Source organism: Streptococcus sp. HSISS2 (assembly GCF_000448665.1).
Lineage (GTDB): Bacteria > Bacillota > Bacilli > Lactobacillales > Streptococcaceae > Streptococcus > Streptococcus raffinosi.
Genome location: NZ_CM002133.1, coordinates 297,081 through 354,751 on the forward strand (window position 1 = coordinate 297,081; position 57,671 = coordinate 354,751).

At 40.8% G+C, this 57,671-nt stretch carries 42 protein-coding genes and 12 pseudogenes (1 of these 54 only partly in view); 38 read left to right on the forward strand and 16 right to left on the reverse strand.

Annotated features, from left to right (window positions below):
- Positions 1-106: 106 nt before the first annotated feature.
- The 8 genes and pseudogenes from HSISS2_RS01510 (at position 107) to HSISS2_RS01545 (ending at position 8,695) form a co-directional block, all read left to right on the forward strand.
- A pseudogene (locus tag HSISS2_RS01510) lies at positions 107-1,478 on the forward strand (M20/M25/M40 family metallo-hydrolase).
- Positions 1,471-2,538 carry a methionine ABC transporter ATP-binding protein gene (locus tag HSISS2_RS01515; RefSeq protein WP_021145027.1) on the forward strand — a complete coding sequence of 356 codons (1,068 nt, stop codon included), beginning with the start codon at positions 1,471-1,473 and terminating at the stop codon, positions 2,536-2,538. Before HSISS2_RS01510 ends, HSISS2_RS01515 begins: the two are co-directional and overlap by 8 nt.
- Entirely contained in the window at positions 2,538-3,230 is a 693-nt protein-coding gene (locus HSISS2_RS01520) for a methionine ABC transporter permease (protein ID WP_002889200.1), read from the forward strand. Before HSISS2_RS01515 ends, HSISS2_RS01520 begins: the two co-directional genes overlap by 1 nt.
- Before the next feature lie 123 nt (positions 3,231-3,353).
- Positions 3,354-4,562 carry a serine/threonine transporter SstT gene (sstT, locus tag HSISS2_RS01525; protein WP_021145028.1) on the forward strand — a complete coding sequence of 403 codons (1,209 nt, stop codon included), beginning with the start codon at positions 3,354-3,356 and terminating at the stop codon, positions 4,560-4,562.
- A 153-nt stretch (positions 4,563-4,715) separates the two neighbouring features.
- The gene (locus HSISS2_RS01530) at positions 4,716-5,564 is read left to right on the forward strand and encodes an S-adenosyl-l-methionine hydroxide adenosyltransferase family protein (RefSeq protein WP_008535880.1); all 849 of its coding nucleotides are present in this window, start codon (positions 4,716-4,718) and stop codon (positions 5,562-5,564) included.
- Positions 5,565-5,573: 9 nt separating this feature from the next.
- Positions 5,574-6,119, forward strand: coding sequence for an ECF-type riboflavin transporter substrate-binding protein (locus tag HSISS2_RS01535; RefSeq protein WP_002889196.1), 546 nt, complete (start codon positions 5,574-5,576; stop codon positions 6,117-6,119).
- Positions 6,120-6,187: 68 nt separating this feature from the next.
- Entirely contained in the window at positions 6,188-7,873 is a 1,686-nt protein-coding gene (locus HSISS2_RS01540; protein ID WP_021145029.1) for an ABC transporter ATP-binding protein, read from the forward strand.
- A pseudogene (locus HSISS2_RS01545) lies at positions 7,866-8,695 on the forward strand (energy-coupling factor transporter transmembrane component T). The gene HSISS2_RS01540 and the pseudogene HSISS2_RS01545 overlap by 8 nt, the downstream one beginning before the upstream one ends.
- Before the next feature lie 88 nt (positions 8,696-8,783).
- Here HSISS2_RS01545 and HSISS2_RS01550 read toward each other — a convergent pair.
- From HSISS2_RS01550 to rsmG, 3 genes and pseudogenes are all read right to left on the reverse strand, one after another.
- Positions 8,784-9,455, reverse strand: a complete 672-nt coding sequence (locus tag HSISS2_RS01550; RefSeq protein WP_021145032.1) for a TrkA family potassium uptake protein — start codon at positions 9,453-9,455, stop codon at positions 8,784-8,786.
- 39 nt (positions 9,456-9,494) lie between these two features.
- Positions 9,495-10,857: pseudogene (locus tag HSISS2_RS01555) on the reverse strand (potassium transporter TrkG).
- Between the two features lie 69 nt (positions 10,858-10,926).
- Positions 10,927-11,640 (reverse strand): 16S rRNA (guanine(527)-N(7))-methyltransferase RsmG, encoded by a 714-nt coding sequence (gene rsmG, locus HSISS2_RS01560; RefSeq protein WP_008535891.1) that lies wholly within the window; start codon positions 11,638-11,640, stop codon positions 10,927-10,929.
- Positions 11,641-11,963: 323 nt separating this feature from the next.
- Here rsmG and HSISS2_RS01565 point away from each other — a divergent pair, with 323 nt between their 5' ends.
- The 8 genes and pseudogenes from HSISS2_RS01565 (at position 11,964) to HSISS2_RS01600 (ending at position 19,668) form a co-directional block, all read left to right on the forward strand.
- On the forward strand, positions 11,964-12,500 hold the full coding sequence (locus HSISS2_RS01565) for a DUF177 domain-containing protein (protein WP_008535894.1): 537 nt from the start codon (positions 11,964-11,966) through the stop codon (positions 12,498-12,500).
- A gap of 154 nt (positions 12,501-12,654) precedes the next feature.
- On the forward strand, positions 12,655-13,344 hold the full coding sequence (locus HSISS2_RS01570; RefSeq protein WP_002883757.1) for a response regulator transcription factor: 690 nt from the start codon (positions 12,655-12,657) through the stop codon (positions 13,342-13,344).
- Positions 13,341-14,870: a HAMP domain-containing histidine kinase gene (locus HSISS2_RS01575; RefSeq protein ID WP_002889189.1), complete on the forward strand. Its 1,530-nt coding sequence runs from the start codon at positions 13,341-13,343 to the stop codon at positions 14,868-14,870. The genes HSISS2_RS01570 and HSISS2_RS01575 overlap by 4 nt, the downstream gene beginning before the upstream one ends.
- A 121-nt stretch (positions 14,871-14,991) precedes the next feature.
- A complete protein-coding gene (nrdR, locus tag HSISS2_RS01580; RefSeq protein ID WP_002889188.1) occupies positions 14,992-15,471 on the forward strand; it encodes a transcriptional regulator NrdR in 480 nt (159 codons plus the stop codon).
- A pseudogene (locus HSISS2_RS01585) lies at positions 15,468-16,641 on the forward strand (DnaD domain protein). The gene nrdR and the pseudogene HSISS2_RS01585 overlap by 4 nt, the downstream one beginning before the upstream one ends.
- Positions 16,642-16,644: 3 nt before the next feature.
- Positions 16,645-17,547 carry a primosomal protein DnaI gene (gene dnaI, locus HSISS2_RS01590; RefSeq protein ID WP_021145038.1) on the forward strand — a complete coding sequence of 301 codons (903 nt, stop codon included), beginning with the start codon at positions 16,645-16,647 and terminating at the stop codon, positions 17,545-17,547.
- A gap of 106 nt (positions 17,548-17,653) precedes the next feature.
- The gene (der, locus tag HSISS2_RS01595) at positions 17,654-18,964 is read left to right on the forward strand and encodes a ribosome biogenesis GTPase Der (protein WP_021145039.1); all 1,311 of its coding nucleotides are present in this window, start codon (positions 17,654-17,656) and stop codon (positions 18,962-18,964) included.
- Positions 18,965-19,026: 62 nt separating this feature from the next.
- Positions 19,027-19,668, forward strand: coding sequence for a hypothetical protein (locus HSISS2_RS01600; protein WP_021145040.1), 642 nt, complete (start codon positions 19,027-19,029; stop codon positions 19,666-19,668).
- Between the two features lie 227 nt (positions 19,669-19,895).
- Here the strand turns inward: HSISS2_RS01600 and serS are convergent.
- From serS to HSISS2_RS01645, 9 genes and pseudogenes are all read right to left on the reverse strand, one after another.
- Positions 19,896-21,172 (reverse strand): annotated as a pseudogene (serS, locus tag HSISS2_RS01605) (serine--tRNA ligase).
- A gap of 209 nt (positions 21,173-21,381) precedes the next feature.
- Positions 21,382-21,756 (reverse strand): DUF956 family protein, encoded by a 375-nt coding sequence (locus tag HSISS2_RS01610; RefSeq protein WP_021145043.1) that lies wholly within the window; start codon positions 21,754-21,756, stop codon positions 21,382-21,384.
- A 78-nt stretch (positions 21,757-21,834) separates the two neighbouring features.
- Positions 21,835-22,745 (reverse strand): annotated as a pseudogene (locus HSISS2_RS01615) (PTS system mannose/fructose/sorbose family transporter subunit IID).
- A 14-nt stretch (positions 22,746-22,759) separates the two neighbouring features.
- Positions 22,760-23,575: a PTS mannose/fructose/sorbose transporter subunit IIC gene (locus tag HSISS2_RS01620; protein ID WP_021145045.1), complete on the reverse strand. Its 816-nt coding sequence runs from the start codon at positions 23,573-23,575 to the stop codon at positions 22,760-22,762.
- Positions 23,576-23,642: 67 nt separating this feature from the next.
- Complete coding sequence (locus HSISS2_RS01625; RefSeq protein ID WP_002883770.1) at positions 23,643-24,635, reverse strand: PTS sugar transporter subunit IIB; 993 nt, start codon at positions 24,633-24,635, stop codon at positions 23,643-23,645.
- A gap of 264 nt (positions 24,636-24,899) precedes the next feature.
- A complete protein-coding gene (locus HSISS2_RS01630) occupies positions 24,900-25,286 on the reverse strand; it encodes a DUF956 family protein (RefSeq protein WP_021145046.1) in 387 nt (128 codons plus the stop codon).
- Between the two features lie 12 nt (positions 25,287-25,298).
- Complete coding sequence (locus tag HSISS2_RS01635) at positions 25,299-26,213, reverse strand: PTS system mannose/fructose/sorbose family transporter subunit IID (RefSeq protein ID WP_021145047.1); 915 nt, start codon at positions 26,211-26,213, stop codon at positions 25,299-25,301.
- Positions 26,214-26,228: 15 nt separating this feature from the next.
- Positions 26,229-27,029, reverse strand: coding sequence for a PTS mannose/fructose/sorbose transporter subunit IIC (locus tag HSISS2_RS01640; RefSeq protein WP_021145048.1), 801 nt, complete (start codon positions 27,027-27,029; stop codon positions 26,229-26,231).
- A gap of 17 nt (positions 27,030-27,046) precedes the next feature.
- Positions 27,047-28,054 carry a PTS sugar transporter subunit IIB gene (locus HSISS2_RS01645; RefSeq protein ID WP_021145049.1) on the reverse strand — a complete coding sequence of 336 codons (1,008 nt, stop codon included), beginning with the start codon at positions 28,052-28,054 and terminating at the stop codon, positions 27,047-27,049.
- 377 nt (positions 28,055-28,431) lie between these two features.
- Here HSISS2_RS01645 and HSISS2_RS01650 point away from each other — a divergent pair, with 377 nt between their 5' ends.
- Positions 28,432-29,163, forward strand: a complete 732-nt coding sequence (locus HSISS2_RS01650; protein WP_021145050.1) for a cyclase family protein — start codon at positions 28,432-28,434, stop codon at positions 29,161-29,163.
- A 44-nt stretch (positions 29,164-29,207) separates the two neighbouring features.
- On the opposite strand, the gene HSISS2_RS01655 is transcribed toward HSISS2_RS01650, so the two are convergent.
- Positions 29,208-30,008 carry an HAD family hydrolase gene (locus HSISS2_RS01655; protein WP_021145051.1) on the reverse strand — a complete coding sequence of 267 codons (801 nt, stop codon included), beginning with the start codon at positions 30,006-30,008 and terminating at the stop codon, positions 29,208-29,210.
- Positions 30,009-30,227: 219 nt separating this feature from the next.
- On the opposite strand from HSISS2_RS01655, the gene HSISS2_RS01660 reads away from it, so the two are divergent.
- The 12 genes and pseudogenes from HSISS2_RS01660 (at position 30,228) to HSISS2_RS01720 (ending at position 42,102) form a co-directional block, all read left to right on the forward strand.
- On the forward strand, positions 30,228-31,649 hold the full coding sequence (locus HSISS2_RS01660) for an NCS2 family permease (protein WP_021145052.1): 1,422 nt from the start codon (positions 30,228-30,230) through the stop codon (positions 31,647-31,649).
- Positions 31,650-31,931: 282 nt separating this feature from the next.
- The gene (gene tsaE, locus HSISS2_RS01665; protein ID WP_021145053.1) at positions 31,932-32,375 is read left to right on the forward strand and encodes a tRNA (adenosine(37)-N6)-threonylcarbamoyltransferase complex ATPase subunit type 1 TsaE; all 444 of its coding nucleotides are present in this window, start codon (positions 31,932-31,934) and stop codon (positions 32,373-32,375) included.
- A complete protein-coding gene (locus HSISS2_RS01670; RefSeq protein ID WP_021145054.1) occupies positions 32,368-32,889 on the forward strand; it encodes a GNAT family N-acetyltransferase in 522 nt (173 codons plus the stop codon). The genes tsaE and HSISS2_RS01670 overlap by 8 nt, the downstream gene beginning before the upstream one ends.
- Positions 32,890-32,896: 7 nt before the next feature.
- Positions 32,897-34,149, forward strand: a pseudogene (locus tag HSISS2_RS01675) (LCP family protein).
- Between the two features lie 150 nt (positions 34,150-34,299).
- Positions 34,300-34,773: a ribosome maturation factor RimP gene (gene rimP, locus HSISS2_RS01680; RefSeq protein WP_002883745.1), complete on the forward strand. Its 474-nt coding sequence runs from the start codon at positions 34,300-34,302 to the stop codon at positions 34,771-34,773.
- A 65-nt stretch (positions 34,774-34,838) separates the two neighbouring features.
- Positions 34,839-36,038 carry a transcription termination factor NusA gene (gene nusA, locus HSISS2_RS01685; protein ID WP_042766894.1) on the forward strand — a complete coding sequence of 400 codons (1,200 nt, stop codon included), beginning with the start codon at positions 34,839-34,841 and terminating at the stop codon, positions 36,036-36,038.
- 20 nt (positions 36,039-36,058) lie between these two features.
- Positions 36,059-36,355: a YlxR family protein gene (locus tag HSISS2_RS01690; protein WP_008535929.1), complete on the forward strand. Its 297-nt coding sequence runs from the start codon at positions 36,059-36,061 to the stop codon at positions 36,353-36,355.
- Positions 36,348-36,650, forward strand: coding sequence for a YlxQ-related RNA-binding protein (locus HSISS2_RS01695; protein ID WP_002889162.1), 303 nt, complete (start codon positions 36,348-36,350; stop codon positions 36,648-36,650). The genes HSISS2_RS01690 and HSISS2_RS01695 overlap by 8 nt, the downstream gene beginning before the upstream one ends.
- Before the next feature lie 18 nt (positions 36,651-36,668).
- A pseudogene (gene infB / locus HSISS2_RS10605) lies at positions 36,669-39,501 on the forward strand (translation initiation factor IF-2).
- 97 nt (positions 39,502-39,598) lie between these two features.
- On the forward strand, positions 39,599-39,952 hold the full coding sequence (gene rbfA, locus HSISS2_RS01710) for a 30S ribosome-binding factor RbfA (RefSeq protein WP_021145060.1): 354 nt from the start codon (positions 39,599-39,601) through the stop codon (positions 39,950-39,952).
- Between the two features lie 64 nt (positions 39,953-40,016).
- The gene (locus HSISS2_RS01715; protein WP_021145061.1) at positions 40,017-40,580 is read left to right on the forward strand and encodes a TIGR00730 family Rossman fold protein; all 564 of its coding nucleotides are present in this window, start codon (positions 40,017-40,019) and stop codon (positions 40,578-40,580) included.
- 290 nt (positions 40,581-40,870) lie between these two features.
- A pseudogene (locus tag HSISS2_RS01720) lies at positions 40,871-42,102 on the forward strand (peptidoglycan bridge formation glycyltransferase FemA/FemB family protein).
- A 61-nt stretch (positions 42,103-42,163) separates the two neighbouring features.
- On the opposite strand, the pseudogene HSISS2_RS01725 reads toward HSISS2_RS01720, so the two are convergent.
- A pseudogene (locus HSISS2_RS01725) lies at positions 42,164-43,608 on the reverse strand (UDP-N-acetylmuramoyl-L-alanyl-D-glutamate--L-lysine ligase).
- Between the two features lie 94 nt (positions 43,609-43,702).
- On the opposite strand from HSISS2_RS01725, the gene HSISS2_RS01730 reads away from it, so the two are divergent.
- The 4 genes and pseudogenes from HSISS2_RS01730 (at position 43,703) to HSISS2_RS01745 (ending at position 50,684) form a co-directional block, all read left to right on the forward strand.
- On the forward strand, positions 43,703-45,334 hold the full coding sequence (locus HSISS2_RS01730) for a polysaccharide biosynthesis protein (RefSeq protein WP_042766896.1): 1,632 nt from the start codon (positions 43,703-43,705) through the stop codon (positions 45,332-45,334).
- 115 nt (positions 45,335-45,449) lie between these two features.
- Positions 45,450-48,224 carry a cation-transporting P-type ATPase gene (locus HSISS2_RS01735; protein ID WP_021145066.1) on the forward strand — a complete coding sequence of 925 codons (2,775 nt, stop codon included), beginning with the start codon at positions 45,450-45,452 and terminating at the stop codon, positions 48,222-48,224.
- Positions 48,225-48,416: 192 nt separating this feature from the next.
- Positions 48,417-49,511: a cystathionine gamma-synthase gene (locus HSISS2_RS01740; protein WP_021145067.1), complete on the forward strand. Its 1,095-nt coding sequence runs from the start codon at positions 48,417-48,419 to the stop codon at positions 49,509-49,511.
- 10 nt (positions 49,512-49,521) lie between these two features.
- Positions 49,522-50,684 (forward strand): annotated as a pseudogene (locus HSISS2_RS01745) (MalY/PatB family protein).
- Between the two features lie 35 nt (positions 50,685-50,719).
- On the opposite strand, the gene HSISS2_RS11595 reads toward HSISS2_RS01745, so the two are convergent.
- Positions 50,720-50,986: a hypothetical protein gene (locus tag HSISS2_RS11595; protein WP_021145069.1), complete on the reverse strand. Its 267-nt coding sequence runs from the start codon at positions 50,984-50,986 to the stop codon at positions 50,720-50,722.
- Positions 50,987-51,036: 50 nt separating this feature from the next.
- A complete protein-coding gene (locus tag HSISS2_RS01750; RefSeq protein ID WP_240472038.1) occupies positions 51,037-52,323 on the reverse strand; it encodes a glycoside hydrolase family 32 protein in 1,287 nt (428 codons plus the stop codon).
- Between the two features lie 275 nt (positions 52,324-52,598).
- Between HSISS2_RS01750 and HSISS2_RS10610 the strand changes: the two are divergent.
- The 5 genes and pseudogenes from HSISS2_RS10610 to HSISS2_RS01780 all read left to right on the forward strand — a co-directional run.
- Positions 52,599-55,512, forward strand: a pseudogene (locus tag HSISS2_RS10610) (glycoside hydrolase family 68 protein).
- Between the two features lie 97 nt (positions 55,513-55,609).
- Positions 55,610-56,239: a uracil phosphoribosyltransferase gene (upp, locus tag HSISS2_RS01765; RefSeq protein ID WP_008535939.1), complete on the forward strand. Its 630-nt coding sequence runs from the start codon at positions 55,610-55,612 to the stop codon at positions 56,237-56,239.
- 195 nt (positions 56,240-56,434) lie between these two features.
- Entirely contained in the window at positions 56,435-57,025 is a 591-nt protein-coding gene (gene clpP, locus HSISS2_RS01770; protein WP_002889143.1) for an ATP-dependent Clp protease proteolytic subunit ClpP, read from the forward strand.
- Positions 57,026-57,110: 85 nt separating this feature from the next.
- Positions 57,111-57,560 (forward strand): YlbF family regulator, encoded by a 450-nt coding sequence (locus HSISS2_RS01775; RefSeq protein ID WP_021145073.1) that lies wholly within the window; start codon positions 57,111-57,113, stop codon positions 57,558-57,560.
- Positions 57,553-57,671 carry the 5' portion of a DUF2129 domain-containing protein gene (locus HSISS2_RS01780; protein ID WP_008535941.1) on the forward strand. 163 nt of this gene lie beyond the right edge of the window, so 119 of the gene's 282 nt are visible here — the first part of the coding sequence; it begins with the start codon at positions 57,553-57,555; the stop codon falls past the right edge of the window. Before HSISS2_RS01775 ends, HSISS2_RS01780 begins: the two co-directional genes overlap by 8 nt.

A 57,671-nucleotide genomic window follows, 5' to 3' on the forward strand; every position in this document is an offset into this window, starting at 1 on the left:
GGTGCACCAACACAAGATCAATTGAAAGCTAATTCAAAGAATAAGCTAAGGGCGGAAGGGCGTGTGAGAACACGCCGTTTTGTCTTGTATGAAGGAGACGAATTTGATGGCATTTTCTAGTGAAGAAGAGCAGTTACAAAAGTTCCGTAATGACGAAACTGCTCAACACTATTTTGAAGTTTTGCGGACTTTGATTTCTAAAAATCTATTTTTGCTCAAAATATTGGTCTCTATGATGTGGCTGCCTACCTTGGTGAAATCTTTTCAAGGATAGGTGCAGAGGTGACGATTGACGAGACCTATACGGCACCTTTTGTCTTGGCAAAATTTAAGAGTCCAAATCCAGATGCTAAGACCATTATCTTTTATCAGCATTATGATACTGTTCCTGCGGATAACGATCAGCCTTGGACGGATGAACCTTTTCGTTTGACTGTTCGAAAGGGTTACATGTATGGTCGTGGTGTTGATGATGATAAAGGGCATATCACAGCTCGTCTGACAGCCCTTCGTAAATATATTCGAGAGGTCGGTGACCTTCCTGTTAATATCACGTTTATGATGGAAGGCGCTGAGGAATCTGCCTCAACTGATCTTGAAAAGTATTTGGAAAAATACCGTGATGACCTTCTTCCGGCAGATCTTCTGGTTTGGGAACAAGGTAACCGCAATAGTAAAGGACAACTAGAAATCACAGGTGGCAACAAGGGGATTATTACCTTTGATTTGTCTGTCGAGAGTGCCGATGTTGATATTCATTCTAAATTTGGTGCTGTGATTGAATCTGCGTCATGGTATTTACTCAATGCTATCTCTAGTATGCGTGATGATCAGGGACGGATTCTCATTGATGGTATCTACGATAAAGTGATTCAACCTAACGAACGCGAGATGGATCTCATTGAGACCTATGCTATTGAAAATGCAGACAGCCTTCGAAAAATTTACGGGCTAAAACTTCCAATTTTGGAAAGTGACCGTCGTGATTTCTTAAAGACTTATTACTTTGAACCAGCCCTTTCTATCGAAGGGATTTCGACAGGTTACCAGGGGCAGGGGGTTAAGACTATCTTACCAGCGCAAGCCAAAGCTAAAATGGAGATGCGTTTGGTTCCTGGTTTGACACCTGAGTATGTTTTGGAGCGTATCAAGGCCCATCTTAAAAAGAAGGATTCGACCGTATTAAGGTAACCTTAACTCTTGGTGAAGAAAGTTATCGTAGCGATATGTCTGATCCGGCTATTGTCAATGTTATTGAGTTGGCAAAAGGCTTTTATGAGGAAGGTGTCGCTGTACTTCCAACGGCTGCCGGTACTGGACCTATGCATATGATTTACGAGGCTTTGGGTGTTCCTATGGCAGCTTTTGGGATAGGAAATGCTAATAGCCGTGACCACGGTGGGGATGAAAATGTTAGCCTAGCAGACTACTATACCCACATTGAACTAATTAAGGAGTTAATTGCAAGTTATGAGTAATGTCATTATTGATTTGAAAAATATTGATATCACCTTTACACAGAAACGCCGCACTATCCAAGCGGTTAAAGATGTATCTATCCAGATTGAAAAAGGTGATATTTACGGAATTGTTGGTTATTCAGGGGCTGGGAAGTCTACCCTGGTGCGTGCTATTAATCTTTTGCAAGTGCCTACAGCTGGTCAAATCACTATCGGTAAGGATGTGACTTTTGCAGATGGTAAGGTCCAATTAACGACAAAAGAGTTGCGTCAAAAACGTCAAACAATTGGGATGATTTTCCAACACTTTAACTTAATGGCTCAGAAAACGGCTTATGAAAATGTTGCCTTTGCCCTCCGCCACTCTAAGTTAAGCAGTGAAGAAAAGGACAAAAAAGTTCGTGGCCTCTTGGAGTTGGTTGACTTGGCTGACCGTGCAGAAAACTATCCTGCACAGTTGTCAGGTGGACAAAAACAACGTGTAGCGATTGCACGTGCCTTGGCCAACGATCCTGAAATCTTGATTTCAGATGAGTCTACATCAGCCCTTGACCCTAAAACGACTAAGCAAATTCTGTCACTTCGGCAAGATTTGAATAAGAAACTTGGTTTGACAGTGGTTATGATTACCCACGAAATGCAAATTGTTAAAGATATTTGTAACCGTGTGGCTGTCATGCAAAATGGTCAACTTTTGGAAGAAGGCAGTGTCCTTGATATTTTCTCAAATCCACAAGAAGATTTGACACAAGAATTTATTGAAACTGCAGCGGGAATTGAAGATGCTTTGACTAAGATTAATGCGCAACCTTTGGTTAAAAACTTGCCAAGTTCAGCTCTTCTTGTTCAACTTAAATACGCTGGTTCTTCCACAGATGAGCCACTCTTGACTGAAATCTTCAAAGATTACGGTGTTTCAAGTAATATCCTTTATGGGAATGTTGAAATTCTCGGTGATACACCTGTTGGTGAATTGGTCGTTGTTTTGGATGGCGATTCTGACAAGGTTATTGCAGCGCAAAAAGCGATTGAAAATGCAGGTGTTAACTTGCAGGTACTTAAGAAAGGAGCCCAATAATGGCAGATTGGATTCAACAAAACTTTCCAGATATTTATCGTATCGGTATGCAAGGGGTTAACTCTTGGCCAGATGCCATTTACGCAACTCTCTATATGACCGTGATTTCCTTCATCATTGGGGGACTTCTTGGTCTGGTCATGGGACTCTTCTTGGTATTGACAGGACCTCGTGGGGTTATTGAAAATAAATTTGTTTTCCAAATCCTAGATAAGGTGACCTCTATCTTTCGTGCCATTCCTTTCATCATCCTCCTAGCGATTTTGAAAGGCTTTACTTACTTCATCGTAGGGACTAACCTTGGGATGACAGCGGCCTTGGTTCCATTGTCAGCTGCAACCTTCCCATTCTTTGCCCGTCAAGTACAGGTGGTACTTGCAGACTTAGACCGTGGGGTAATTGAAGCAGCGCAAGCTAGTGGTGCGACTCTTTGGGATACGATTAAGGTTTACCTTGGTGAAGGTCTACCTGAGTTGGTTCGTGTATCAACCGTGACCCTGATTTCACTCGTGGGTGAAACTGCTATGGCCGGTGCCATCGGTGCAGGTGGTCTTGGTTACATTGCCATCTACTATGGATACAACCGTTCAAATACTTCCGTCACTATCTTGGCAACCTTGTTGATCCTGATTTTGATTTTCCTTATCCAATTTGTCGGTGACTTCTTAACTCGTAAATTGAGTCATAAATAAGAGTGGAAAGCCTGCTTTCAACAGGCTTTTTTCATGTCTTGACGATTTGAGAAATATATCATAATATGGAAGTCAATGAATGTTTTGTGGTTTCGTTAACCACATAAAAGGAGTTAATGAGTTATGCAACGTTTTATTTCAACGTGGAATAGAACCAGCTTGATAAAGCGTATTGCCATTGGTGTGGTAATCGGTGCTTTGCTTGGTTTGCTTATTCCTAAGATAACAGTTATTGGTCTCTTGGGAGATATGTTTGTTGGTGGTTTGAAGGCTATTGCACCCCTCTTGGTTTTTGCCTTGGTGGCCAATGCCCTTTCCCAAACACGTGAGGGCCAACAAAGCAACATGAAGACGGTAATTGTTCTCTACCTATTTGGGACCTTTGCTGCAGCTTTGACAGCTGTGATTTCCCACTATATTTTTCCAATTTCATTGAAATTGGGAGCAGCCGCAGCTACCAAAGCAAGTGCACCTCAGGGGGTTGGTGAGGTGTTTAAGGATTTATTGCTTAAGATGGTGGATAATCCTATTAATGCCTTGGCTCAAGCCAACTATATTGGGGTTTTGGTCTGGGCTGTTGTCTTTGGTTTTGCTATGCGAACAGCCAGTCAACACACTAAAGAATTGCTTAATACCTTAGCTGAGGTGACCTCTCAAATCGTGCGTTGGATCATTAACCTAGCACCATTTGGTATTCTTGGTCTTGTCTTTAATACGATTTCTGAAAATGGTATTGGTGTCTTGGCAGATTATGGAGTTCTTATCCTTGTTCTGGTTGGTACTATGGCCTTTGTTGCCTTGGTGGTCAATCCAGCCATTGCCTTTGTGATGATGGGCAAGAATCCTTTCCCATTGGTTTTCCGTTGTCTGAAAGATTCTGGGATTACTGCCTTCTTTACCCGCTCATCAGCTGCCAATATCCCCGTCAACCTTCAATTGTGTGAAAACCTTGGTTTGAATCCTGATACTTATTCAGTTTCTATCCCTCTGGGCTCAACAATTAACATGGCAGGGGCAGCCGTGACAATTAATGTTTTGACACTGGCTGCAGTGACTACTTTGGGAATTGAGGTTGACTTTGCGACAGCCCTTATTCTTAGTGTAGTTTCAGCTATTTCTGCCTGCGGTGCCTCAGGTATTGCAGGAGGTTCCCTTCTCTTGGTACCTGTAGCATGTAGCCTCTTTGGTATCTCAAATGATTTGGCCATGCAGGTTGTCGGTGTCGGCTTTATTGTCGGTGTCATCCAAGACTCATGTGAAACGGCCCTCAACTCGTCAACAGATGTTCTCTTTACAGCAGTAGCAGAAAAAAGCCGTTGGAATAAGGCTTAGATAATAAGAAAGGTCAGCCTCTGGGGCTGACCTTTCTGAGGTTATGTAGTCAACATAGGCAAAGACTATAGCTAGCTCAAGGATTTGTCATCTTTAAAATACCCATAAAATGTGGTAAAATAAACGTCTCTAATAGAAAAGGGTGAGATATTTATGACTAATAATCTATTAGTACTTCAATCGGATTTTGGTTTGGTTGATGGTGCTGTTTCGGCCATGATTGGTGTGGCTTTACAAGAAGAGCCAAGCCTAGGAGTGCACAACTTAACCCATGACATCACTCCCTATAACACATTTGAAGCTTCCTACCGTCTCTTTCAAACCGTTGAATACTGGCCAAAAGGGACAACTTTTGTATCCGTAGTTGACCCTGGTGTCGGATCGTCACGAAAAAGTGTGGTTGCTCTGACTAAGACTGGGCAATATATCGTTACTCCCGACAATGGCACACTTTCTTATATTAAAAAGAATGTTGGTATCGTGGCTGTTCGAGAAATTTCAGAGGTTGAGAACCGCCGTAGTAATACCGAGCTATCTTATACCTTCCACGGACGTGATGTTTATGCTTATACAGGTGCCAGATTAGCCTCTGGTCATATCAGTTTTGAAGATGTTGGACCCGAGTTACCTGTGGAGAAAATTCTAGAACTTCCAGTGGTTGAAACCATCATAGAAGATCATTTGGTTCGTGGTGCGATTGACATTCTAGACGTCCGTTTCGGATCGCTTTGGACCTCAATCACACGTGATGACTTTTACGCTTTGGAACCAAACTTTGGTGATCGTTTCGAAGTGACCATCTTTAACAATGATATGTTGGTCTACCAAAACCAAGTTACCTATGGAAAATCTTTTGCGGATGTTCGTATTGGTCAACCAATTATTTATATCAACTCCCTCTATCGTGTGGGACTAGCCATTAACCAAGGGTCTTTTGCCAAGGCCTATAATGTCGGTGTAGGATCTAACTGGCACATTGAAATTAAACGTTTAGGAGATTAAAGTAAAATTATGAAAAATAATTCAATTCGTACAGTAGTTGCGACAGGTATTGGTGCAGCACTCTTTATCATCATCGGTATGTTTGTTAACATTCCTATTTTTGGGAATACTAGCATCCAACTGCAATATGCAGTTCAGGCTCTGTTTTCAGTAATATTTGGCCCCATCACAGGTTTCTTCATGGGCCTCATTGGTCATGCGCTTAAGGATGGTATCCAATACGGAAGTATTTCATGGGCTTGGGTTCTTGCTAGTGGTGTTATAGGTCTTGTCATTGGTCTATTTCGTAAAAAATACGATGCAACAAAAGGGGTTCTGACATTTGGAAATATGATTTGGTTTAACCTCATCCAACTCTTATCTCTTATTATTGCGTATGGTGTTGTGACACCAATCGGTGATAAAATCCAATTTGCGCAAGAATGGTCTTACCTCTATGCTCAAGGTTTTGTTGCTGGATTGGCAAACTTTATTACAATTGCAGTTGGAGGAACGGCTCTACTTGCAATTTACGCCCACTCACGTACACAATCAGGTAGTCTTACTAAAGACTAGAAATAATTTATAGCAGAGTGTGGCTTGTCAAGATTTTTTTGATAAGCCCTCTCTTTTTTAGTAGAAACATGGATAAATACATTAGTTTTAATCAGTTTACATTTCAATATGATGCGCAAGCGGAAGCTACAATCAAGAATATCAGTTTTGATATTGCTAAGGGTGAGAAAGTACTTATCTTAGGCCCGTCTGGTAGTGGAAAATCAACCCTGGCCCAGTGTCTTAATGGTATCATTCCTAACATTAACAAAGGTCAAGCGCAGGGGCAGGTGACTATAGGCGGCCAAGACATTTTCAATCAATCAATCTATGATAGGTCTCAATTGGTATCTACGGTGTTACAGGATCCAGATGGTCAGTTTATTGGATTGACGGTAGCTGAAGATTTGGCCTTTTCCTTGGAAAATGATTGTGTCAATCAAGGTGAGATGAAAGATAAGGTGGCTCTCTGGGCCGAACGTTTGAATTTGAGTTCTCTCTTGGGTCATCGTCCTCAAGATTTATCAGGTGGACAAAAACAACGGGTCAGTCTAGCTGGGGTCTTGATTGATGAGAGTCCGATCCTCTTATTTGATGAGCCGTTGGCAAATTTGGATCCTAAATCGGGCCAAGAAACGATTGCCCTTATTGATAAAATTCACAAGGAAGTAGGGGCCACGACGATTATTATTGAGCACCGTCTGGAGGATGTTCTTTATCGTCCTGTTGACCGTGTTTTATTGGTCAATGATGGGAAACTCCTCTTTAACGGTAGCCCAGATGAGCTTTTATCAACTACTCTCTTGTTGGATAATGGTATTCGTGAACCCCTCTATGTGACGGTTTTACGTCAGTTGGGATTTAACACCAAAAGTGCAGAGCAGCTCAGCCAACTAGAAACTTTGGACCTGTCTGGTTTAAGCTTGCCAGACAGAACGAGAAAGGTTCCATCTGAAAGTCAAACAACTCCTATTTTAGAGGTTGGGAAACTTAAAGTTGGCTACGGAGATAACCTACCTATAATTGAGAACATGTCCTTTAGTCTGAAAAAGGGTGAGCGTCTAGCAATTGTTGGTAAAAACGGAGCTGGTAAGTCAACGCTTGCCAAGGCTTTATGTGGCTTTGTCCCTAGTCACGGCAGGCTAATTTATAAAGGTCAGGATATTAGCCAGGATAGCATCGCTGAGCGTTCAGAACGTATCGGGTTTGTTTTACAAAATCCTAACCAGATGATTAGTCAAGCTATGATTTTTGATGAAGTAGCTTTAGGTTTACGTTTGAGAGGTGTTGACGAGTCAGAAGTTGAAGAGCGTGTTTATGAGGTTTTGAAGACCTGTGGCCTCTATAGTTTTCGTAAATGGCCCATTTCTGCCCTATCATTTGGTCAGAAAAAGCGTGTGACTATAGCTTCTATCTTGGTTTTGAAACCTGAAATCATTATCTTAGATGAGCCAACGGCTGGTCAAGATTACCAAACGTATACGGATATCATGACTTTCCTTGACAGTCTTCAGCAGCAAGGCCATACGATTGTAATGATTACCCACGACATGCAACTTATGTTGGAATACAGTGATCGTTGTTTGGTTGTCGTTGATGGTGCGATTATTGCAGATGATAATCCTGTCGCCATCCTCAATCAGCACGACCTGTTGAAGGCAGCTAATCTGAAACAGACATCACTCTATACCTTGGGTCAGAAATTGTCCTGTGATCCAGTAGACGTGACAGAGTATTATATTGATAAAATTAACAAAGGAGGCCCTTATGTCTAATCGTTTAATTGGTTATCAATCAGGTCAAGGTTTCCTTTATGGATTATCTGGTGCAAGTAAAATGATTTTCTTCATTTTAGTATCAGTTGCTTGTATGGCAACTTACGATCCTAGATTTATATTAGTAATAGGTTTTCTATCTATTTATCTTTTCAAGCGAGCTAATATTCGATGGAAAGATGTTTCATTTGTTGTTGAAATCATTGGAGCCGTTGCCCTCTTTAACTTAGTCATGGTTTATCTTTTCGATCCTAGCTATGGTGAGGAGATTTATGGTACTAAGACCGTATTGGTTGAAGGATGGGGCCGCTTTTATTTAACCAGTCAGGAGATTTTCTATCTTGCTAATCTCTTGCTTAAGTATTTTTCAACGGTTCCTCTTGCCATTCTCTTTCTGATGACTACCCATCCGAGTCAGTTTGCAGCTAGTCTTAATCAGATTGGATTGCCTTATAAATTTGCCTACTCCGTTAGTTTGACATTGCGTTATATTCCAGATGTTCAAGAAGAATTCTTTACGATTCGCAAGGCCCAGGAAGCGCGTGGCTTAGATTTGTCGAAGAAGGCAGGTCTGGTTAAGCGCATTCGTGGGAATCTACAAATTGTTCTTCCATTAATTTTTCTTCGTTAGAGCGTATTGATACCATATCGACAGCTATGGAATTACGCCGCTTTGGTCGCTATAAAAAACGTACCTGGTATGTTCATAAATCTTTGACTAAGCAAGATTATCTTGTAATCTTATTAGCGTTTCTGCTGTTAGGGATTAGTCTAGGATTGATTTTCCTGAATCAGGGTCGATTTTACAATCCTTGGTTATGATATTAGGGTTAAAGATTGTATGGATTTTTGCAACAATAAAAAACGTTCTAGTCCTGTTCATTGTGAACAAGATTAGAACGTTTTTCTGTTATTTCAAATACCCCAAATAGTCAAATTTTTCTAGTGTTCGATTGTCAGCAACGACTAGGATAGTTCCTTCATTAGGCAGCTGTTTCGTAGGGTCAAAATGAGTGTTTAGTTTTCCATTTTCATCGTTTCTAAAACCAATGACATTGACGTTGTAAGTTTTTCGGAGATTCAAGGTGTGCAAAGATTTTCCTGCCCATTCATGAGGAATCCTAAGCTCGATTAAAGCCACGTCATCCTCTAGATGAAAGACATTTGAAATGTTATAGCGGAGTATGTTGGAAGCCAGTTCTTTTGCCGTACTGCGTTCGGGTGTAATGACGAGGTTGGCTCCCATACCATAGAGAACCTCTTCGTAATTGATGCTTTTAGCTTTAGCAATGATACGTTTAATCCCTAGCTTCTTACAGTGCAAAAGAGCCAATGCTGAAGACTCCAGATGCTCCCCTGTAGCAATAATAACGGTATCACAGCTCTCAATACTAGTTGAGCGAAGAAAATCAATGTCAGTAATATCCCCCACAGCAGCCTTAGTTACCCGATCTGCTAGAGAATCAATGGTTTTAGGATTGTTATCTAAGGCAATGACATCTTGGCCAAAAGTGGAAAGTTCGGTTGCGATGGTTTGTCCAAAAATCCCCAAACCGAGGACGCCAATAATTTGTGTTTTCATGTAGAATCCTTTCAGAATTTTGTTAATGAATTGGTTGCTTTAGCCAACAGAGATGTCAGTTGGTGAGTAGGAAACCTGTTTTTCTTTTTTGGTCATCAAACTCAAGAGAACAGTGATGGGACCGACACGACCAATGAACATGAGAGCCATGATAACGAAGCGCCCTATGGTATTAAGACTAGGAGTCAAATCCATAGACACACCGACTGTGGCAATAGCTGACACACTCTCAAATAGCAAGGCCAGTGGTGAGAGATTTGGATTGGTTTCAAGCAGAATAACATAGCCGACAAAGAGCATTGTTAGGAAAAAGAGTATAACTGTGAATGCTTGCAAAACAGTCTTATTAGATATAATACGATTTCGAAAAACAACGCTCGAGTTACCAGATAGCTCTGACTTAAAAAGTAGGAACATGATGGAGGCAGTTGTCACCTTGATACCACCCGCAGTTCCTCCAGGTCCACCACCGATAATCATCTGAATCATAAAAAGAAGATTTGTGGAGAAATCGGCCTTGGTATAGGAAATCGTTGCGAAGCCAGCAGTACGCATGGTTACAGTTTGAAAGAAACTGACCATAAGTTGCTGCCAAACGTTGAGAGTACCGATTGTCTTAGAGTTATCCATTTCCAGTAGCCAAGCTAACAAGGTTCCCACCAAGAGGATACAAGTTGTACTAATAAGCACAAGACGGCTTTGATTACTAAGGGGTCTACAAGCTAATTTCCAATTCCTTGGACGATCTTTAATATAACGTCGCAATAGTTGAATCAAATCAATCCAGACTGCAAAACCCAAACTTCCAGACATGATGAGACCTGCGACAGCAAGGTTTATTGTTGGATTGGTCGCATAGTCTTGTAGACTGTTAGCTCCTAAGTTATCAAAACCAGCGTTACAAAAAGCTGAGACCGCTAGAAATAGACTGAAAAATGCCGTGACCAAGTCCAAAGCGAGGGATAAAATCAGTCATAATCACTAGTGCCGCTAAAGCTTCAATGGAAAAAGTTATTTTATATACCTTGAAAAGATAGGATTTTAAATCTTTTTGATTGTCCCTGCTGAGTGCAGATTGAAGGAGATCTTGATCGCTCAAGCCCAATTTATTTTTAAGGCTATAGGTACTGATAGCAATCAAAGAGACTAGCCCAAGACCCCCGGTCTGCATGAGAAGCATGGAGACAATTTGACCAAAACCATTGTAAGCTTTACTAACAGGAACCACAGAAAGTCCAGTCACACAGACCATTGATACCGTGTTGAAAAGATGGTCTAGATAGTTTGTTTCTGGACTATTAGCATAGTGACTAATGGGAAGACTAAGTAAGATACTTCCCACCAGAATGACAAAGACAAAACTAAGCACAAGTCTTTGAGTGACAGAAAAACGATTAATCAATGAAAACCTCCAAATTTACCATAAGGGGAAACAATAATCCAAGGAATCAAAAACATCCTTGGATGAACGTTATAGTGGCTTCTTATTAGGCATTCCAGCACGACGAGGGTACTTGTTTGGAGTTTCTTTTTTCTTCTCGACAATGGTAATATGACGCCCATCACCATTTGGTAAATGGTAGTTATCGTTGAGAATAGGTTTGGCAAAAAGGAGGTTCAAAGCATTCTTAGCTTCAGCCAATTCTTCATCGGCAGCTGCAGCCTTAAGTGCAATGAGTTGTCCACCAACCTTCAAGAAAGGAATGGTCAATTCTGAGAGAATCTGCAGACGTGCAACAGCACGGGCAGTCACCACATCAAATTGAGCACGGAAGGACTTATCTTGACCAAAATCCTCGGCACGTCCATGATAGAAGTGAACACCGCTAAGTTGCAGCTCATCTGCCAAGAGATTGAGAAAATTGATGCGTTTATTGAGAGAATCAATGATGGTCACTTCAAGCTTAGGACAAAGAATCTTCATAGGGAGACTTGGAAAACCAGCTCCAGCCCCAATATCTAAGAGTCGAATATCTTGATTTTTGATATGTCCTTGCAGAACGGGAGCCAACGAATCATAGAAATGCTTAAGGTAAACATCGTTTTTATCAGTGATTGCCGTAAGATTGATTTTTTCGTTCCATTCTACCAATAGCTCAAAATAGCGTTGAAATTGGTCTTTTTGCTGCTGACTCAGATTGAATCCCTCTTCTTGTAGAGCTTTGTAAAAATCTTCAGGTGTCATTTTTATATTCCTTTTAAATAGTTTCAATGCTCTTATTTTACCATAATTAAGGCCTTTCATCTAACACCAAAAATGAGCGAACATTAGGAGCGAACGTATTTTTCATTATCTTTTAAAGAAGTTCTAAGTTTAAGAAATATGTAATATTTAAGGTGTTATTTTTCTTAAAAATCTGATATAATACTAATTAAGTCTAAAATCATAATTACTCGCTTAAAAGAAAGTTACAATATAGTTGCTTTAATGAAAGGCGGTTGTGGGGGATTATGGTCTTGTGGATTAAAAATCACTCCCCGTGGGGAAATTTAGTTTGAGGATTGACAATGATTTATCTTTCAGAAGTTAGAAAGTCTCCAGAAGGGCTTGCTTTTAACGAAGCACCTTTACTTTTGGAGTCTATTAAAGAACGCTATAATCAGGTTTTAAATCTTGAACAGATTCAAGCAAGTGGACAGGTAGTCTATGATAATGGTTTGTACCTTTTGGATTATCAATTAGCTTATAATATTACATTACCATCTAGCCGTTCTCTTGAGCCTGTAACGCTTAGTTTTAACTATCCAGTCTCGGAGACCTTTATTCAAGAGGCAGATGCCCTTCTACAAAAGGAATTAGTCGAAGAAAACTTGGTTCTTATCTTGGATGGTGATGCCATTAATCTAGATGAGAGTATATTGGACAATATTCTTCTTAATATTCCTATGAAAGTCTTAACACCAGAAGAAGAGAAAGGTCAAATTTCTCTTTCAGGAAATGACTGGGAAGTCCTGTCGGAAGAGGAATATGCAGCCCTCCAACAAGAGAAAAAAGAGGCAAGTAATCCTTTTGCCCAATTGAATGGTCTATTTGATGAAAATTAATTCAAAAAATAAACTAAAAATGTTTGACAATTTTAAAACTGTATATTATTATATCATTAGAAGTTAATTTTCAGATTTATTTGCTAAATAAATCGACAGACTTTTAAAGGAAAATAGAAGTCAAAAAAATTTAAGAAAGTGGTAAATACTTATTATGAGCAAACGCATTTTGATTGTTGAAGATGAGAAAAACCTTGCTCGTTTTGTCTCGTTAGAACTTCAACACGAAGGATACGACGTTGTGACAGCAGACAACGGACGTGAAGGACTAGAAATGGCACTTGAGAAAGATTTCGATCTTATTCTCTTGGATCTTATGTTACCTGAGATGGACGGTTTTGAAGTAACTCGTCGTCTCCAACAGGAAAAAGATACTTATATTATGATGATGACAGCTCGCGACTCAATCATGGACATCGTTGCCGGATTGGATCGTGGTGCTGATGACTATATTGTAAAACCATTTGCGATTGAAGAACTTTTGGCACGTATTCGTGCGACCTTCCGTCGTCAAGATATTGAAGCTGCTAAGAATGCACCAGCTAAAGCGTCAACTTACCGTGACTTGAAATTAGATGTTCAAAACCGTACAGTTGTACGTGGTGATGAAGCTATCCCATTGACAAAACGTGAGTTTGATTTGTTGAACACACTTTTGAGCAATATGAACCAAGTGATGACCCGTGAAGAACTTTTACTTCAAGTTTGGAAATATGATGATGCTATCGAAACAAACGTTGTAGACGTTTATATTCGTTACTTGCGTGGAAAAATTGATGTTCCAGGCAAAGAATCATATATTCAAACGGTACGAGGCATGGGTTATGTTATTCGTGAAAAATGAGTAAATTACAAGATAAATTATTCGGTAAAGTAACCATTAGAAAAAAGTTGACCATGACAACTGCTGTGGTCTTCTTTCTTGTATTATCGATGTTCACCCTCGTTGTTGTTTTTTCAGCAAATACGCTTCTTTTACAACGTGAACGTCAAAATGTAAATGCTACCATCTCAAAGGTTGTTACATACATTGAAAAAGACTGGGATTCTGATGAAGAATTAAGTCCAGAACCGCTCTTAGCTGCCCTTTATTCGCCTAAAAATATCTATGCATCAATTATTAATGGCGTGCTTTCTGAAAAGCATTCTCTAGATGGCCAAGTTGCGATTTCTAATAAACTCTATTCAAATCAGTCAGTCTTTGTTTATGACAAAAAAGGAACGTTTATCTTTACCTCTGAGGAGAATACAGATTCTCCACCAGGCATGTCTGAGGTTAACAAACTAAAGTCAGTGTCTTATAAGGGAAAACGTGGCTTCTTGCTAGAGGTTCCGATTTATGGTAAAGATAAAAAGACAATAGTTGGTTATGCCCAAATCTTCCATGATTTGGAATTCTATTATGCCCTCAAAGAGCGTCTGATTTTCTTATTGATTTTCCTTGAAGTAGGGATGACGGTCTTGGTCATCGCAGCGACTGTCGTTGTCTTGACATCTATTCTTCGTCCGATGAGACAGTTGCACGAGACTATGGGGGTTATTACCGATTCACCAAGTGATTTGGAGCTCCGTTCTAAGATTGAAAGTCATGATGAAATTGGTGATCTGGCGGTTAACTTTAACCGTATGATGGATAAAATCCAAGAGAATAATCAGATGCAGATGCGCTTCTTGAGTGACGTGAGTCACGAGTTGCGTACTCCGATTGCCGTTATCAAGGGACATATGGACCTCTTGCAACGTTGGGGTAAAAATGACCCTGAGATTTTGGAAGAAAGTCTGGAGGCTGCAAGCCATGAGGCCAACCGTATGACCATTATGATCAATGATATGTTGGATTCTATCCGAGTTAAGGGATCCTTTGAGAATCACAGAAATGACACTTGTGATTTGAATTCTTCAATTCGTACGGTTATTGGGAACTTCCGTGTTTTGCATGAAGATTACCAATTCTATCTCAATGATTTTGAAAGTTCTGAGCGTCCAGCACAGATTTACAGCCAACACTTTGAACAGGCTATCACAATTTTGATTGATAATGCCGTCAAGTATTCACCTGTTGACAAGGAAATCCAGGTAACAATTAAAGCTCTGGAAAATGAAATGTTGGTACAGGTACAAGATAATGGTGAAGGAATTTCTAAAGAGGACATCGAACATATCTTTGAGCGCTTCTACCGTTCAGACAAGGCACGTAATCGTACTACAACTCAATCTGGTGTGGGTATTGGTTTATCAATCCTTTACCAAATTGTGGAAGCTTACCGATGCCGTATTGAAGTTAGTTCTGAATTGGGTGTCGGTACACGTTTCGACCTCTATATTCCTTTTGCAGGGGCAGAAACTACGTCACCACAACTTGAACTTTAAGTAAGAAAAAATGAGTGCTATAGCGACTCTCTTCATAAGCATGTCCTAGCTTAGGGCGTGCTTTTTACGTGCTTTTATGGTAAAATAGAGTACCGAATTTCGAAGATTGGTGGTGAAATGCATGCGTTGTCCAAAATGTCAACATAATAAATCTAGTGTTATCGATAGCCGTCAGGCAGAGGATGGAAATACCATTCGTCGTCGTCGGGAGTGTGATACGTGTCACACTCGTTTTACAACATTTGAGCGTGTGGAGGAAGTTCCACTTTTAGTTGTCAAAAAAGACGGTACGCGTGAACAATTCTCTCGTGATAAGATTTTCAATGGTATCCTGATGAGTGCACAAAAACGCCCAGTTTCTAGTGAGGATATTGAAAATGCTATCACTCGGATTGAGCAAAACATTCGCCGCAACCATGATGGAGAGGTTGATAGCGAGGTTATTGGGAATTTAGTCATGAAAGAACTCGCTGACCTTGATGAAATTACCTATGTCCGTTTTGCCAGTGTTTACCGTTCTTTCAAAGATGTTGATGAAATTGAAGAGTTACTTCAAGAAATCACCAAGACAGTACGTGCGAAAAAAGAGTCTAAAAAATGAGACCTATTGAAGAATTTGTCTATGTTGGCAATCAGGTTATCGTTCCCGATCAGGCAAGTTTAATGCGTTGCTACTACCCCATTATTGGGAGTGAGGGTTACGCTCTTTACCAGTATTTTGTGGCTTTCTATGACAATGGAAATCACCGTCATAAGTTTGCGGCTATTTTGAATCACCTCAATTTTGGCATGCAGCCCCTCAAGGAGGCTCTGGCCGTCCTGACAGCGGTGGATCTTTTAGCCTTCTACCAATCACCCCAAGGAATTTATGTTGTTGAGCTTAAGTCTCCTTTATCCATTGAGCAATTCCTCAAGCATGCGGTTTACAGCTCGCTTTTGGAACAAAAATTAGCGAACCATCAGTAAATGCTTTAAAACCAGCAAGTCTACACGGTTTGCAAGATTTATCCAAACGTTTTTCAGATGTCTTTACAGATGAGCGTTTGGCTCAGAAGACCGTGTCAGACATCAAGCCTAAGAATTCGTTTGATTTAACTAGCTTCAGAAATCGGATGCAGGCCGATGGTCTTGTCTTTACAGATGAAAAGACAGATGTGACCGAAATCTATAAATTGTCTGAGATTCATCATATGAATTGGTATGATACCTATCTCTTGGCTAAAAAAACAGCTGTAAACCATCAGATTATTGTCAAGCGTATGCAGGTGCAATTAGAGCAGGCACAAGCTCAAAAATTGGGTGGTGACTCTGCTTTGACGGAGACTGAAGAAAAGGTTCTTAAGGCGGTTAGGTCTGAAAAACCTATAGATTATCTACAAGGTGCCAAGGGTCCTGGTGGTGCTGTGACTAATTCTGAGAAGAAGATTCTCACAGACTTGGCACAAAGAGGCTTTATGGATGAGGTCATCAATCTCATGGTTGCCTATAGTTTGGGTAGGACACATTCAACCAATGTGAATAGAGAGTATATTTCTAAACTTGCTAATGATTTTGCCTTTAAGAAAATCATCAGTGCTGAACAAGGGCTTTTAGCTTTGCGTAGTGGTTACGATAAGAAATCAAAGCAAACTAAGGCTGATGCTAAGAAAAAACAAATGTGCCGAGCTGGAGTGATCCTAATTATGACAACCAGACCAGCCAGGCTGATCAAGCCAAATTGGACGAAATTAGACGTCGTGCTTTGGCTAAACTAGAAAAAGGAAAGGAGTAGCCCATGGAAAGAGTTGGACAAACCCTCAACCGAACGGGTCATTATGGGTCTGTTGATGCAATAGATTTAACCAAGCAAATCTTGGCAGATCCAAGAGTGGCACGTTTTATTCAAGAGCATGGCTTAAGTCAGGATGAAATCAAACGTAGTCTCCCTAAGTTTAATCAATTCTTGGTGGAATGCCGTAAGGTCAAAGAAGGTGATGTCTCCTACATTGCCAAGGGGTATGAGCCAATTCTAACCATGAATGAGGGCTACGCCGATGTGACTTATAAGGAGACACGTCAGCTCAAAGAGCAGCAGGAGCAACAGGCTATTGCCAATCGGATTAACTTGGTAAGTCTCCCTCAATCTTATCGTAAGATTACTTTTGCGGATATCGCTTTAGACGATGTGGCTCGTGTTGATACCTATGAGAGTCTTGTAGAGTTTGTGGCTGATTATCCAAGTCCAGATCAAAAGGGTCTCTACCTCTATGGTGACATGGGAGTTGGAAAGTCCTTTATGTTGGCTGCCATGGCTCATGAACTTTCAGAGACCAAGAAGGTTGCTACGACCATTATCCACTACCCATCCTTTACCATTGATGTTAAGAATGGTATTAAAGATGGTTCTGTTAAGGAACAAATTGATGCTGTAAAAGAAGCAGAAGTCTTGGTTTTAGATGATATTGGTGCAGAGCAGTTCTCTTCTTGGATTAGAGACGATGTTTTGCAGGTCATCCTCCAGTACCGCATGATTGAGGAGCTACCGACCTTCTTCACGTCTAACTATAGCTTTGCGGACTTAGAAGCTAAGCTATCCAATGGACGTCAGGGAGACGAAACATGGCAGGCTAAACGTGTCATGGAGCGAATCCGTTTTCTAGCCAAAGAGGTTCACTTGAGAGGCGTTAACCGTCGTTAAGTTGGCCCCAATAAATGATAAAAAATGATTGATTTTGCTTTCCTTGTGGAAGGTAAGGTTGCTAAACGAAGAAAGGAATCCCTGTTTTAACTAGGGACTTAAACATATGACATTACCTACAGTTGCTATCGTGGGTCGCCCCAATGTTGGGAAGTCGACCCTATTTAACCGAATTGCGGGTGAACGTATCTCTATCGTCGAAGACGTCGAGGGGGTAACACGTGACCGTATTTATACTTCTGCTGAATGGCTTAACCGTCAGTTTAGCTTGATTGATACGGGTGGTATTGATGATGTTGATGCCCCATTCATGGAGCAAATCAAGCACCAAGCTGATATTGCCATGACCGAAGCAGACGTTATTGTCTTTGTTGTTTCAGGCAAGGAAGGCGTAACAGATGCGGATGAATACGTTGCTCGTATTCTCTATAAGACTCATAAGCCAGTTATCCTAGCCGTCAATAAAGTGGATAACCCTGAAATGCGTGCAGATATCTATGATTTCTATTCTTTGGGGCTTGGCGATCCCTATCCTGTTTCATCTGTTCATGGTATCGGAACGGGGGACGTTCTCGACGCTATCGTTGAAAATCTCCCAACAGAGATTGAAGAAGAAAATCCAGACATCATTCGTTTCAGTTTGATTGGGCGTCCAAATGTCGGAAAATCAAGTTTGATTAACGCCATTTTGGGCGAGGACCGTGTGATTGCCAGCCCAATTGCTGGTACGACTCGCGATGCCATTGATACAAACTTTGTGGACAGTGAAGGTCAAGAGTATACCATGATTGACACCGCTGGTATGCGTAAATCTGGTAAGGTTTATGAAAATACAGAGAAATACTCTGTCATGCGTTCTATGCGTGCCATTGACCGTTCTGATATTGTTCTTATGGTTATCAATGCAGAAGAAGGTATCCGTGAGTATGACAAGCGCATTGCTGGTTTCGCCCATGAAGCTGGTAAAGGGATTATCATCGTAGTTAACAAATGGGATACTATTAAGAAAGACAATCATACCGTTGCTAACTGGGAAGCAGATATCCGTGACCAGTTCCAATTCTTGAGCTATGCACCAATTATCTTTGTATCGGCTGAGACCAAACAACGTCTTAACAAGTTGCCAGAGATGGTTAAACGCATCAGTGAAAGTCAAAACCGTCGTATTTCATCGGCTGTCTTGAATGATGTTATCATGGATGCCATTGCCATCAACCCAACACCAACTGACAAAGGAAAACGCCTTAAGATTTTCTACGGCACACAAGTTTCGGTTAAACCACCAACATTTGTTATCTTTGTCAATGAAGAAGAACTGATGCACTTCTCTTATATGCGTTTCTTGGAAAATCAAATTCGTCAGGCCTTTGGTTTTGAAGGAACACCAATCCACTTGATTGCTCGTAAACGTAAATAAAAAGAGACCAACCAGAATAGAATCGTTATGGGTTGGTCTTTTAGTATTTTAAGGAGAAAATGATGTTAGAAAATATTAAAGCTTATTTATCTAAACAAGGGGTTAAGTATATCAAACCTGAAAAAGCGGGTCAACATCAAGAAGAAATGGAAGTGCTCAAGGCACTTGGCCAAGCAGCTCGTAAGGAAATGCAGGTCTTATCAAAAGTTTTAGAGGAGCGTTTGGCACCCTTTAAGATGGATCGTGTCAGTAATTGGGCCAATCAGGCACAAATATGTCGCCCACACTTTTGGTGCTATTATAGGGCCCCTGAGGACAGTTTAGACGATGTTGCCATGGCGATTCGACTTTATGGTCAGCCTAAAAAATGGGGGATTTCAGTTGAAGTTAGCTTTGTCGAACGGAAAAAATCAGACACCACTCTAGCTAAGCAACATAAGGTCCTAGACTTACCTATTGCCCCCTCTCTATACTATTTTGCCCAGGAAGATGGTGTCAGTCATCGTGTAGAAGGAACTGAAGAGAATCGTCAGATGCTTAAAGCAGCAGTTAGAGATGGTCGTGTTCGTAAGGTATTGGTTAAATATGATGTACCTGTGACGAGTAGCTTGACTGAGGCTGACTTGATAGATCAACTAATGGAAGGCTTTCAACTATTAATGCCCTATTATGATAGTTGTCATGACACAAATGATTTATTGTAGTAATAGTGTAATCGAAGAGAATACATACACAAGGCTTACTGCTTTGAATGAGAATTTTAAATTAGCCCCCAAAGGTATTGCTTTCTTAATATCAGCCCCACAAGATTGACTTGGGTTCTCCCGAGTCGGAAAGTGGACGAAAAGCTCAGTTCACAGCTGCATCATTGGTTTAAAGTAAAATAAAAACGAGGTTGGAACGATTGTTCCAGCCTCGTTTATTCGTTTATTTATTTTGGTGCAATCACTTCAGCACCGCCCATGTAAGGACGAAGAACTTCAGGGATAGTTACTGAACCATCTTCGTTTTGGTAGTTTTCAAGGATAGCGGCTACTGTACGTCCAACAGCAAGTCCTGAACCGTTAAGAGTGTGAAGAAGTTTTACCTTACCATCAGCTTCGTCACGGTAACGGATTTGTGCACGACGGGCTTGGAAATCTTCTGTGTTTGAACATGAAGAAATTTCGCGGTAAGTGTTTTGTGCTGGAATCCAAACTTCCAAGTCGTAAGTTTTCGCAGCTGAGAATCCCATATCGCCAGTACACAAAGTGATGACACGGTATGGCAAGTTAAGTTTTTGAAGGATGTTTTCAGCGTTAACTACCATTTTTCCAACTCATCATATGAGTCCTCAGGTTTTGAGAATTTGACCATTTCAACCTTGTGGAATTGGTGAAGACGAATCAAACCACGTGTATCACGACCAGCTGAACCAGCTTCTGAACGGAATGAAGGGCTCATAGCTGTGAAGTAGATTGGCAATTCTTTACCGTCAAGGATTTCACCGCGGTAGTAGTTTGTCAAAGGAACTTCAGCTGTTGGGATAAGGACGTAGTCAGTACCGTCAAGCTCGAAAGTATCTTCCTTGAATTTTGGATATTGACCAGTACCGAACATTGAGTCGTGGTTAACCATGTAAGGTGTGATCATCTCAGTGTAACCTTCTTTAGCGTGCTCATCCAACATGAAGTTGTAGATTGCACGTTCCAATTTTGCTCCAAGGCCTTTGTAGAAAAGGAAACGAGAACCAGTGACTTTAGCACCACGTTCCCAATCTAGGATACCAAGGTCTTCCCCAAGATCCCAGTGTGCTTTAACTTCAAAATCAAATTCACGAGGTGTTCCCCAACGACGAACTTCTACGTTTTCATCTTCGTCAGCGCCTACAGGAACAGAGTCATTTGGTGTGTTTGGAAGTGTCACAACGATGGCATTAAGCTTTTCATCGATAGTAGCAAGTTCTGCATCAATTTCCTTAATTGCTGCAGAGACTTTTTGCATTGCTGCGATTTGTTCAGAAGCATCTTCTTTGTTACGCTTAGCTTGAGCGATACCATCTGAAGCAATGTTACGTTGAGCTTTGAGTTCTTCAGATTTGATAAGAAGTTCGCGACGTTTAACATCAAGCTCTTTAAGTTCATTTAAAGTTTCAGCAGCGACACCACGTGTAGCCAATTTTTCGGCAAGGGCATCGAAGTCGTTACGAATACGTTTTACATCTAACATAAGTTCCTCCAAAAAGTAAAACACTCCAGTGAAAGTGTTGGAGTGACATAGGCCACGGTTCCATCCAACTTCACAGGAGTGCACTTGTTTATGTTTTTAATTATTAGAAACGGTAGAATTTCGTAGGTCAACCCTACCTGCTCGCAGCAACCGCAGGCTTTCTGTAAGGGTCTAGCTAGTACTTATCCGTCTGTTATATTATACAAAAATTATGATTTTTTGGCAAATAAACCTTTGAGTCGAGCCCCAATAGTTTGAATGAGAGTTGGTAGCTTGACGACTTTTTCATTGCCAAGGTGTTCCCTAGCAATTTTTAGAATCTTCCCAGAATCTTTAGAAGCAAAGAGGAATTTGCTCTTGTCTGTCAACACTTCAAAGTGACGGCTAATTTTCTTTCCTGATACATTCGCACCGATTTGAGTAATGCTAGTCCATGGGATTTGAATGTATTGCTCGACATTGACATCTGGGTAGAATTCAAGAGCCACATCCCCGATTAGAAATTTGCCGACTTTCCCCCCGATAGCCATGTAGGAAACGCCTGTTGTATGCAATTCAACTGTTTTGTTTAGTGATTGTGCCATATCTATCTCGCTTTTTGATTGTAGTACTTTTATTATAGCATAAGAAAAGAGTTTAGCTTTGCTAAACTCTTACTCTTTTTACATGATTCCGAAGAAGCTTGCAACAATACCAACTACAAAGAGTCCGATGATGATTGTGATTGGTGAAACTTTCTTCTTAAGCAACCACATACATGCAAAAGTAAGGAGAAGTCCCATCAAACCTGGAATCAATGAATCCAATTGTTTTTGAAGGGTATCCACTTGAATCTTATCGAAGCTAAGTTTGTCATTAACTTGGCCGAGGATAGTCTTAAGTTGGTCACCGCTAACATTGCCTTTAGGCCATTCGATATAGGCACCTTTAGACAAAACTTTACCTGGAAGGTTTACAGTGAAGACGATAGATACCCAACGTTCAACAAGGACAGCCAAGATGAACATACCAAGGATTGATGCCCCTTTAGTAATATCTTTCAAGATACCACCAGACATGTCTTTAGTGATTTCTGAACCTGCTTTGTAACCAAGTTCTTGAGTGTACCACAAGAATGCCATACGGATAAGGTTCCAACCGATGAAGAAGATAAGTGGACCAGCGATGTTACCAGCTTGTGCCAATGATGCACCAAGGGCACCAAGGATAGGACGAACTGTGAACCAGAAAACAGGGTCACCGATACCGGCAAGAGGTCCCATCATACCGATTTTAACCCCTTGGATAGCAGCATCTTCGATGTCAGTACCGTTAGCTTTTTCTTCTTCAAGAGCCAAGGTAACACCCATGATAGGAGCAGCTACGTAAGGGTGGGTATTGAAGAATTCCAAGTGACGTTTAAGAGCTGCGGCTTGGTCTTCTTTGTTAGTGTAGAGTTTTTTGATAGCAGGAATGAGTGAGTAAGCCCAACCCAAGTTTTGCATACGTTCGTAGTTCCATGAACCTTGCAAGAATTGTGAGCGCCACCAAACCTTTTACGATCCGCTTGAGATAATTGAATTTTTTCAGCCATGAGAGCACCCCTTCCTAGTAGTCTTCCAAGATATCGCCGATTGGGTCGCCTGAACCAGTTGAAGTTCCGCCACCATTTCCGCCACCTTGTTTAGAAAGGTTGAGGTAGATGAAGGCAATAGCGACACCGATAGCACCAAGAGCGATAAGTGTCAATTGGCTAATAGCAGCAAAAGCAAAACCGATGGCGAAGAATGGCCAAACTTCACGAGTTGCCATCATGTTGATAACCATGGCGTAACCAACGGCTACGACCATACCACCACCGACAACCATACCGTGGTTGAGCCAGTCAGGCATCAATCCAAGAGCATGTTGAACAGATTCTGCTGGGATAGCAAGAAGAAGGGCAGCTGGCACAGCAATACGCAAACCTTGAAGAAGGAGGGCGAGGTAGTGTGCGCGTTCAACACCAGCGATGTTTCCGTTTTCTGCAGCTTTATCTGCGGCATGAACAAGGGCAACAGATGCTGTACGAACAAGCATAGTTAGGAAGAGACCGGCAACCGCAAGTGGGATAGCTGTTGCAGTCGCAACACCGATACCTTCAGTTGTGAAGTTACCACCTTTAACCAAAATAATGGCAGCAGCAACAGAGGCAAGGGCAGCGTCAGGAGCGACAGCGGCACCGATATTAGCCCAAGCAAGGGCGATCATTTGAAGAGAACCACCAAGCATGATACCTGCAGTGAGGTTACCTGTAGCAGCACCGATGAGGGTACATGCAACAAGTGGTTGGTGGAATTGGAATTGGTCAAGGATACCTTCAAGACCAGCAAGGAAGGCAACAACTACGACCAAAATTGCAGAAATAATTGACATATCTGACATGGTAATAATTCCTTTTCTATTGAGTTGTGGTTAGCTGAGATTATCAACTAATTTATCTGAATGAAGGTTATTGAACGTTAGCTTTTTTGATAAGGTCGAACAAATCTTTCTTAGAATCATTTGGTACCTTACGGACGTCGAATTCAACGCCAAGGTCACGCAATTTTTCGAAGCAAGCAACATCGTCTTTGTCCATAGACAAAACGTTGTTAACCATTGTTTTACCAGTTGAGTGAGCCATAGAACCAACGTTAAGTTCTTTGATTGGCACGCCACCTTCGATAGCACGAAGTGCGTCTTGAACAGTTTCGAACAAGATAAGCGCGTGTGTGTTACCAAAGCGAGGGTCCTTAGAAGCATCAATCAATTTTTGAATTGGAACAACGTTTGCTTTAACCCCATTTGGTGCTGCTTGTTTGATCAATTCTTTACGAAGCTCATCTTTAGCAACGTCATCTGAAGCAACAATGATACGGTCTGCTTTAGAAGCAGGTGTCCAGTTAGTTGCTACCTGACCATGCAAGAGACGTGTGTCCAAACGTGCCAAGTTAATCTTGAGTTTACCATCTCCGATAACTGTCCCTTCTGGGATAGCTCCTTGAGGTGCAGCAGCTTCTACAGGAGCTGCTGTTGTTTCCTCAGCTGGATTAAGCTCCTCTGGAAGTGCCTTGATACCACCCTTAGCTTCCTTGATGATATTAGCAGCAACTTGCTCTGCAGTAGCGTTAGCATCCATCATACGTTCAGTGTATGCTTGGATTAGCATTGGCAAGTTAAGTCCTGTGATGATAGCAATCTTGCGATCTGGATTTTCTCCAGCAATTCGGCTAGCTTGGTTAAATGGTGAACCAGACCAAAGGTCAGCCAAAACAAGAATTTCATCATCAGCATCGAATTGTGCAATGGCGTCGTTGAAGTGAGCGTACAAGTCATCAGGACCTTCACTTGGCATGAAAGTTACGACTTGAACTTTCTCTTGGTCTCCAAAAATCATAGAGCCTGATTGGTGGATCCCTTCAGCGAACTTACCATGGCTGGCAATAATAATACCGATACCCATTCGTGTTCTCCTCCTTATAAATTATTTTTTCCTAGGCTTAAAAAGACTATCTCCGATTTTTATCAAGACGCTAAAAAAGCGTCTCTCAATCTTTTTAAACATAAGAAATCAAGAACAATCATATTGTAAAACGCTTTCACGCAGATGTCAATAGCTAGTGAGAAAAAATTTCAAAAGAAGTCAATTTCTTTCAAAAATGAGCAAAACATTATAAAAAGATTGCCCAACCATTAGATTGGACAATCTTTTTATAATACTCGGAGATTATTTCTTCTTGACAATGAGTCGGAAAAGATTCTTAAAGCCTTGTTTGAGAACAACGATGAAGCTAGGTGCTTTTCTTAAACTTTCTCGAGGAATTCTTTTTTGAATTTCTTTCAAAGTTATTCGGCTTTTTCGACTGGCAAAACGGAAACGTCCATTTTGCTTAGTACGGATTTCAAAACGTGGGATGAACTTACCACCGAAGTAGACATCGGCAATCACATAAGTGATTTCATCCCAAGGAATTTGAACGTAGTCTTGTAACTTCGTATCATTGTAAAATTCGAAGGCCTTATCACCGACCATGATATTTCCGTAAATAGGCCCTTCACGGAACCAAGTTCCCTTAGATGTGTGAGCCATTTCGGTATTGAGCGATTTAACCATACCTTGCTCCGATTAGAGTAGACCAATAATGTGGAGTACAATAGCTAGAACAAAGATACCCAAGATGATAACAATTGGAGAAACTTTTCTCTTAAGAAGGTACATGCAGAGGAAAGTCAAACCAAGGGCAGCAAGACCAGGAATCAATTGGTTCAAGTTATCTTGCAAGGTTGTCACTTTGTTAACGTCAAGAGAGCGACCGGCAGCTTGTTGATGGAAGGCTTCTTTAACACCGGCAATACCTTTTGGAAGTTTATCCCAATCGATATAAGCTCCTTCTTGTTGTTTAACAGTAGAGACAACTGGTGTGAAGGTAATGCTTACCCAACGTTGGATAAGAGAACCGATAACGAACATCCCCATCATTGATGCGCCACGAGTTACTTGTTGAAGAAGGTTACCAGATACGTCGTCTGTAATCGCAGCACCAGCTCTATAACCAAACTCTTGAGTGTACCATTTAACGGCAGCGACCATAGCATTCCAAAGTACGAAGAAGACGATAGGTCCCAAGATGTTACCTGAAACAGCCAAACCTGCTCCTAATGAAAGGAAGATTGGGCGAAGGGTAAACCAGAAGAGAGGGTCACCGGCACCTGCAAGAGGCCCCATCATACCAACCTTAACCCCTGAGATAGCGGCATCATCGATGTCCGCCCCGTTAGCACGTTCTTCTTCCAAGGCAAGTGTAACCCCAAAGATTGGGTTAGCCATGAATGGTTGTGTATTGAAGAATTCCAAGTGACGTTTAAGAGCAGCTACACGTTCTTCTTTTGTTTGATAAAGTTTTTTGATTGCAGGAATAAGGGTGTAAGCCACACCACCATTTTGCATACGTTCATAGTTGAATGAAGCTAAAAGGAAGTATGAGCGCAAGAAAGCTTTGAAACGATCTGCTTTTGTTAATTTAATTTTTGAATCAGCCATTTTCTTTCCTCCTAATTAAAAGTCTTCCAGAATTTCACCGAGGGGATCACCTGATCCTCCATCATTTGAAGAACCATTTGAACCACTAGCTTCAAGTGCAAGGTACATAACGGCAAGACAGAGGCCGATGATACCCAAGCTAATCAAGGTCAATTCTTTGAGGGCAGCCAAAGCAAAACCAAGGAAGAAGAATGGCCAAACTTCGCGACTAGACATCATGTTGATAACCATGGCATAACCAACGGCTACAACCATACCACCACCGATTGTCATACCTGATGTTAACCATTCAGGCATAGATTCAAGACCAGATTGTACAAGGTGTGCAGGAATCAATAGCAAGAGGAGGGCAGGGATAGCAACACGGAGACCTTGGAGGGACATACCGATAAAGTGCCATCTTTCAATACCAGCGATATCAGCATCTTCAGCACGACTATCCATAATGTGAGCGATGAAGACAGTTGCAGTACGGACAAACATTGTCAAGGCAAGACCGGCAACAGCCAAAGGAACCGCAAGGGCGATGGCTGGACCAATTCCTTTAGCTCCTTGACCACCCAAGATAAGGATGATTGTAGAAGCTACAGCGGCAAGTGAGGCATCTGGTGCCATGGCAGCACCAACGTTTGCCCATCCCATAGTGATCAATTGTAAGCTACCACCCAACATTACGCCGAGTTCGAGATGACCAGTAACAAGACCGATAAGGGAACAAGCCACAACTGGCTGGTATGTTTCGATTTGGTCGTTAACTGAGCTACAACCGATGATGAAAGCAACAATTACGACTAAAATAATTTGTACTAAACTCATTTATGCATCCTCCAAAATTATTTCTTCTCTGCTAATTTAGTTTCAGCTGACTTAATCAAGGCATCAACGTTTGCTGGGCTATCACTTGGTACCCCACGAACGTCAAATTTGACACCCAATGATTGCAACTCTTTGATAGCATCCACATCTGTTTGGTCAAATGAAAGAGCTTTAGTAACGTTGACTTTTCCTTCTTTATAAGCTGAAGAACCAAGGTTGATTTCTTTAATATCAACACCTGCTTTAACAGCAGCAAGAGCCTCTTCAACAGATTCAAAGAGAAGCATAGCACGTGTATCACCAAAACGTGGGTCATTGTTTGCTTTAACCATGTTTTTAATTGGGATAACGTGAACTTGAACACCAGATGGAGCGGCTTGTTTAATCATGTTTGTACGAAGTTTATCATGACAAACAGTGTCTGAAACAACGATGATACGGTCTGGGTGAGTTGAGTGAGTCCAACCAGTCGCAACCTGACCGTGGAGGAGACGTGTGTCAACACGAGCCAAAACGTATTTGATTTTTCCATCACCAAGTACTGTTCCTTCAGGAATGGTACCCTTAGGAATAGAAGGTTTAGCGTCTGCTGGTTTAGTGTCTTCTTCAGGAATAAGGCCTTCTGGAAGGACTTTAACGCCTTCTTTTGTTTCCTTATAAATGTTAGCGACAATCTCTTCAACCCCAGCATCAGGAGCTACCATACGTTCCGTATATGCTTGGATAAGCATTGGTAAGTTGAGTCCTGTCACGATAACCATCTTGCGATCAGGATTTTCTTCCTTAATTCGGCTTGCCTGGTTAAATGGTGATCCAGACCAAAGGTCTGCAAGGACTAGAATTTCGTCGTCAGCGTCAAATTGAGCAATGGCATCTTTGAAGTGAGCGTACAAGTCGTCAGGACCTTCATTTGGCATGAAAGTAACCACTTGAACTTTCTCTTGTTCACCAAAAATCATAGAACCTGATTGGTGAATACCTTCAGCGAATTTACCATGGCTAGCAATAATAATACCGATACCCATTAGTGTTCTTCCTCCTTTTATATATTGTTTCTTAGGAATAGAAAAATGATTATTGGTATTAGCATCGATCAGTATGAAATGACAACAATATTTTTTTAGTCCCTCGAAAATTAGAACACTCTAATTATAGGACGTTACCATGAATTTGTCAATGGTTTTCGTAACAAAAGTGTCATATAATTGAAAAAAACATCAAATTATTGCAAATATACTTTTTTTTAGACAATAAGTGTTAAATATAGTTTTAAGCTATATTTAACTAGAGGAAATAGGATTAAGAAAAAATGAGATAAAAGCTTGTAATAGCTGGTGTTGGCTGCTATAATTTCTTCAATTAACTATTTAAGGTTAAATCTATAAGAAAAGAGGGCCTCCTTATGTCAGATTTACTAAGTATTTATAATGAATTGCAATCTAAGAAATGGGTTGACTTGACCCACAAAATTAATGCGGAAAGTCCACATTTCCCAGCCCTTCCTGCTTTGAAACAAGAAGATCTTTTCACATTAAAAGATGGTTTCCATGTTCAAAAATTTACAGTGGTTGGTCAATACGGAACGCATATTGATGCACCGATTCACTTTGTAGAAGGTGGTCGTTGGTTGGATGAGATTGCCCTCAAAGATCTTCTTTTACCACTCTATGTTATCGACAAGTCTAAAGAAGTTGCTGCGAGTCCAAACTTTGTCTTGAGCAAACAAGATATCTTAGACTTTGAAGCAGAACATGGACGAATTGTTGAAGGGGCCTTTGTCGCTTTTCGTAATGATTGGTCGAAGCGTTGGCCAGATCAAGATGCTATGCGCAACCTTGATGAAAATGGGGTTCAGCAAAGTCCAGGTTGGAGCCGCGAAGCTCTAGAATTCTTGATTCATGAACGCCATGTTAAGGCTGTCGGTCATGAGACTTTTGATACAGATGCTGGTATTCCAGCAGCAGAACATGGCTTGGTTAACGAATACTACCTCTTGGAACAAAACATTTATCAGGTAGAAGTCTTGAACCAATTGGATCAAGTTCCAGCCGTTGGTGCTTTGATTTCAATTGCATTTCCTCACTGGGACAAGGCGACAGGTTCCCCAGTGCGTGCAGTGGCTATTTTACCTTAATCAGAACAAAAGACACCGAAGAAATTTTCAGTGTCTTTTCTTGTTTATAAAAAGAGTTCTTGAAGTTTGCGAGCAACGCCATCCTCTTCATTAGTCCACTCAATTTGTTCGTTAGCGTGGGGAAGAAGGACAGAGCTAGCATTCTTCATGGCATAACCAGTTTTAGCAAGTTCCAACATCTCTGTGTCATTGTGTTCGTCACCAAAAGCAATCAAATCATCCGTTGATTTACGCATGGCCTTAAGTAAGTAGTTCAGGGCGTAGGCCTTGTTAATACCTTTAGGCGAAAATTCCAAAATATTAAGCGGGCCACCCCAAGAATCAACTTCAATTTCTTCCTTGAAGTCTTTCTTGATATCATCGGCTAGCTGGTACTTATCTTCGTGACGAGTTTGCATAAGAAGAGCATTTGGGTTGCGCGTGATTTTAGTTGGTTCTAAACGCATAGCCTCAATAATTTTATCAACACCAAAGAGTTGTGGTTGAATACGCTCTGGGTGATTCATAGTGATATAGAAGTGTTTTCGATATTCACTAGCCAGAAAATCCATCTCTAATTCATCATGGCGTTGTAAGAGGCTAATCAGATATTTCTTATCTAATTTAACCGAATGCTCATAAGCCCAGTCTTGGTCTGGAAGATTGGTCAAAGAGCCGTTGAAGGTGATGAGTGGTGTTTCTAACCCTAGTGTTTTGTAATGGTCAATAGCCATACGATAAGGACGACCTGTAGCAATAACGACTTGGTGTCCTTTGTTTTGTACGTCTTTAATCGTTTTTTGTGTAAATTCTGAAATAGTTCCATCTGGGCGTAATAACGTTCCATCAAGATCTAGTGCAATCAATTTTTTGTCATGTTCCTATTATAGCAAAAATCTGTCCTTTGTTGGTGATTAAGAAAGAGCTTTCTAAGAACGTTCGGTTTTTCATAAGAAAAGTCTCAGGAAATAAACCTTGCACCGTCAAATGATTTCATGTAGAATAGTAATGTTGCATTCTACATGAGAATGTTCCGAAATTATTCGGATTTTGACAATATTTTTTATTAAGGAGTCTAAACTTTCATGGAAAAGTTTTTCAAATTGAAAGAACATGGTACTGATGTCCGCACAGAAGTGACTGCCGGATTGACAACTTTCTTTGCCATGTCTTACATCCTCTTTGTTAACCCAGCGATGTTGGCCCAAACAGGAATGCCTGCACAAGGTGTTTTCTTAGCAACAATTATTGGTGCGGTTGCAGGGACATTGATGATGGCATTTTATGCTAACCTACCATACGCTCAAGCGCCTGGTATGGGGCTTAATGCCTTCTTCACCTACACAGTGGTCTTTTCTTTGGGTTACACTTGGCAAGAGGCCTTAGCAATGGTCTTTCTATGTGGTGTTATTTCATTGATCATCACGGTAACTAAAGTACGTAAGATGATTATTGAGTCTATTCCAACAGCTCTCAAATCTGCTATTTCAGCAGGTATCGGTGTTTTCCTTGCCTATGTTGGGATTAAAAATGCTGGTTTCTTGAAATTCTCAATTAATCCACATACCTACACTGTAGCAGGTAAAGGTGCTGACATGGCCAAGGCGTCAATTACAGCTTCATCGTCAGCTACACCAGGTTTGGTTGCCTTCAATAATCCAACTGTAATTGTAGGTTTGATTGGTCTTGCGATTGCGATTTTCTTTATTGTTAAAGGTATTCGTGGTGGAGTTCTTCTTTCAATCCTCGTAACGACTATCATTGCTATTTTTGCTGGTGTCGTTGATCTTGGAAGCATCGATTGGCACGCAGCTAGCTTGACATCATCTATTAAAGATCTTGGTCAGGTCTTTGGTGCAGCGCTTGGATCTAAGGGATTGGGATCACTCTTTGCAGACGTTTCTCGTTTGTCTGGTGTCTTTATGGCTATCCTTGCCTTCTCATTGACTGATATCTTCGATACTATCGGTACCTTAATCGGTACTGGTGAGAAGGTTGGTATCATTGCTTCAACAGGTGATAACAACGAATCAAAAGCTCTTGACCGTGCTCTTTACTCTGACCTTGTTGGTACAAGTATTGGTGCCATTGCAGGGACTTCAAACGTTACAACTTACGTTGAATCTGCAGCAGGTATTGGTGCTGGTGGACGTACTGGTTTGACAGCTCTTGTGGTTGCTGTACTCTTTGCCATTTCTAGTTTCTTTAGTCCAGTGGTGTCAATCGTTCCAAATGCGGCAACAGCGCCTATTCTTATTATTGTAGGTGTTATGATGCTCTCTAACCTTAAGAGTGTCGATTGGGAAGACTTGTCTGAAGCTATTCCTGCCTTCTTCACTTCTATTTTCATGGGATTCTCATATAGTATTACCTATGGTATCGCAGCTGGTTTCCTTACTTATACTTTGGTGAAAATTGTTAAAGGTCAAGCTAAGGATGTTCACCTCATTATGTGGATTTTGGATATCCTATTTATCCTTAATTTTATCAGTATGGCTGTGCTCTAAAGTTTGAATCATACAAAAGTCTGGCACTTGTGTCGGGCTTTTTTAGTTCTCTTGTGAAGTACGATTTTCCTATTTTTAAGGCTGTTTTTTAAAGGAAATTGAAATCAAGACAAATAGATGTTTGAGATTTAATTTTATGAGTACTAAATAAAGCTAAGATAAGTTTTTAATTAGTGTATCGTCTCTGCACTTGCGGTTGAGAGGAGTCATTATTTGCATGATTTTACTGGAAATTTACAGCGGATTCTAGTCCATATTTTTATTTTTTGATATAATGAAAACATGATTTACAGTCGAAATGAAGAGGAATTGATAAGTATTGGCCAAAACATTGGTAGCCTGCTCAATTCTGGTGATATAATTGTTCTCTCAGGTGATCTGGGAGCGGGCAAAACCACTTTAACGAAAGGGATTGCCAAAGGTTTAAATATTTCACAGATGATTAAAAGTCCGACCTACACTATCGTTAGGGAGTATGAAGGACGTTTGCCACTATATCATTTAGATGTATATCGTATAGGCGATGATCCAGACTCTATTGACTTGGATGATTTTCTATATGGCGACGGTGTGACGATTATAGAGTGGGGTGAGCTCTTGGATGAGGATCTCTTAGGGGATTATCTCTTGATTTCGATAGCTCATCATGATGATGGACGACAGTTGACGTTCGAAGCTTTTGGACCGAGAAGCCAAGAAATTCAGGAGGCTATATTAAATGGCTGAGCAAGAATTAGTCATTGAAGAAGCCCAAAGAGAAGATGCAACTTCGTTGGCCTTATTACTTGAGACGGTGGCCTTGGAGTCAGACTTTCTAGCCCAGGATGATAGGAGTTCTGTCCTGAGTGCTGAACAGCTAGCATCTTATATTGATAGTCGCCAAAATGTGACTAACGAAATTTGTTTAGTGGCGAAATTAGGCCATGAGGTCATTGGTGTTTGCAATGTTACTGCTGACCAAGACACTAAAACCAGTCATATCGGTGATGTCTTTATTGCGGTCTCTAAGCTCTATTGGGGACATGGCGTTGGTCAGTCTCTTATGGAATTAATGATTGATTGGGCCAATCATACACCAGCTATTCGTCGTTTAGAGTTGACGGTTCAAGCACGTAATGAACGGGCAGTTCACCTCTATCGTAAATTTGGATTTGACATCGAAGGCACTAAGAAACGTGGTGCCAGAACTAAAAATGGAGAATTTCTAGACGTTTACCTTATGGCTAAACTTATAGATTAGGAAAAATATGAAACTTGGACGAAAAATTTTATTAATGTTGTTGGCGATTTTTGCCACTACTGTAGTAGCTGCGGGTATTTATCTAACAACAACCTACAACTATGCGACTGGTGAATTATCAAAGACATTTAGGATGTCTAAGGCAACCACAGGTAATAGCAAGGCGATTCAGCAGACTAAACCGATAACTATCTTGTTAATGGGGGTAGATACGGGGTCTAAAGAACGTAAGGAAACCTGGGAAGGGAACTCTGATACCATGATTTTGGTGACGGTGAATCCTGAGACTAAGAAGACAACCATGACCAGTCTAGAACGTGACCTGTTAACGGATATAGAGGGGTCGGGACAAGCCAAACTGAATGCAGCCTATGCTGAGGGAGGCGCCGACTTGGCTATCTCGACGATTCAAAAGGTTTTAGACATTGATATTGACTATTATGCACTGATTAATATGCAAGGGATGATAGATCTGGTTAATGCCGTAGGTGGTATTGAAGTAACCAATCATTTCGATTTTCCAATTTCAATTGCAGAGAATGAACCAGAATTTCAGGCAAAAGTTGAGCCAGGAACCCACAAAATTAATGGTGAACAAGCCTTGGTTTATTCGCGTATGCGTTATGATGACCCTGATGGTGACTATGGTCGTCAAAAACGTCAACGTGAGGTTATTCAGAAGGTTGTTGCCAAGATTTTGAAGATGGACTCTATTGGTTCCTACAAAAAATCTTATCAGCTGTGAGCTCAAATGTGCAAACAAGTATTGAACTTGGTGATACAGATACTCTCCGTAGTTTGATGGGTTATAGTGATGCCCTTAAAAATATTAAGTCTTATCAGTTGGCTGGTTCGGATGCCATGATTAATGGTGGAAGCTACCAAATGGCTTCAACTGAAGATATCCTGAAAGTACAGAACCGTATTAGAAAAGAAGTCGGTAAGAAAAAGGTTTCTGAGTCTAATCTTAAGACATCCTTGGTTCTCTCTGGCTCAGGAGCATCAAGTTATGGCTCTGATAGTTTCGTTAATTCGAAATCAAATGCAGCCTCTAATGAATCCTCTGGAGTGTATGAGGGTGCCACTGTAGAGGGAGCGGGTAGTGCTTCAGTAAATACTTATGGTGGGAACACCACTTATAGCAGTAATTATAGTGGTACAACAGGTAGCTATGTTCAGGATCAAGGTACGGCAAGTGCCACTTACAATAATGGTGGTTCTGGTGTGACTACTTATAGTTCTGCTCCGGCGACGCAATAGAAGGATTGGGAATTCCCATCCTTTTTCTTATGTCTATCTTGTGATATGGTTATTCCTTGCAATGGTTTATGAGCTATGCTATAATATAGGAAAATAATGAAAGAGAGGCGGAGTAGAAACTTCGTCTCTTGTGTGTGTAAGGAGGTCATAATGTCGCAAAAAATTATTGATCTCGTGACGGCAGTCGTAGCTCCAGCTATTCCTGAGCCATACGAACTGGTCGATATCGAGTACGAAAAGCTTGGCGGTGACTATGTCTTGTCAGTTTTGATTGATAAGCCAGGAGGTATTACTGTAGAAGATACTGCAGACTTGACTGAAATTATCAGTCCCCTCTTGGATACTATTCAGCCTGATCCTTTCCCGGATCAATACATGCTGGAAGTTTCTAGTCCAGGGTTAGAGCGTCCCTTAAAAACCAAAGAAGCTTTGACAAATGCTGTTGGTCAGTATATCAATGTTAGTCTTTACAAGGCTATTGATAAGATCAAGATTTTCCAAGGTGACTTGGTGGCCTTTGATGGGGAAACCCTAACAATTGATTACCTTGATAAGACTCGCCATAAAACTGTTGAGATTCCCTATCAAACAGTTGCTAAAGCTCGTTTGGCAGTCAAACTCTAAAACTATTAGTGTAAATAAAGAAAGGATGCCAGTTTTGGCCTTTAGAGGTTAAAACAACAAAGAATATGAGCAAAGAAATGCTAGAAGCCTTCCGTGTCTTGGAAGAAGAAAAACACATTAACAAGGAAGACATCATTGATGCCGTGGTTGAATCGCTTAAGTCAGCCTACAAGCGTCGTTATGGTCAGTCAGAATCAGCTGTAGTTGAATTCAATGAAAAAACAGGTGATTTTCAAGTTTATACCGTTCGTGAAGTTGTAGACGAAGTCTTTGATAGTCGTTTGGAAATTAGCTTGAAAGATGCCCTTGCTATCAGCTCTGCTTACGAACTTGGCGATAAGATTCGTTTTGAAGAGTCAGTTGATGAATTTGGCCGTGTTGCAGCGCAATCTGCCAAACAAACCATTATGGAAAAGATGCGCAAGCAGATGCGTGAAATCACTTATAATGACTATAAGCAACATGAAGGTGAAATCATGCAAGGAACAGTTGAACGCTTTGACCAACGTTTCATTTATGTCAATCTTGGAACGCTCGAAGCTCAATTGTCACGCCAAGACCAAATTCCTGGCGAAAGCTTTAAGTCACACGACGTCATCGATGTTTATGTTTATAAAGTTGAAAACAACCCTAAGGGTGTTAACGTCTTTGTAAGCCGTAGCCATCCAGAATTCATCAAACGTATCATGGAACAAGAGATTCCTGAGGTATTTGATGGAACTGTAGAAATTATGAGTGTGTCTCGTGAAGCTGGTGATCGTACTAAGGTTGCTGTTCGTAGCCATAACCCTAACGTTGATGCCATTGGTACCATTGTTGGGCGTGGTGGAAATAATATCAAAAAGGTGGTCAGCCGCTTCCATCCAACACGTTTGGATGCTAAGACAGGTATTGAAGTTCCTGTTGAAGAAAACATTGATGTTATTCAATGGGTTGAAGATCCAGCTGAGTTTATCTACAACGCTATTGCACCTGCTGAAGTGGACTATGTCCTCTTTGACGAAAATGATAGCAAGCGTGCGACAGTTGTTGTTCCAGATAATAAATTGTCACTTGCGATTGGTCGTCGTGGACAAAACGTTCGTTTAGCGGCTCACTTGACTGGCTATCGTATTGATATCAAGTCAGCTACTGAATATGAAGCTCTTGAAGCTGAAAAAGCTGAGGCTGCTACAGAAGAAGTTGTAGACGAGGTTGTTGCAGAAGAAACTACACCTGTTGAAGTCACAACAGAAGAAGTAACTGAAACAACAGAAGCAGAATAAGAAGAACATAGAGGTGTTTGATGGCTAAAACACGAAAAATACCTTTACGAAAATCAGTTGTCTCAGGAGAAATCATTGATAAACGTGATTTGCTCCGTATTGTGAAAACTAAAGATGGTGAAATTTTCATTGATCCAACAGGAAAGAAAAATGGCCGAGGAGCTTATATTAAATTAGATAATGAGGAAGCTCTCCAAGCTAAAAAGAAACGAGCTTTTAATCATAGTTTTTCAATGGAAGTTCCTGAAAGTTTTTACGATGAACTTATCGCCTATGTGGATCACAAGGTCAAAAGAAGAGAGTTAGGTCTTGAATAACACAGAAAAATTGTCCAATTTACTGGGACTAGCGCAAAGGGCTGGAAAACTTATTTCTGGCGAAGAACTTGTCATCAAGGCAGTTCAATCAGGAAAGGCAAGATTAGTCTTTCTTGCCAATGACGCTGGTAGTAATGTGACTAAAAAGATGACTGATAAATGTAACTACTATAATATAGAATTCTCCACAGTGTTTAACGCACTGGAATTAAGCATGGCTATTGGTAAACCGAGAAAAACGGTTGCTGTGGTTGATGCTGGATTTTCAAAGAAAATGAGGACTCTTATGGACTAAAGAATAGGAGGGCATCACGTGTCAAAGAAACGATTATATGAAATCGCAAAAGAGGTTGGTGTAGAAAGTAAGGTTGTTGTCGCAAAGGCGCAAGAACTAGGGCTTTCTGTTAAAAGCCATTCCTCATCAGTTGAAGAAGCTGATGCTAATCGTATCACTTCAAGTTTAAAAGGAGGCACAGCTAAGGCAGAGAGTAAGCCTGCTCCAAAAGTAGCACCAGCTCCTAAGAAAGAGAAGGTTACGCCAAAAGCTGAAAAGGCTTCGACGTCCAAACCGGCTCCTGCTAAGGAAACCGTAAAGGCTGAAGCTAAAGAAGCTCCTGTGACGCCGAAAAAGCCACAAAGTCGTAACTTTAAGGCAGAACGTGAAGCACGTGCTAAGGCAGAAGCAGAGCGTCGCCAAAATGGTGGTGGTCGTGACAACCGTAACCGTAATCGCAATAAACAAGGTAACGATCAAGGTAAACGTCACAATAATGACCGTCGTAACCAAAATGGAAATGGTCAAGGAAACCGTAATAACGGAAACCGTGATAACAAAAATAATCGTGACCGTAATTTCCAAGCTAAACAGCGCAATGATCAAGGTCGAAATAAACGTAACGATGCTGCCCGCAACAATCAGGCAGGTCCACGTATTGACTTTAAAGCGCGTGCAGCAGCCTTGAAAGCAGAGCAAAATGCAGAATATTCACGTCAAAGTGAAACACGCTTCCGTGAAGAAAAAGCTGCAGAGCAACGCCGTGCGAAAGAGCAAGAAAAGGCAAGAAAAGAAAACAACAGGCTGAAGTCGCTGCTCAAAAAGCAGTTGCTGAAGCTAAGCCAGCTCCCAAGCCAGCACCGGCTGCTCAACCAGCTCCAGCTGCGCAAGCACAAGATACACGTCGTAAAAAGGCACGTCCAGATAAATCACGTGATAATCGTCGCGAGAATGAAGATGGACCTAAGCAAACAAGAAATAATAAGTGGAATAATCAAAACCAAGTGAGAAATCAACGAAATAGTAACTGGAATAAAAACAAAAATAAAAAGGTAAAAATAACCGTGGTAATTCAGCTCCAAAACCAGTAACAGAGCGTAAATTCCATGAATTACCAAAAGAATTTGAATACACTGAAGGCATGACGGTTGCAGAAATCGCAAAACGTATTAAACGTGAGCCAGCTGAAATCGTTAAGAAACTCTTCATGATGGGTGTTATGGCAACTCAGAACCAATCTCTTGATGGGGATACTATTGAGTTGTTGATGGTTGACTACGGTATTGAAGCAACCAAGAAAGAAGAAGTCGATAATGCTGATATCGAACGTTTCTTTGTTGACGAAGACTACCTCAATAAAGATGCTATGGTAGAACGTGCACCAGTTGTTACTATCATGGGACACGTTGACCATGGTAAAACAACCCTTCTTGATACCCTTCGTAACTCACGTGTTGCGACTGGAGAAGCTGGTGGTATCACACAGCATATTGGTGCCTACCAAATTGAAGAGGGTGGTAAGAAAATCACCTTCCTTGATACTCCAGGACACGCGGCCTTTACATCTATGCGTGCCCGTGGTGCTTCTGTTACAGATATTACTATCTTGATTGTCGCTGCGGATGACGGTGTTATGCCACAAACTATTGAAGCCATCAACCACTCTAAGGCTGCTGGTGTTCCAATCATTGTTGCGATTAACAAGATTGATAAACCAGGTGCTAACCCAGAGCGTGTAATCGGTGAATTGGCAGAGCATGGCGTTATCTCAACTGCATGGGGTGGGGATAGCGAATTCGTTGAAATTTCAGCGAAGTTTGGTCAAAATATTGAAGAATTGCTTGAAACAGTTCTTCTTGTGGCTGAAGTGGAAGAACTTAAAGCTGACCCAACAGTTCGTGCCATCGGTACCGTTATTGAAGCGCGTTTGGATAAAGGTAAAGGTGCGGTTGCAACCCTCCTTGTTCAACAAGGTACCTTGCATGTTCAAGACCCAATCGTTGTTGGTAACACCTTCGGACGTGTCCGTGCTATGACTAATGACCTTGGTCGTCGTATTAAGACTGCAGCGCCATCAACACCAGTTTCCATTACTGGTTTGAATGAAGCTCCTATGGCGGGTGACCATTTTGCCGTATATGAAGATGAAAAAGCGGCCCGTGCGGCTGGTGAAGAACGTGCAAAACGTGCTCTTATGAAGCAACGTCAACAAACACACCGTGTTAGTCTGGATAACCTCTTTGATACCCTTAAAGCTGGTGAAATGAAGACTGTTAATGTTATCATCAAGGCCGATGTACAAGGTTCTGTTGAAGCCTTGGCAGCATCACTTCTTAAGATTGATGTTGAAGGCGTTCGTGTGAACGTTGTTCACTCAGCGGTAGGTGCTATCAATGAATCTGATATTACACTTGCGGAAGCTTCAGACGCTGTGGTTATCGGATTTAACGTTCGCCCTACCCCTCAAGCTCGCCAACAAGCAGAAACTGATGAAGTTGAAATTCGTCTTCATAGCATTATCTATAAGGTTATTGAAGAAATCGAAGATGCTATGAAAGGGATGCTTGATCCAGAATTTGAAGAAAAAATCCTTGGTGAAGCAATCATTCGTGAAACCTTCAAAGTTTCTAAAGTCGGAACAATCGGTGGATTCATGGTTACTAGCGGTAAAATTACTCGTGAATCAAGTGCCCGTGTCATCCGTGATGGTGTTGTTATTTTCGATGGTAAATTGGCAAGTTTGAAACACTTTAAAGATGATGTTAAAGAAGTCGGAAACGCTCAAGAGGGTGGTTTGATGATTGAAAACTATAACGATATTAAAGTTGACGACGTTATTGAAGCTTACATCATGGAAGAAATCAAACGTTAATTTTTGTCAGATTTCTCAGAAAGAGCTGACTTAGGAGACAAAGCTAGGTCATCAGGCCTGGCTTTTGTTCCATTATAAAAAATGAAAGGATGAGACTATGGGAAATTCATTTCGTATAGACCGTGTTGGGATGGAAATTAAACGTGAAGTCAACGAAATTCTTCAAAAGAAGGTTCGTGATCCACGTGTTCAAGATGTAACCATTACCGATGTGCAAATGCTTGGCGATTTGTCAGCTGCAAAGGTATTTTATACCATTCATTCAAACTTGGCATCAGATAGTCAAAAGGCCCAAACGGGACTTGAAAAGGCGACTGGTACCATCAAACGTGAACTTGGTAAAAATTTGACCATGTATAAGATCCCAGATTTGACCTTTATCAAGGATGAATCTATCGAATACGGTAATAAAATTGATGAAATGCTTCGTAGTTTGGAGCGTAAAGATTAAGATAACATTCCTGTCAATTATGGCAGGAATTTTGCCTTATAATAGAATAAAAAGGAGGACTACGATGAAAGTTACAGTCTATTTGGGTGCTAATATGGGAGATAGTCCAAGCTTTAAGGAGGCAACAATTGCCTTAGGTCGCTGGATTGCTAAAAATGGACATACCCTAGTCTATGGTGGTAGTAAGATGGGTCTTATGGGGGTTCTTGGTGATACTGTTTTGGAAAATGGTGGACAGGTTCATGGGATTATGCCGCAATTTCTTAAGGATAGAGAAATTGCTTATGAGGGATTGACCTCAATGACGATAGTAGAAACGATGGCAGAGCGCAAGACAGCTATGTTAGAGCAGGGTGAGCTCTTTATCGCCCTTCCAGGAGGTCTCGGAACACTTGAAGAAATCTCAGAAGCCATTGCTGCTGCTCGTGTGGGTAAGCTGGACAAACCCTGTGTTTTCTTTAACCTAAACGGCTATTATGATGCCATGAAGGCCATGTTAGATACCATGGTTGCTCATGATTTTTTAGAGGCTGAAACGGCTACAAAATTCCTCTTTACAGATGATTTTGCTGAAATTGAGGCCTTTGTTCAGTCTTATACCCCACCTCAATTGCGACGTTATAGGTAAGTATCGGTGAAGAAAGGTTCTTCTGCATTTAAGTGGAAGGACTTTTTATAATCAGATGAACATTCATGTAAGTTTCAGAAAATCACCCAAAAGGCTTAACAAAAACAATAATTTTGTATATAATGATGTTTGTAATTTTAATAATTTAATTAATTTTCCTCATCATCTGTGAGTAACATTCATAATCGCTAAATACCCCTCTTGGTTTGGAAAACTTTGCCAATCATTAAAAGCATTTAATGATTTTAGGGAAATGTGGGATATAGGATGAAACGGAAGGGATGATAGTAATGTCTATTAGGGTTAAAAGTGTTAGTTTTGAGGATTATCAAAACACACAGGTAACCGCAAAGTGTGCCAATTTTCTGCAGTCTGCTGAGATGTCCAAACTTCAGGAAGGTCAAGACCATATAGAAAAAGTAGAAGCCCTGGTTTTCGAAAGAGATGGCTTAAGGGTAGGCCAAACAATAGTCGTTTATAAGAAGAGCTTTCGTATATTTAAAAAGGCCCTCTTGTTGCATGGTCCCCTGTTAAATTACCACTCTCTTGATAGTTTGACAGAGCTACTTGAGGCTTTAATACTCTATTTAAGAAAGAAAATATTGCCACACTTTCCATACACCCTTATCTGACAAATCTTATTAGAAATGAAAAGCTTGAAAATATCGAAGTAGATAAGGCCAGTGATGTGCTAAAGGTATTTGAAACATTAGGTTTTGAGCACTCTTTGGATTCGGAGCAATCTTTAGTAGTTAACCAGATGTTTGTCAAGCCAATTGAAAATTTTGCTAGTTCTGATGAGATTCTTGCTGCCTTTTCTCCATCATTGAAGCGAGACCTCAAAAAATTCACTGCTCTGAATGTCAAGATTGAAGAGTTGGATGAGCATCAACTTGACCAGTTCTACGATATTTTAAGTCGAACGGCGGAGAGAAAGGGATTTTCTGTTCATCCGCTGGTTTATTTTCAAAATCTAAAAAAATGTTTTGGCAAATCTGCCAAGTTTATGTTGGCTTATTTGGATTGTCCAGCCTATCTAGCTTATCTTGACGAGAATATTCAGTCTTTTGAAGCCAAGATTCAGGCTTTAAAAGAAGGTCCTCAGAAAAAACGTACCAAGGGTCAAATAGCAGATGCGGAGGATCAGCTGAGAAGCTACTATAAGCGCTTAGAGCAATTCAAGTCTTACCAAATCAAGACTGACAAATTACCGCTTTCAGCTTATCTCTTCATGAATTATGGTCCGGAAATTGTCAGCTTTTACGGAGGTAATGATGAAGCCTACCTTAATTTTGGTGGGGCGGTTTTGCTTCATTGGGAGATGATAAAATATGCTAAAAGTAAGGCTAAAAAGCGTTTTAACTTTTACGGTACTATTGAAACTGAGGCAGCTAGTTCTGGCAAAGGAAACTTTAACTTTAAGCGTCAGTTTGGCGGACAATTAGAGACGCTTGTTGGCTCATTTGATAAGACCCTAAACCCTTTCTACGATATTTTTAAGAAGACACTAGGTAAGGACTAGTTTCCATATAGAAAAAAGTCAATTGAGGCTAATTGTAATACCTCAATTGACTTTTTGTTGTTTACAAATATTTCTTAGCGGCTTCAATATCACCAGCATAATCAGTGCGTTTACCATTTACAATTTGAAAGGCATCAGCTCCCTTACCTGCAATAACAAGGGCATCTTTTGAGCCTGTAGTTTCAGACATGGCAGTTTTGATGGCCTCCTCACGATTAACAATGATACGCACCTCACGATTGATATGACTAGCAATCTCTTGGCAGATGGTAAGGGGGTCTTCCTTGTTAGGGTCATCAGCAGACAAGATGACATCTACCTCGGGGTAAGTGTTGAGGACATTACCAAAGTCTTTACGACGGCTTTCCCCCTTATTTCCAGGAGCTCCTAGTATCAAAGCAATCTTACCTTTTTGGTGGTCAGTTACGACTTGCAAGAGCTTGTCTAGGCTGTCACCGTTGTGAGCATAGTCGACAAATACCTTAGCACCATTTGCCTGAGTGAGAATTTCCATACGACCTGGAACAGAGGTTTGAGCAATCCCTTTTTTAATGTCTTCAAGACTGGCTCCAAGACGTAAGCAGGCTAAACCAGCAGCCATAGCATTATCCTGATTAAAGTCACCGATGAGTTGGATATCGTAATCACCAGCTAGTTTACCTTTTGCTTTAAAGCTAAATCCTGAGCTATGTTGAACGGTATTTTCAGAGTCCTTACCATAGAAGTCGTGGTCTTTATCAGCGACTTCCTCCGCAACAAAATCGAAGTGATCCATACCACTATTGACGATGACTGATCGACTATTTTCCAAGAGCAGACGCTTGTGGTAGAAGTAGTCTTCAAAGGTTGGGTGTTCAATAGGCCCGATGTGGTCTGGACTGATGTTAAGAAAGACGCCTACATCAAAGGTTAACCCATAGACACGTTTGGTTAGATAGGCCTGACTTGAAACCTCCATAATCAGATGGGTCATGCCATTATCAACAGCTTCGGACATCATACGGAAAAGATCCAAACTCTCAGGTGTTGTTAAGATAGACTTGAAGAAGGTTTTTCCGTCTAGTGTCGTGTTCATGGTTGAAAGCATAGCAGGTTTATGACTTTGCTTAAGAATGTTATAGGCAAAGTAGGCCGCCGTTGTTTTCCCTTTTGTCCCAGTAAAAGCCAGCAATTTCAGCTTGTCTTGAGGGTATTGGTAGAAGGCCTGAGCAACGAGGCTCATAGCTTGCTTGATATCTGAAACAATAATGGCAGGGATTCCCACTTGGTAATCTTTTCGGTTACGTAGAAGCTCAAGCCAGTTTTGACAGCATTCTCTAAAAATTCACGCTTGAAGGCAGCTCCCTTGGCAAAGAAGAGGGAAGATGGTGTGACATCACGACTGTCGTAAGAAAGATGCTCAAAAGTCACCCCAGTCCATGAATAGTAGTAGTGGTCTTGGTCAATAATATCTCTAAAATTACGGTCCTTTTTAAGAACCTCTAGAACTTGTTCAATAGTAATCATAGTTCCTATTTTAGCCTTAATGTTCTTGTTTTACAAGTCACAGCCAAAAGTTTATAATAAACTAGATTATATTTTATTCTCTAGAAAGAAAGTTATGACTGAAACTAAAACTGACACACAGCAGCAGCAGATGCTAAGAGGGACGGCATGGATGACAGCATCCAATATTATCAGTCGTCTCTTAGGGGCACTCTACATTATTCCTTGGTATGCTTGGATGGGCAAACAAGGAGACCAAGCCAATGCCCTCTTTGGTCAGGGGTATAATATTTATGCCCTTTTCCTTTTGATTTCGACAGCAGGGATTCCAGTCGCCATTGCCAAGCAGGTGTCTAAATACAATACTCTCGGCAAAATGGAAACGAGCTTCTTTCTACTCAAGCGTATCTTGTATTACATGGTCGGTTTGGGCGTTATTTTTGGGGTTTTCATGTACTTCGCTTCGCCTTGGATGTCTTATCTTTCAGGGGGAGATGGAGACTTGGTTCGAGTGATGCGTAGTCTTTCTTGGGCGGTTGTTATTTTTCCATCTATGTCTGTTTTACGAGGCTTTTTCCAGGGCTTCAATAACATGAAGCCATACGCCTTGAGTCAGATTGCGGAGCAGATTATTCGTGTCATTTGGATGCTGTTGGCAACTTTCTTCATTATGAGGATTGGGACAGGTGACTACGTGACTGCCGTTGTTCAATCGACGTTTGCCGCTTTCATCGGTATGTTGGCTAGTTACGGGGTGCTTTTCTTCTACCTTTGGAAGGAAGGTAAGCTCAAGAGTCTTTTTGGTAAGCAGGCCGTTCATCCTGATATCAATCCAACTGCAATTGTTATTGAGACATTTAAGGAAGCCATCCCCTTCATTATCACTGGGTCAGCGGTTCAACTTTTCCAGTTGATTGACCAATGGACCTTCATCCGTACTATGGAGAAGTTTACAAGCTATAGTAACAGTCAGCTTCAGGTTCTCTATGCTTATTTGTCTTCAAACCCAAGTAAAATTACTATGATTTTGATTGCCGTTGCTATTTCTATTGCTGGGGTTGGGATTCCACTCTTAACGGAAAATATGGTTAAAAAGGACCTTCGAGGGGCGGCCAAACTCATTATTAATAATCTACAGTTACTCTTGCTCTTTATTGTACCTGCTATTGCGGGTTCAGTGATTTTAGCCAAACCACTCTACACAGTCTTTTATGGAGCACCAGACAGTCAGGCTCATTTGCTTTTTGCTGCTAGTTTGATTCAAGTGATTTTCCTGGCCCTGTATAGTGTTTTAGCACCAATGCTTCAGGCCATCTTTGAGACCCGTAAAGCTATCAATTATTTTGCGATTGGGGTGTTGGTTAAGGCAATTCTTCAGCTACCATTGATTATTTTCCTAGGAGCTCTCGGCCCGGTTATTTCAACAGCTATCGGCTTAGGTGTTCCCATTGCTCTCATGTATAAGCGCCTTCACACAGTTACGCATTTTAGTCGTAAGACAGTTTTTAGAAAATCTCTACTTATTTGTATTCTTACAGTCCTCATGGCGATTCCAGTTGCTGTCTTCTACTGGTTGTTCCAATTTATCCTATCTCCAACAAGCCGTATGGGAAGTATCATTCATCTAGTATTAGGAGGTGGCCTGGGTATTCTGGTTTATGGTGTGCTTGCTCTTGTGACGCGTATGGCTGACCAATTGCTTGGTGCTCGAGCAGCTAGATTACGAGCTAAATTACATATTAAATAGTATTTGAAACCAAGTCTTGTAGCTTGGTTTTTTCTTTCAACATTTTCTGAAAAAGGAGTATAATGAGGGCGTAAATATGAAATCGCTTTTATGATTTAGAATCGAGGAAAGGATTATGGGTAGTTCTAGACAGAGAGATACTAAATTAGGAACCTGTACCCCTGATCAGGTTTATCAGGTGTTGCGAACAAGCCCTCAAGGGTTAAGAACACAAGAAGTAAAAAAGAGACAAGCAACTTATGGTCCTAATCAGTTGAAAGAAAGCAAGAAAGAACCTATTTGGTTGACCTTTTTCAGGCATTTTACCAGTCTCATGGCCCTCTTATTGTGGGTCGGTGGCTGTATTGCTGTGATTTCTCATAGCTTGGAGCTGGGGATTGCGATTTGGTTGGTCAATATCATTAACGGTCTTTTTAGCTTTATTCAAGAATATAGGGCAAGTCAAGCCACGGAAGCACTGAATAAGCTTCTTCCATCCTACACCCGAGTTCTTCGTGATGGAAAGGAAGATAAAATCCTTGCACAGAACTTGGTGCCAGGTGATTTGGTTTTCATTGAAGAAGGCGACCGTATTTCTGCAGATGGACGGTTGATTGCTGTGACAGACTTGCAAGTAAATCAGTCTGCCCTCACTGGTGAGTCTAATCCCATTTATAAATCAGACCAAGCAGATTTGGCTCCTGATAAGACTGATTTGGAATATGATAATATGGTGTTTGCAGGTACCACAGTTTCCTCTGGTTCTGGACATTTTATAGTATCAGCCATCGGTATGAAAACTGAGTTCGGACAAATTGCAGACTTGACGCAAAACCTAGCTCAGGAAAAAAGTCCACTGCAAAAGGAACTAGACCATTTGACCAAACAGATTTCGGTCATCGCAGTATCTGTAGGTCTCTTCTTTATGATTGCAGCAACACTATTTGTCCACCAACCTTTGTCTCAAGCCTTCATCTTTGCCTTGGGTATGATTGTTGCCTTTATCCCTGAGGGGCTACTTCCTACAGTTACTCTATCTCTAGCTATGGCTGTACAGCGCATGGCTAAAGAACATGCTTTAGTGAAAAAATTGTCTTCTGTTGAGACACTCGGAGCAACCTCTGTTATTTGCTCAGATAAAACAGGGACCCTGACTCAAAATGCCATGACAGTTAATCATTTATGGACCTTGTCAGGTAATTATGAGGTGACTGGACTAGGTTACGCACCAGAAGGACACATTGAGCAGGATGGTCACCCTGTTTCTCTTAAAGAAAATGACCTCCTGAATCGTCTGGTCCGCTTTTCTCATTTGGCTAGTAATGCTCAAGTGGTTGCGCCAAGTGCTGACAATCCTAACTATACGGTCTTGGGAGACCCGACTGAAGCTTGTCTTAATGTTCTTGCAGAAAAAGCAGGCCTTGATTTAAATGACAACCACATCTGGGCTCCTCGGATTAAAGAAATTCCCTTTGATTCTGACCGTAAACGGATGACAACAGTACATAGTCTCGAAAAAGGTCTGGATGGCAGTCACCATATTTCCATCACTAAGGGTGCGCCTAAAGAAGTGATGGAACTTTGCTCAGACTATTATGATGGTCAAGGAGCAATCAAATCTATGACCACTACAGAACGTCAAGCTATTCTTGCTGCTAACGATCAATTTGCTCGTGACGGCTTGCGTGTTTTAGCTGTCGCTTATCGTCCTTTGGAAAGCCAACATATCAAAGAAGACGAGTGGGATATGCGGACCCTCGAAGAAGATATGGTCTTTGTGGGACTCGTTGCCATGAGTGATCCGCCACGTCAGGGTGTGCGTGAAGCCATTGAAAAATGCCATAGAGCTAGTATTCGTATTATCATGGTGACAGGTGATTATGGTTTGACAGCTCTTAGCATTGCTAAGAAAATCGGAATTGTACAAGGAGACGATGCGCGTGTTGTTTCAGGCCTTGAACTAGCTGGTATGGATGACAATCAGCTTAAAGAAGCTCTTAAAGGCGAAATCGTTTTTGCTCGTGTGGCTCCTGAACAAAAATACCGTGTGGTCAATGCCCTTCAAGAGCTTGGTGAAGTTGTCGCTGTTACTGGTGATGGTGTTAATGACGCCCCTGCCCTTAAAAAAGCTGATATCGGTGTAGCTATGGGGGTATCAGGAACTGATGTTGCCAAGGAATCTGCCGATATGATTTTAACGGATGACCACTTTGCTTCTATTGTCCATGCTGTTGAAGAAGGACGTGCCGTTTACCGAAATATTCAAAAATTTTTGACCTATATTTTTAATTCTAATACTCCAGAAGCTATTCCCTCTGCTTTCTTCTTGTTCTCCTTGGGGCGTATTCCTCTTCCCTTAACAGTTATGCAAATCCTAGCTATTGATCTTGGAACGGATATGATGCCAGCTTTGGGACTGGGGGTTGAGCCACCTGAAGAAGGCGTTATGAACAGACCACCAAGACGTCTATCAGATCGTTTGCTGAATCGACAATTACTATTAAAAGCCTTTGCTTGGTATGGTATGATTGAGTCTATCTTGGCTATGGGGGCCTTCTTCCTTAATTATTGGGTTAATCAAGGGCACCTGAATTATCTAACTAGTTCAGGACCTCTTTACCGAGAGGCAACAACCATGACCTTGGGAGCCATCATCTTCACACAGATTGGTATGGCTATGAATAGTCGCAAGGGTAGAGGATCTATTTTCCAAATCAAACCATTTGCTAATAGAATTATTAGTCTGGGGATTGTCTTAGAAATCATTCTCTTTATTCTCCTGTCTTATGTGCCTCTTTTCCACACTCTCTTTAATACAGCTCCGATTGGTCTTGATGACTGGCTTTATTTACTCCTCTGTCCATTTATCATTATGGCTCTAGAGGAAATAAGGCACCGACTGTTTGATTAAAAGTAAGCCGACGGCTTACTTTTTAGTTATTACTAATACATATAGAGTATGCCTAAAAGGTTATAGGTGTTAACTATAGCTAACTATCAAGAATCCGTATGATGGACTTCCCATTATTTTTCAGAAAATAGTGATAAAATAGAGGACATAGATATGGAGTATATTCACTTTACCAAGTAGAAAGGACAAATTATGACACAAGAATATCAATTAGAAACTATTCTGGCACATGCTGGAATCAATTCGGATGAAGCAACAGGAGCCTTGGCTTCCCCTATTCATTTTTCAACAACATACCAACACCCAGAGTTTGGGCATTCTACTGGTTTTGACTATACACGAACGAAGAATCCAACCCGTGCAACGGTGGAAAAAACATTAGCTGCTATTGAAAAGGCAGACTATGCTATTGCGACAAGTTCAGGAATGAGTGCTATTGTTTTAGCCTTTGAAATTTTCCCTGTAGGTAGCAAGGTTGTCGCTGCGCGTGACCTTTACGGAGGTTCTTTCCGTTGGTTCAACGACAAAGAAAAAGAAGGACGTTTCTTCTTTGAATACACTAACACAGAAGATGAAATGATTGCGGCTATCAACGAAGACACTGATATTGTCTATATTGAAACACCGACAAACCCACTTATGATTGAGTTTGATATTGAGAAAGTAGCTCGGATTGCCCATGAAAAGGGTGCGGTGGTTATTGTTGATAATACTTTCTATAGCCCAATCTACCAAACCCCGATTCCACTAGGTGCTGATATTGTTGTTCATTCGGCGACTAAGTATCTTTCTGGTCATAATGATGTCTTGGCAGGTGTTGTTGTTACTAGCAACCAGGAATTTTATGATAAGCTCAGTTACAACCTCAACACTACTGGTCCAAATTTGTCTCCATTTGATAGCTATATGCTCATGCGTGGACTTAAGACCCTAAAACTTCGTATGGAGGCTTCGACGGCTAATGCTCAAGCAGTTGTGGCTTTTTTGGAAAAATCATCTGCTGTTAAAGAAGTTCTCTACCCAGGTAAGGGTGGGATGATTTCCTTCAAAGTGGCTAACCAAGATAAGATTCCAACTATTATCAATGCTCTTAAGGTCTTTACCTTTGCGGAGAGTCTAGGTGGTGTCGAAAGCTTGATTACCTACCCAACGACACAAACCCACGCAGATATTCCAGGTGATGTGCGTGCTTCCTATGGTTTGACAGACGACTTGCTTCGTCTTTCAATTGGTATTGAAGCAGCACAAGATTTGATTGCTGACTTGGAAAATGCCCTTAGTCTTTAAGGAGTTATCTATGACACGTTATGATTTTACAACACAACCAAATCGCTTGGATCAAAATACCATGAAATGGCACGAAGCCGAAAGTAATCCAGGACTGCTTGAGCTTTGGGTTGCTGATATGGACTTCCTACCTGTTCCTGAGATTAGGGATGCAGTTATCAACTATGCTGAGACACATATTTTTGGTTATCCTTATCCAAGTGAAGAGCTTTACCAGTCAATCATTAATTGGGAAAAAAATCAACACGGTTACGTCGTTGATAAAGAGAGTATTGTTCTCATTGAAGGTGTTGTTCCAGCCATTTCAACGGCTATTCAAGCCTTTACCAAAGAAGGTGATGCTGTTCTCATCAACACACCAGTTTATCCACCTTTTGCTCGTTCGGTCCGTTTGAATAATCGTCGGTTGATTGAAAATAGTCTTGTTAAGGTTAATGGGCATTTCGAAATTGATTTTGAACAATTGGAACGTGATATCGTTGAGAATGATGTTAAACTTTATGTTTTCTGTAGCCCACATAACCCAGGTGGGCGTGTCTGGACTAAAGAAGAATTGACTAAGGTAGCAGATTTGTGCCAGAAACATGGTGTCCTCTTGGTATCTGATGAAATCCACCAAGACTTAGCCCTATATGGGAATAAGCACATCTCTATGAATACCATTTCAGATGCTTACAAGGACTTTACCTTGGTGCTTAGTTCGGCTACTAAAACCTTTAATATTGCTGGTACCAAAAACAGTTTTACCATTATCGAAAATGAAGACTTACGTAAAGCCTTTAAACAAAAGCAATTGGCAAATAATCAACATGAAATTCCAACCATTGGTTTGATTACAACCCAAGCAGCTCTGACCTATGGGAAACCTTGGTTAGAGGAATTGAAAACTGTCTTTGAAACTAATATTGACCTTTTAACCAAGGAACTTAGTGAAAAGACTAATATCAAGGTCATGAAACCTGAGGGAACTTACTTGGTATGGCTTGATTTTTCAGCCTATGATCAAGACCATAATGAGCTTGGACGTTTGCTTAAAGAAGAAGCCAAGGTAGTGCTAAATGACGGTATTACTTTTGGTTCTGAAGGAGAAAACATTTCCGCTTTAACGTAGCTACGCCAACTACAGTTGTTGCAGAAGGAGTTAAACGTCTCGTTTCTGTCTTTGGAAAATAATAAAAGTGATGCGAACAGCATCACTTTTATTATTGTTATGAGTGTACATCGTAGATTTTCAAGTTGAGTAGAAGATCTTCCTGAGTGGAGAAGACCTTGACATCCTGCCTGCCAGAGGTATTAAATCTGGCTAGAGTGTAGGTTTGGCCATTGGGGAAGAAAAATTCCAAGCTACGATTGTCTGTAATAAGCGTTATAGTAATATTATCAGTTTCCTTATAGAGACTGTCAGCTTTATAACCTTGACCGTTACCCAAGAGACCATCGTAATAGTAAGAAGAGGCAGTTTGACTACCATCCATGCTGTTATTCAGTTCGGCAGCATAGGCAGAGACCTGATAGGTACCACTTGTTATTTGGTAGGCGATTTTAACGTAATCAGAGCCTTGCCAGATATCAATGTAGATATAGCCTCCTTCTTTTTAATATTTGAAAAATGCAGTTGGTAATACCCTGCACTATTTTTTCCGGCAAGATCAAGAAGTCCATTAGCATTTTGATTGTGACTTTTATCAATCCAAGGTTTTCTATTGTCACTGGTGAGTGGTCTTTGACTTGAAATGTTGCCATTTTGATTTTTGAGGGTTAATTGTTCATTTTTATAGAGGGGGGCGGACTGAATAATACCGTCCTTATCCAGTTGTAGCTTTCTGGGTGTAGCGTAAAATCCGATAGTTTTTAGAAAATCACTCTTGGCCTCTTGGTCACTGTGAATGCCTGACGTGAAGTAGTTCCAATTACCAACCCAGCCAAGACTGATAAGGTTATGATTGCTTTCTTCGATTCGATTGCTTCCAGTGAAGTTAGCGCCATAATAGTCAGAGCCTTGATCTAAGCGTTTTGTTTCTGTATCTGCAATAAATAAGCCGTTACCATCTAAATGCCCTACAGTATAGTAGGTTCCAGTTGTTTCGCCTGAAGCTGTATCCTTAGCTCCAAAAAAGAGAACTTGCTTGTCCTGACCGTCAGTTGTTGTCATTGTTTTGAGAACGGGACACTCGATAGGAGCGTTGTCCTGCCAGTTATGCCCCTTAAAAAATGTTTCGGGTAGAATTTTGGAGTCTCCCTTGCTATCTGCTTTGGTCCAGTTGATACCATCTTGAGATTGATAAACACCTAAGGCGTCACCTTCAGCGATATACATGAGTAATTTGTCTTTGAAGTGGAAGACATAAGGATCGCGGAAATCTTTACCGTTATAGGATTGTTCCTTTGTCAATAAAGGTTTACCATCTTTTAAGGCTTTAGTAAAGCTAGCTCCCTTGTCGTTTGACTCACTAGCATAGATTGCCTGGCTTCCATCATCCATGAGCCCTGTAAAATAGGCGACAGGTTCTTCGTTTTGGATACCAGAAATCCCCTGACTATCTGTGACTACACTCCCTGTCCAAGCAGAATGCCATCCTTCTTTAGAGTCACCACCCTTTGCTGGTATAGCAGTCTCTTGCTTACTATAGGTGATAAAATCTTTGGTAGTTGTATGTGTCCAATCTTGACCGCTAGGTCCAAAAGGATCAGTAGCCCCATCTACAGAATGTAGAAAATAGATATCATAGTAGTTTCCTTCTTGATTCCACACAATAGTCTGTAGGTCGTTAGACCATCCTTTATGAGATGCTAGATGAAAGGTTTGACTCACAGAAGCCTTATTTGTTTTTTGGGAAGAATTGTTAACGTTCTCATTTTTCATTATAAAAACAAAAAATAAAATTAAAAAAATGAGAATAAAGATTAGAGTCGGATATTTTGATTCCATATAGTGATAATTCCTGATTAAATTGCTTTTTTATATAGTTATTATTTTAACAAAAAATAGTTTTTTACAAAAAATATCAATTTGTCATTAAAAAAGATTGGAATTTAGATTAAAAAATGATAGAATAAAACATGTGAAAACCTAAAAGGAGAGTTTATATGGATAGTACAGTTAATTCACAGTCAAATACAGTAGCACCTAAGCAAGCAGAGTGCAAAAAGATGCGTTATAGCATCCGTAAGGTAGCCACAGTAGGGGCAACATCAGCACTCGTTGGTACCTTGGCATTTTTGGGTGCCACTCAGGTAAAAGCTGATCAAGTTACAGAAACAGCACCAGCTGTAGCTACTGCGACAGCAACACCAGAAACAAGCACAGCATCTCTAACGGTAGCCAGTGAAGCAGCAACAAGTGTGGCAACTTCAGAAGCAGTTGAATCTTCAGTTGCACATTCAGAGGTTGCAACTACACCAGTTACAGAGACACAACCAAGCAACACAACTCCATCAGTAGTCGAAGAAAAGGTGTCTAGCACAGTAGTGACATCTTCATCAGATGCAACAACACCTTCAGCAACTGTTGCTGCGGTTTCTGCTCCAGCACATACATCAGAGGCTGCAGTAGAGGCACCAACTTCAACAGCAAGCTCAGAAACAGCTGATACACAACACTGAAGTAGCCCTTAAACCTACTGAAAACAGCGCTGCTAATGCAAACCTTAGCAAACTTAACGGTCGTATCAAGTCTATTGTTGAAGATAATATGACCTCAGATCAAATCGTTGCCTTGACTGAGGAAGAAATTAAAGCACTTAATAAAGTTGACTTTAGCGATGATGCTATCAAGGGTACAGGTACTAGCTTGACTTACCGTAACTTGAAAGATATCGTTGCTAGCTTCTTGAAGCAAGACAGCAAATTGGCAGTTCCTTACTTTAAAGCAGATACAATCATCAATATGCCTGCTTTCAACACTGTTGATGCCCAAACGATGAAAAAAGAAGAAATCGACGTTTGGGATTCTTGGCCAGTCCAAGATGCTGAGTCAGGTGTAGTAAGCAACTGGAACGGTTATCAGTTGGTTATCTCAATGGCCGGTGCACCAAATAAAAACTCAAACCACATTTACTTGCTCTATAGTAAATACGGAGATAATGACTTTACACATTGGAAAAATGCGGGTCCAATCTTTGGTTATAATGCCCTTGAAGATGACCAACAATGGTCAGGTTCAGCGACGGTAAACTCTGACGGTAGTATCCAACTTTACTACACTAAGAATGATACTAGCGGCGGTAAATTGAACTGGCAACAATTGGCTAGTGCTACACTTAACCTAGCTGTTGAAAACGACGAAGTTGTTATTAAGTCAGTTGAAAATGACCACATTCTCTTTGGTGGGGATAACTATCATTATCAAAGTTATCCAAAATTCATGAGTACTTTCAACGATGACCACAACCACGATGGAAATCCAGACCGTACAGATAACTACTGTCTTCGTGACCCACACATCATTGAAGATAACGGTAGCCGCTACTTAATTTTCGAATCAAATACAGGTGACGAAAACTACCAAGGCGAAAAACAAATCTACAACTGGTCAAACTATGGAGGAGATGACGCCTTTAACCTTAAGTCATTCCTCAATATTGTCAATAATAAACACCTTTATAACCTTGCTTCATGGGCAAATGGTTCTATTGGTATCTTGAAACTTGATGACAATGAGAAAAATCCATCTGTAGCTGAACTTTACACACCACTTGTTACTAGCCACATGGTTACTGATGAAGTAGAACGTCCAAGTGTTGTTAAGATGGGTAACAAGTATTACCTCTTCACTGCTTCACGTATCAATAAATCTACGGATGCTGAAGGTACTGTAGCAGCTCGTGAAGCTGTCGGTGATGACGTTGTCATGCTTGGATTCGTATCAGATAGCCTTCGTGGAGAATACCGTCCACTTAATGGCTCAGGCGTGGTTTTGACAGCCTCTGTACCAGCCGACTGGCGTACATCTACTTATTCTTACTATGCTGTTCCTGTTGAAGGATCATCAGATACCCTCTTGGTTACTTCTTACATGACTAACCGTGGTGGTATTGCTGGTGCTGAGAATAAATCAACATGGGCTCCAAGCTTCCTTATCAAGATGAATGCAGATGATACTACAGAAGTTCTTCCTAAGATGACGAATCAAGGTGACTGGATTTGGGATAAATCTAGTGAAAGCTTGGTACACGTAGCCGATCAAAACAGTGCTAAATTGCCAAACGAGGACTTTAATGTAGATTATTATGCGGTATCGGGTTATGGTCTTAAACCACATACTTATCCTACAGTTGATGGTTCAACAGGCGTTTCTGAAGCTCACGGTGTCTTGACTGTAACAGTTAAAGATGGTGAAGATAAGAAGGCAGATAAGCCAGAAACACCAGTAAGTCCAACAGAAGGTAATCATTCTGTTGATGATAAGACTAATAAACCAGACACTTCTAAACCAGCGGACAATAATAAACCATCAGCTGATAAAGAAGATAAACCAACAAATCCTACGAATTCAGATTCTCCAGTTCCTACACCATTCCCATATTTCCCAGACCGCGCTGCTAATGATAACCATTCTTCGAATGATCACCATGTAGCGGTTCCTGAGAAACCTTCAACAGAGGGTTCTGTGGGGGACCGTCGTCCAGTAGCTCAAGCCACAGAGATTGCGTCACCAGTACCAGAGGCTATTGTAGCAACTGGACCAACTGTTTTAACGACTCCTGTTAAAGAAGAGTCTGTGACTGAAACAGAAGCTCCAAAACCAGCTAAGTCTGAAGAGGAAGTTCAGTCTCACGGAGTAGCTAAAGCCGATGAAGTAACTAAGTCTGATGAGTCAAGTAAAGACAACAATACTAAAGTTGCTGCTAAACTTGCCATTACACATAAGACACCGAGTGTCTCTGAAGGACCAAATGCCAATATACTTACAATTTTAGCAACGATCTTTGCAGCGATTGCGAGTCTATCTCTTTTTGGTTATGGATTGGTTACGGGTAAAATTCAGTTGCCTAAAAAATAAGCATTAACCCCTTTTCAAAACGTTTGCTAGTAAAGCAAGCGTTTTTGTCATGTTTTTGATATAATGGAGTGAATATATAGCAAAGGAAGAAACTATTATGGGTAAATTTCAAGTTATTTCACATCCATTGATTCAACATAAACTCTCAATCCTACGTCGTGAGGATACCTCTACTAAGGATTTTCGTGAGTTAGTTAACGAAATCGCTATGCTTATGGGTTACGAAGTATCACGTGACCTTCCTCTTGAAGAAGTTGAAATTCAAACGCCAATCACAAAAACAACCCAAAAACAACTATCTGGTAAGAAATTGGCCATTGTTCCAATCCTTCGTGCAGGTATCGGTATGGTAGATGGTCTCCTAAGCCTTGTGCCTGCTGCTAAAGTTGGTCATATTGGTATGTACCGTGATGAAGAAACTCTGGAGCCGGTTGAGTACCTCGTTAAATTACCAGAAGATATTGATCAACGTCAGATTTTTGTAGTTGATCCAATGCTTGCGACTGGTGGTTCAGCTATCTTAGCGGTAGATTCACTTAAAAAGCGTGGCGCTGCTAATATCAAGTTTGTTTGTTTGGTTGCAGCACCAGAAGGTGTTAAAAAATTGCAAGAGGCTCATCCAGATATTGATATCTATACAGCATCACTAGATGAGAAACTTAATGAACATGGCTATATTGTTCCAGGCCTCGGAGATGCAGGCGACCGTTTATTTGGTACCAAATAGGTTCAAAAAGGGAGTTTTCCCTTTTTGTTTTGCTTATATTGTGCAGAAAATAATCGCTTAGAAAATTTGAAGTAGTGGAAATCTCTTTTGAATTAGCACTCTATGAAAAAGAGTGCCAATAAAAATGTTTTTATTTGACCTAATTTGACTAAAATCATATAATAACATCAAGACATTATTAAAAGGAGGATTCGTATGATTCCTGTAGTTATTGAACAGACATCACGTGGTGAGCGTTCTTATGACATTTACTCACGTTTGCTCAAGGATCGTATCATCATGTTAACAGGTCCTGTTGAAGATAATATGGCAAATTCAATTATCGCCCAACTCTTGTTCTTGGATGCTCAAGACAATACGAAAGATATTTATCTTTATGTTAATACGCCTGGTGGATCAGTTTCAGCAGGTCTTGCCATTGTTGACACCATGAATTTCATCAAGTCCGATGTTCAAACTATCGTTATGGGGATGGCAGCATCAATGGGTACTATTATCGCTTCAAGTGGTACTAAAGGGAAACGTTTTATGTTGCCAAATGCAGAATACATGATTCACCAACCAATGGGTGGTACTGGTGGCGGTACGCAACAAACAGATATGGCCATCGCAGCAGAACACTTGCTCAAGACGCGTAATAACTTGGAGCAAATCTTGGCTGATAATTCCGGTCAATCCATTGAAAAGGTTCATATTGATGCCGAACGTGATAATTGGATGAGTGCTCAAGAAACGCTCGAATATGGTTTTATCGACGAAATTATGGCTAACAACCAATTAAAATAAGCTTAGCTTATCTTAGATAAGAGTCGGATGTTAATCGGTCTAATAAGGGCCGATTCATCTGACTTTTTGTGTTATAATAAGAAACATGTTAATAATCAATGAGGAGTTGCTTGCTATTGATCAAGCCATAGATAGTCTTGTTTTACACTTTTTAGGATTGCCAGAGGTAGAAGTTTATCGCTTAAAACGTCAGAAATTCGAAGGAGATAGAGCACTCCAGCAACAACTTCTGGAATTTCAGAAATTAAGGGAAAGCTATGAAGAAGCCAAAAAATATGAAGCCTATAGATCAGACGTTCGTGACTTAAAGCGACAAGTCTTGAGAATGAAGCGCCAAATTGATTTAAATGAAGTAGTTATAGCTTATCGACAGGCTGAGCTTGATTTGCAGGCGATTATGGCTTCACTTAGTCAAGACATTGCGCAAGCTGTATCAGATCAAATTTTCATTGATACAGGGCTACCTCTTGCCCCCCACAAGCCCCATCATAAAAAAGGTGCCACTAACATAAAGGAGAAAATGAGTAATGATTAAACGTCAGGGCATTATTGTCTATTTATACTATAATAGAGACTTACGTAAGATTGCCAAGTTTGGGGATGTTGTCTACCATTCTTATAAGATGCGTTATGTACACCTTTATGT

Bases quoted from the DNA above. Each gene is read 5' to 3' on its own strand.
- HSISS2_RS01650 (WP_021145050.1), top strand. From the start codon at position 28,432: ATGTCAGATTTACTAAGTATTTATAATGAATTGCAATCTAAGAAATGG.
- HSISS2_RS01640 (WP_021145048.1), bottom strand. From the start codon at position 27,029: ATGAGTTTAGTACAAATTATTTTAGTCGTAATTGTTGCTTTCATCATC.
- rsmG (WP_008535891.1), bottom strand. From the start codon at position 11,640: ATGACACCTGAAGATTTTTACAAAGCTCTACAAGAAGAGGGATTCAAT.
- HSISS2_RS01540 (WP_021145029.1), top strand. From the start codon at position 6,188: ATGGATAAATACATTAGTTTTAATCAGTTTACATTTCAATATGATGCG.
- HSISS2_RS01635 (WP_021145047.1), bottom strand. From the start codon at position 26,213: ATGGCTGATTCAAAAATTAAATTAACAAAAGCAGATCGTTTCAAAGCT.
- HSISS2_RS01730 (WP_042766896.1), top strand. From the start codon at position 43,703: ATGACTGAAACTAAAACTGACACACAGCAGCAGCAGATGCTAAGAGGG.
- HSISS2_RS01575 (WP_002889189.1), top strand. From the start codon at position 13,341: ATGAGTAAATTACAAGATAAATTATTCGGTAAAGTAACCATTAGAAAA.
- rimP (WP_002883745.1), top strand. From the start codon at position 34,300: ATGTCGCAAAAAATTATTGATCTCGTGACGGCAGTCGTAGCTCCAGCT.
- HSISS2_RS01610 (WP_021145043.1), bottom strand. From the start codon at position 21,756: ATGGCACAATCACTAAACAAAACAGTTGAATTGCATACAACAGGCGTT.
- clpP (WP_002889143.1), top strand. From the start codon at position 56,435: ATGATTCCTGTAGTTATTGAACAGACATCACGTGGTGAGCGTTCTTAT.
- HSISS2_RS01690 (WP_008535929.1), top strand. From the start codon at position 36,059: ATGGCTAAAACACGAAAAATACCTTTACGAAAATCAGTTGTCTCAGGA.
- HSISS2_RS01660 (WP_021145052.1), top strand. From the start codon at position 30,228: ATGGAAAAGTTTTTCAAATTGAAAGAACATGGTACTGATGTCCGCACA.
- HSISS2_RS01620 (WP_021145045.1), bottom strand. From the start codon at position 23,575: ATGTCAGATATGTCAATTATTTCTGCAATTTTGGTCGTAGTTGTTGCC.
- nusA (WP_042766894.1), top strand. From the start codon at position 34,839: ATGAGCAAAGAAATGCTAGAAGCCTTCCGTGTCTTGGAAGAAGAAAAA.
- HSISS2_RS11595 (WP_021145069.1), bottom strand. From the start codon at position 50,986: ATGGATGGTAGTCAAACTGCCTCTTCTTACTATTACGATGGTCTCTTG.
- der (WP_021145039.1), top strand. From the start codon at position 17,654: ATGACATTACCTACAGTTGCTATCGTGGGTCGCCCCAATGTTGGGAAG.
- upp (WP_008535939.1), top strand. From the start codon at position 55,610: ATGGGTAAATTTCAAGTTATTTCACATCCATTGATTCAACATAAACTC.
- HSISS2_RS01520 (WP_002889200.1), top strand. From the start codon at position 2,538: ATGGCAGATTGGATTCAACAAAACTTTCCAGATATTTATCGTATCGGT.
- rbfA (WP_021145060.1), top strand. From the start codon at position 39,599: ATGGGAAATTCATTTCGTATAGACCGTGTTGGGATGGAAATTAAACGT.
- HSISS2_RS01625 (WP_002883770.1), bottom strand. From the start codon at position 24,635: ATGGGTATCGGTATTATTATTGCCAGCCATGGTAAGTTCGCTGAAGGG.
- sstT (WP_021145028.1), top strand. From the start codon at position 3,354: ATGCAACGTTTTATTTCAACGTGGAATAGAACCAGCTTGATAAAGCGT.
- HSISS2_RS01645 (WP_021145049.1), bottom strand. From the start codon at position 28,054: ATGGGTATCGGTATTATTATTGCTAGCCATGGTAAATTCGCTGAAGGT.
- HSISS2_RS01775 (WP_021145073.1), top strand. From the start codon at position 57,111: ATGTTAATAATCAATGAGGAGTTGCTTGCTATTGATCAAGCCATAGAT.
- tsaE (WP_021145053.1), top strand. From the start codon at position 31,932: ATGATTTACAGTCGAAATGAAGAGGAATTGATAAGTATTGGCCAAAAC.
- HSISS2_RS01715 (WP_021145061.1), top strand. From the start codon at position 40,017: ATGAAAGTTACAGTCTATTTGGGTGCTAATATGGGAGATAGTCCAAGC.
- HSISS2_RS01735 (WP_021145066.1), top strand. From the start codon at position 45,450: ATGGGTAGTTCTAGACAGAGAGATACTAAATTAGGAACCTGTACCCCT.
- HSISS2_RS01550 (WP_021145032.1), bottom strand. From the start codon at position 9,455: ATGAAAACACAAATTATTGGCGTCCTCGGTTTGGGGATTTTTGGACAA.
- HSISS2_RS01600 (WP_021145040.1), top strand. From the start codon at position 19,027: ATGTTAGAAAATATTAAAGCTTATTTATCTAAACAAGGGGTTAAGTAT.
- HSISS2_RS01565 (WP_008535894.1), top strand. From the start codon at position 11,964: ATGATTTATCTTTCAGAAGTTAGAAAGTCTCCAGAAGGGCTTGCTTTT.
- HSISS2_RS01570 (WP_002883757.1), top strand. From the start codon at position 12,655: ATGAGCAAACGCATTTTGATTGTTGAAGATGAGAAAAACCTTGCTCGT.
- HSISS2_RS01535 (WP_002889196.1), top strand. From the start codon at position 5,574: ATGAAAAATAATTCAATTCGTACAGTAGTTGCGACAGGTATTGGTGCA.
- HSISS2_RS01740 (WP_021145067.1), top strand. From the start codon at position 48,417: ATGACACAAGAATATCAATTAGAAACTATTCTGGCACATGCTGGAATC.
- HSISS2_RS01630 (WP_021145046.1), bottom strand. From the start codon at position 25,286: ATGGTTAAATCGCTCAATACCGAAATGGCTCACACATCTAAGGGAACT.
- HSISS2_RS01530 (WP_008535880.1), top strand. From the start codon at position 4,716: ATGACTAATAATCTATTAGTACTTCAATCGGATTTTGGTTTGGTTGAT.
- nrdR (WP_002889188.1), top strand. From the start codon at position 14,992: ATGCGTTGTCCAAAATGTCAACATAATAAATCTAGTGTTATCGATAGC.
- HSISS2_RS01515 (WP_021145027.1), top strand. From the start codon at position 1,471: ATGAGTAATGTCATTATTGATTTGAAAAATATTGATATCACCTTTACA.
- HSISS2_RS01670 (WP_021145054.1), top strand. From the start codon at position 32,368: ATGGCTGAGCAAGAATTAGTCATTGAAGAAGCCCAAAGAGAAGATGCA.
- dnaI (WP_021145038.1), top strand. From the start codon at position 16,645: ATGGAAAGAGTTGGACAAACCCTCAACCGAACGGGTCATTATGGGTCT.